56 protein-coding genes (2 of these 56 running past the window's edge) are annotated in these 55,105 nt (G+C 66.7%); 19 read left to right on the forward strand and 37 right to left on the reverse strand.

Going from position 1 to position 55,105, the window contains the following annotated elements; translation table 11 throughout:
• Positions 1 to 354: the beginning of a 3'(2'),5'-bisphosphate nucleotidase CysQ gene (cysQ, locus tag AADJ02_RS08820; protein ID WP_341212627.1), read on the reverse strand. It extends 441 nt beyond the left edge of the window; the window shows 354 of its 795 coding nt (coding positions 1-354); it begins with the start codon at positions 352 to 354; its stop codon lies beyond the left edge, outside the window.
• A gap of 162 nt (positions 355 to 516) precedes the next feature.
• On the opposite strand from cysQ, the gene AADJ02_RS08825 reads away from it, so the two are divergent.
• Both AADJ02_RS08825 and AADJ02_RS08830 read left to right on the forward strand, forming a co-directional pair.
• A complete protein-coding gene (locus AADJ02_RS08825) occupies positions 517 to 1,338 on the forward strand; it encodes an ABC transporter permease (RefSeq protein ID WP_341212628.1) in 822 nt (273 codons plus the stop codon).
• A complete protein-coding gene (locus AADJ02_RS08830) occupies positions 1,335 to 1,823 on the forward strand; it encodes an SH3 domain-containing protein (protein ID WP_341212629.1) in 489 nt (162 codons plus the stop codon). The genes AADJ02_RS08825 and AADJ02_RS08830 overlap by 4 nt, the downstream gene beginning before the upstream one ends.
• 125 nt (positions 1,824 to 1,948) lie before the next feature.
• On the opposite strand, the gene AADJ02_RS08835 is transcribed toward AADJ02_RS08830, so the two are convergent.
• Complete coding sequence (locus AADJ02_RS08835; protein WP_341212630.1) at positions 1,949 to 2,557, reverse strand: alpha-ketoglutarate-dependent dioxygenase AlkB; 609 nt, start codon at positions 2,555 to 2,557, stop codon at positions 1,949 to 1,951.
• Positions 2,558 to 2,757: 200 nt separating this feature from the next.
• Between AADJ02_RS08835 and dnaK the strand changes: the two genes are divergently transcribed.
• The 3 genes from dnaK to radC all read left to right on the forward strand — a co-directional run bounded on the left by dnaK (position 2,758) and on the right by radC (position 6,731).
• Positions 2,758 to 4,680, forward strand: coding sequence for a molecular chaperone DnaK (gene dnaK / locus AADJ02_RS08840; protein ID WP_341212631.1), 1,923 nt, complete (start codon positions 2,758 to 2,760; stop codon positions 4,678 to 4,680).
• A gap of 82 nt (positions 4,681 to 4,762) precedes the next feature.
• Positions 4,763 to 5,923, forward strand: a complete 1,161-nt coding sequence (dnaJ, locus tag AADJ02_RS08845; RefSeq protein ID WP_341212632.1) for a molecular chaperone DnaJ — start codon at positions 4,763 to 4,765, stop codon at positions 5,921 to 5,923.
• A gap of 46 nt (positions 5,924 to 5,969) precedes the next feature.
• Positions 5,970 to 6,731 carry a DNA repair protein RadC gene (radC, locus tag AADJ02_RS08850; RefSeq protein WP_341212633.1) on the forward strand — a complete coding sequence of 254 codons (762 nt, stop codon included), beginning with the start codon at positions 5,970 to 5,972 and terminating at the stop codon, positions 6,729 to 6,731.
• 9 nt (positions 6,732 to 6,740) lie between these two features.
• On the opposite strand, the gene AADJ02_RS08855 is transcribed toward radC, so the two are convergent.
• The 3 genes from AADJ02_RS08855 to secA all read right to left on the reverse strand — a co-directional run bounded on the left by AADJ02_RS08855 (position 6,741) and on the right by secA (position 12,254).
• Positions 6,741 to 8,327, reverse strand: coding sequence for a phosphate ABC transporter substrate-binding/OmpA family protein (locus tag AADJ02_RS08855; protein ID WP_341212634.1), 1,587 nt, complete (start codon positions 8,325 to 8,327; stop codon positions 6,741 to 6,743).
• A gap of 38 nt (positions 8,328 to 8,365) precedes the next feature.
• A complete protein-coding gene (locus AADJ02_RS08860; protein WP_341212635.1) occupies positions 8,366 to 9,277 on the reverse strand; it encodes a hypothetical protein in 912 nt (303 codons plus the stop codon).
• 127 nt (positions 9,278 to 9,404) lie between these two features.
• Positions 9,405 to 12,254, reverse strand: coding sequence for a preprotein translocase subunit SecA (secA, locus tag AADJ02_RS08865; protein WP_341212636.1), 2,850 nt, complete (start codon positions 12,252 to 12,254; stop codon positions 9,405 to 9,407).
• A 187-nt stretch (positions 12,255 to 12,441) separates the two neighbouring features.
• On the opposite strand from secA, the gene AADJ02_RS08870 reads away from it, so the two are divergent.
• The 4 genes from AADJ02_RS08870 (at position 12,442) to AADJ02_RS08885 (ending at position 15,184) form a co-directional block, all read left to right on the forward strand.
• Positions 12,442 to 13,284 (forward strand): peptidylprolyl isomerase, encoded by an 843-nt coding sequence (locus AADJ02_RS08870; RefSeq protein ID WP_341212637.1) that lies wholly within the window; start codon positions 12,442 to 12,444, stop codon positions 13,282 to 13,284.
• Between the two features lie 2 nt (positions 13,285 to 13,286).
• Positions 13,287 to 14,504: a bifunctional glutamate N-acetyltransferase/amino-acid acetyltransferase ArgJ gene (gene argJ, locus AADJ02_RS08875; RefSeq protein ID WP_341212638.1), complete on the forward strand. Its 1,218-nt coding sequence runs from the start codon at positions 13,287 to 13,289 to the stop codon at positions 14,502 to 14,504.
• Positions 14,501 to 14,899, forward strand: coding sequence for an 8-oxo-dGTP diphosphatase MutT (gene mutT, locus AADJ02_RS08880; protein WP_341212639.1), 399 nt, complete (start codon positions 14,501 to 14,503; stop codon positions 14,897 to 14,899). The genes argJ and mutT overlap by 4 nt, the downstream gene beginning before the upstream one ends.
• A 141-nt stretch (positions 14,900 to 15,040) precedes the next feature.
• A complete protein-coding gene (locus AADJ02_RS08885) occupies positions 15,041 to 15,184 on the forward strand; it encodes a hypothetical protein (protein ID WP_341212640.1) in 144 nt (47 codons plus the stop codon).
• A gap of 92 nt (positions 15,185 to 15,276) precedes the next feature.
• On the opposite strand, the gene AADJ02_RS08890 is transcribed toward AADJ02_RS08885, so the two are convergent.
• From AADJ02_RS08890 to pip, 13 genes are all read right to left on the reverse strand, one after another.
• Positions 15,277 to 15,822 (reverse strand): AAA family ATPase, encoded by a 546-nt coding sequence (locus AADJ02_RS08890; RefSeq protein ID WP_341212641.1) that lies wholly within the window; start codon positions 15,820 to 15,822, stop codon positions 15,277 to 15,279.
• Positions 15,823 to 15,918: 96 nt separating this feature from the next.
• Complete coding sequence (gene infB, locus AADJ02_RS08895; RefSeq protein WP_341212642.1) at positions 15,919 to 18,432, reverse strand: translation initiation factor IF-2; 2,514 nt, start codon at positions 18,430 to 18,432, stop codon at positions 15,919 to 15,921.
• A 5-nt stretch (positions 18,433 to 18,437) separates the two neighbouring features.
• On the reverse strand, positions 18,438 to 19,061 hold the full coding sequence (locus tag AADJ02_RS08900) for an RNA-binding protein (RefSeq protein ID WP_341212643.1): 624 nt from the start codon (positions 19,059 to 19,061) through the stop codon (positions 18,438 to 18,440).
• Between the two features lie 8 nt (positions 19,062 to 19,069).
• Positions 19,070 to 20,686 carry a transcription termination factor NusA gene (nusA, locus tag AADJ02_RS08905; protein ID WP_341212644.1) on the reverse strand — a complete coding sequence of 539 codons (1,617 nt, stop codon included), beginning with the start codon at positions 20,684 to 20,686 and terminating at the stop codon, positions 19,070 to 19,072.
• Positions 20,686 to 21,276 (reverse strand): ribosome maturation factor RimP, encoded by a 591-nt coding sequence (gene rimP / locus AADJ02_RS08910; protein WP_341212645.1) that lies wholly within the window; start codon positions 21,274 to 21,276, stop codon positions 20,686 to 20,688. Before rimP ends, nusA begins: the two co-directional genes overlap by 1 nt.
• Positions 21,277 to 21,423: 147 nt before the next feature.
• Entirely contained in the window at positions 21,424 to 21,918 is a 495-nt protein-coding gene (locus AADJ02_RS08915) for a DUF2165 domain-containing protein (RefSeq protein ID WP_341212646.1), read from the reverse strand.
• A 239-nt stretch (positions 21,919 to 22,157) separates the two neighbouring features.
• The gene (dps, locus tag AADJ02_RS08920; protein WP_341212647.1) at positions 22,158 to 22,631 is read right to left on the reverse strand and encodes a DNA starvation/stationary phase protection protein Dps; all 474 of its coding nucleotides are present in this window, start codon (positions 22,629 to 22,631) and stop codon (positions 22,158 to 22,160) included.
• A 168-nt stretch (positions 22,632 to 22,799) separates the two neighbouring features.
• Positions 22,800 to 23,201 (reverse strand): VOC family protein, encoded by a 402-nt coding sequence (locus AADJ02_RS08925; RefSeq protein ID WP_341212648.1) that lies wholly within the window; start codon positions 23,199 to 23,201, stop codon positions 22,800 to 22,802.
• Positions 23,202 to 23,498: 297 nt separating this feature from the next.
• Positions 23,499 to 25,043: an ABC transporter substrate-binding protein gene (locus AADJ02_RS08930; RefSeq protein ID WP_341212649.1), complete on the reverse strand. Its 1,545-nt coding sequence runs from the start codon at positions 25,041 to 25,043 to the stop codon at positions 23,499 to 23,501.
• A 46-nt stretch (positions 25,044 to 25,089) separates the two neighbouring features.
• Entirely contained in the window at positions 25,090 to 26,733 is a 1,644-nt protein-coding gene (locus AADJ02_RS08935) for an ABC transporter ATP-binding protein (RefSeq protein WP_341212650.1), read from the reverse strand.
• On the reverse strand, positions 26,730 to 27,902 hold the full coding sequence (locus AADJ02_RS08940; protein WP_341212651.1) for an ABC transporter permease: 1,173 nt from the start codon (positions 27,900 to 27,902) through the stop codon (positions 26,730 to 26,732). The genes AADJ02_RS08935 and AADJ02_RS08940 overlap by 4 nt, the downstream gene beginning before the upstream one ends.
• Positions 27,899 to 28,891 (reverse strand): ABC transporter permease, encoded by a 993-nt coding sequence (locus AADJ02_RS08945; RefSeq protein WP_341212698.1) that lies wholly within the window; start codon positions 28,889 to 28,891, stop codon positions 27,899 to 27,901. Before AADJ02_RS08945 ends, AADJ02_RS08940 begins: the two co-directional genes overlap by 4 nt.
• 126 nt (positions 28,892 to 29,017) lie before the next feature.
• On the reverse strand, positions 29,018 to 30,010 hold the full coding sequence (gene pip, locus AADJ02_RS08950; protein WP_341212652.1) for a prolyl aminopeptidase: 993 nt from the start codon (positions 30,008 to 30,010) through the stop codon (positions 29,018 to 29,020).
• A gap of 64 nt (positions 30,011 to 30,074) precedes the next feature.
• Here pip and ubiG point away from each other — a divergent pair, with 64 nt between their 5' ends.
• Complete coding sequence (gene ubiG, locus AADJ02_RS08955) at positions 30,075 to 30,842, forward strand: bifunctional 2-polyprenyl-6-hydroxyphenol methylase/3-demethylubiquinol 3-O-methyltransferase UbiG (protein ID WP_341212653.1); 768 nt, start codon at positions 30,075 to 30,077, stop codon at positions 30,840 to 30,842.
• 23 nt (positions 30,843 to 30,865) lie between these two features.
• Here ubiG and AADJ02_RS08960 read toward each other — a convergent pair whose 3' ends face one another.
• Genes AADJ02_RS08960 through AADJ02_RS08975 form a run of 4 tightly spaced genes read right to left on the reverse strand, consistent with a single transcriptional unit; the run spans position 30,866 to position 33,163 of the window.
• Positions 30,866 to 31,309, reverse strand: a complete 444-nt coding sequence (locus AADJ02_RS08960; RefSeq protein WP_341212654.1) for a MarR family transcriptional regulator — start codon at positions 31,307 to 31,309, stop codon at positions 30,866 to 30,868.
• Positions 31,306 to 32,139, reverse strand: coding sequence for a carbon-nitrogen hydrolase family protein (locus tag AADJ02_RS08965; protein WP_341212699.1), 834 nt, complete (start codon positions 32,137 to 32,139; stop codon positions 31,306 to 31,308). Before AADJ02_RS08965 ends, AADJ02_RS08960 begins: the two co-directional genes overlap by 4 nt.
• Positions 32,139 to 32,408 (reverse strand): glutaredoxin 3, encoded by a 270-nt coding sequence (gene grxC / locus AADJ02_RS08970; RefSeq protein ID WP_341212655.1) that lies wholly within the window; start codon positions 32,406 to 32,408, stop codon positions 32,139 to 32,141. The genes AADJ02_RS08965 and grxC overlap by 1 nt, the downstream gene beginning before the upstream one ends.
• 35 nt (positions 32,409 to 32,443) lie before the next feature.
• The gene (locus tag AADJ02_RS08975) at positions 32,444 to 33,163 is read right to left on the reverse strand and encodes a double zinc ribbon domain-containing protein (RefSeq protein ID WP_341212656.1); all 720 of its coding nucleotides are present in this window, start codon (positions 33,161 to 33,163) and stop codon (positions 32,444 to 32,446) included.
• Positions 33,164 to 33,185: 22 nt separating this feature from the next.
• On the opposite strand from AADJ02_RS08975, the gene AADJ02_RS08980 reads away from it, so the two are divergent.
• Both AADJ02_RS08980 and hemH read left to right on the forward strand, forming a co-directional pair.
• Positions 33,186 to 34,025, forward strand: a complete 840-nt coding sequence (locus AADJ02_RS08980; protein WP_341212657.1) for a methyltransferase domain-containing protein — start codon at positions 33,186 to 33,188, stop codon at positions 34,023 to 34,025.
• A 116-nt stretch (positions 34,026 to 34,141) separates the two neighbouring features.
• Entirely contained in the window at positions 34,142 to 35,191 is a 1,050-nt protein-coding gene (hemH, locus tag AADJ02_RS08985; protein ID WP_341212658.1) for a ferrochelatase, read from the forward strand.
• Between the two features lie 54 nt (positions 35,192 to 35,245).
• On the opposite strand, the gene AADJ02_RS08990 is transcribed toward hemH, so the two are convergent.
• On the reverse strand, positions 35,246 to 35,845 hold the full coding sequence (locus tag AADJ02_RS08990) for a L,D-transpeptidase (RefSeq protein ID WP_341212659.1): 600 nt from the start codon (positions 35,843 to 35,845) through the stop codon (positions 35,246 to 35,248).
• Between the two features lie 166 nt (positions 35,846 to 36,011).
• Between AADJ02_RS08990 and AADJ02_RS08995 the strand changes: the two genes are divergently transcribed.
• Positions 36,012 to 36,521, forward strand: coding sequence for a CAP domain-containing protein (locus AADJ02_RS08995; protein ID WP_341212660.1), 510 nt, complete (start codon positions 36,012 to 36,014; stop codon positions 36,519 to 36,521).
• A gap of 94 nt (positions 36,522 to 36,615) precedes the next feature.
• On the opposite strand, the gene AADJ02_RS09000 is transcribed toward AADJ02_RS08995, so the two are convergent.
• The 7 genes from AADJ02_RS09000 to AADJ02_RS09030 all read right to left on the reverse strand — a co-directional run bounded on the left by AADJ02_RS09000 (position 36,616) and on the right by AADJ02_RS09030 (position 45,018).
• Positions 36,616 to 37,110 carry a L,D-transpeptidase family protein gene (locus AADJ02_RS09000; RefSeq protein WP_341212661.1) on the reverse strand — a complete coding sequence of 165 codons (495 nt, stop codon included), beginning with the start codon at positions 37,108 to 37,110 and terminating at the stop codon, positions 36,616 to 36,618.
• An 87-nt stretch (positions 37,111 to 37,197) separates the two neighbouring features.
• Entirely contained in the window at positions 37,198 to 38,448 is a 1,251-nt protein-coding gene (locus tag AADJ02_RS09005) for a class I SAM-dependent RNA methyltransferase (RefSeq protein ID WP_341212662.1), read from the reverse strand.
• A gap of 10 nt (positions 38,449 to 38,458) precedes the next feature.
• Positions 38,459 to 40,291 (reverse strand): ABC transporter ATP-binding protein, encoded by a 1,833-nt coding sequence (locus AADJ02_RS09010; protein WP_341212663.1) that lies wholly within the window; start codon positions 40,289 to 40,291, stop codon positions 38,459 to 38,461.
• Positions 40,288 to 42,138: an ABC transporter ATP-binding protein gene (locus AADJ02_RS09015; protein ID WP_341212664.1), complete on the reverse strand. Its 1,851-nt coding sequence runs from the start codon at positions 42,136 to 42,138 to the stop codon at positions 40,288 to 40,290. Before AADJ02_RS09015 ends, AADJ02_RS09010 begins: the two co-directional genes overlap by 4 nt.
• Before the next feature lie 81 nt (positions 42,139 to 42,219).
• Positions 42,220 to 43,377, reverse strand: a complete 1,158-nt coding sequence (locus tag AADJ02_RS09020) for a CCA tRNA nucleotidyltransferase (protein ID WP_341212665.1) — start codon at positions 43,375 to 43,377, stop codon at positions 42,220 to 42,222.
• Complete coding sequence (locus AADJ02_RS09025; protein WP_341212666.1) at positions 43,374 to 43,985, reverse strand: CoA pyrophosphatase; 612 nt, start codon at positions 43,983 to 43,985, stop codon at positions 43,374 to 43,376. The genes AADJ02_RS09020 and AADJ02_RS09025 overlap by 4 nt, the downstream gene beginning before the upstream one ends.
• Entirely contained in the window at positions 43,972 to 45,018 is a 1,047-nt protein-coding gene (locus tag AADJ02_RS09030) for an Hsp33 family molecular chaperone HslO (protein WP_341212667.1), read from the reverse strand. Before AADJ02_RS09030 ends, AADJ02_RS09025 begins: the two co-directional genes overlap by 14 nt.
• 70 nt (positions 45,019 to 45,088) lie before the next feature.
• Here AADJ02_RS09030 and AADJ02_RS09035 point away from each other — a divergent pair, with 70 nt between their 5' ends.
• From AADJ02_RS09035 to msrA, 3 genes are all read left to right on the forward strand, one after another.
• On the forward strand, positions 45,089 to 45,601 hold the full coding sequence (locus AADJ02_RS09035) for an NUDIX hydrolase (RefSeq protein ID WP_341212668.1): 513 nt from the start codon (positions 45,089 to 45,091) through the stop codon (positions 45,599 to 45,601).
• A gap of 34 nt (positions 45,602 to 45,635) precedes the next feature.
• Entirely contained in the window at positions 45,636 to 46,862 is a 1,227-nt protein-coding gene (locus AADJ02_RS09040; protein ID WP_341212669.1) for an argininosuccinate synthase, read from the forward strand.
• Between the two features lie 193 nt (positions 46,863 to 47,055).
• Entirely contained in the window at positions 47,056 to 47,664 is a 609-nt protein-coding gene (gene msrA, locus AADJ02_RS09045; RefSeq protein WP_341212700.1) for a peptide-methionine (S)-S-oxide reductase MsrA, read from the forward strand.
• 3 nt (positions 47,665 to 47,667) lie between these two features.
• Here msrA and AADJ02_RS09050 read toward each other — a convergent pair whose 3' ends face one another.
• A complete protein-coding gene (locus tag AADJ02_RS09050; protein ID WP_341212701.1) occupies positions 47,668 to 48,231 on the reverse strand; it encodes an HD family hydrolase in 564 nt (187 codons plus the stop codon).
• Between the two features lie 26 nt (positions 48,232 to 48,257).
• Positions 48,258 to 49,208, reverse strand: a complete 951-nt coding sequence (locus tag AADJ02_RS09055) for a glycosyltransferase family 8 protein (protein ID WP_341212670.1) — start codon at positions 49,206 to 49,208, stop codon at positions 48,258 to 48,260.
• Between the two features lie 136 nt (positions 49,209 to 49,344).
• On the opposite strand from AADJ02_RS09055, the gene ahcY reads away from it, so the two are divergent.
• Positions 49,345 to 50,736, forward strand: a complete 1,392-nt coding sequence (ahcY, locus tag AADJ02_RS09060; protein ID WP_341212671.1) for an adenosylhomocysteinase — start codon at positions 49,345 to 49,347, stop codon at positions 50,734 to 50,736.
• 9 nt (positions 50,737 to 50,745) lie between these two features.
• Positions 50,746 to 51,528, forward strand: coding sequence for a DsbA family protein (locus AADJ02_RS09065; RefSeq protein WP_341212672.1), 783 nt, complete (start codon positions 50,746 to 50,748; stop codon positions 51,526 to 51,528).
• 199 nt (positions 51,529 to 51,727) lie between these two features.
• On the opposite strand, the gene AADJ02_RS09070 is transcribed toward AADJ02_RS09065, so the two are convergent.
• From AADJ02_RS09070 to tsaD, 5 genes are read right to left on the reverse strand one after another with little or no spacing between them, the layout of a single operon-like run.
• Complete coding sequence (locus AADJ02_RS09070; RefSeq protein WP_341212673.1) at positions 51,728 to 52,123, reverse strand: DUF1761 domain-containing protein; 396 nt, start codon at positions 52,121 to 52,123, stop codon at positions 51,728 to 51,730.
• 52 nt (positions 52,124 to 52,175) lie between these two features.
• Complete coding sequence (locus AADJ02_RS09075; protein WP_341212674.1) at positions 52,176 to 52,601, reverse strand: EVE domain-containing protein; 426 nt, start codon at positions 52,599 to 52,601, stop codon at positions 52,176 to 52,178.
• On the reverse strand, positions 52,601 to 52,873 hold the full coding sequence (locus tag AADJ02_RS09080; RefSeq protein WP_341212675.1) for a YciI family protein: 273 nt from the start codon (positions 52,871 to 52,873) through the stop codon (positions 52,601 to 52,603). The genes AADJ02_RS09075 and AADJ02_RS09080 overlap by 1 nt, the downstream gene beginning before the upstream one ends.
• Positions 52,870 to 53,838 (reverse strand): NAD(P)H-dependent glycerol-3-phosphate dehydrogenase, encoded by a 969-nt coding sequence (locus tag AADJ02_RS09085; protein ID WP_341212676.1) that lies wholly within the window; start codon positions 53,836 to 53,838, stop codon positions 52,870 to 52,872. Before AADJ02_RS09085 ends, AADJ02_RS09080 begins: the two co-directional genes overlap by 4 nt.
• 10 nt (positions 53,839 to 53,848) lie before the next feature.
• On the reverse strand, positions 53,849 to 54,940 hold the full coding sequence (gene tsaD, locus AADJ02_RS09090) for a tRNA (adenosine(37)-N6)-threonylcarbamoyltransferase complex transferase subunit TsaD (RefSeq protein ID WP_341212677.1): 1,092 nt from the start codon (positions 54,938 to 54,940) through the stop codon (positions 53,849 to 53,851).
• Positions 54,941 to 55,039: 99 nt separating this feature from the next.
• Here tsaD and AADJ02_RS09095 point away from each other — a divergent pair, with 99 nt between their 5' ends.
• Positions 55,040 to 55,105: the 5' portion of a uroporphyrinogen-III synthase gene (locus AADJ02_RS09095; RefSeq protein WP_341212678.1), read on the forward strand. Its footprint extends 666 nt past the window's final position; the window shows 66 of its 732 coding nt (coding positions 1-66); the start codon lies at positions 55,040 to 55,042; the stop codon falls past the right edge of the window.

Below are 55,105 nucleotides of genomic sequence, written 5' to 3' on the forward strand. Positions count from 1 at the left end.
ATAGACCACGCCGCGCGTCGGCTGGCCGTCCTCGACGAGGGCGATGTTGACGGTGAAGTCGCCGCGGCGCTGCACGAACTCCTTGGTGCCGTCGAGCGGGTCGACGATCAGGAAGGTGCTCACGGTCTGGCCGTGGCTGTCGGACTGCTCTTCGGTGACGAGGGGCATGTCGGGAAAGGCGGCGCGCAGCCCTGCGGAGATCAGCGCGTCGGCGGCTTCGTCGGCGGCGGTGACGGGGCTGTCGTCGCTCTTGGCACGCACGTCGAAATCGGGACCATCATAGATCTCCATGATCTTTTCGCCCGCCTCGATCGCGAGTTTGCGCATCACCTGCGTCAGCCTGTCGAAATCCATATGCCCAATCGTCCTTTGACCCTGTGCCGCCCCGGAATCGCCACCTGCTTCATGCAATGTTGATAGGTCGGAGCGATCTCCTTATGGTATCCCGTCCGGGGATCGGCAAGAAATTCGTCATCGGTCCACCGGGCACAGAACCCGGCCGCAGAGCGAGGTCAGATGTTCCAGAGCGAGCGCCCCCGCGGCACGGGTCGACGCGCGGCCGGATTGGCCGAGCTGATCTATCACTCCACCGTGCGCGACATCCGCAAGAGCCATCGCAACGCGCTCGCGGGATTGCTGATGAACATTGCCCAGACGGTGATCTTCGTGCTGGCCTTCTATCTGATGTTCGCGCTGATCGGCGCGCGCGGCGCGGGTCTCAGGGGCGATTTCCTGCTCTACCTGATGTCCGGCATCTTCCTGTTTCTCACCCACACCAAGGCGGTGGGGGCCGTGGTCAAGGCCGATGGCCCCGCCTCGTCGATGATGAAACACGCGCCGCTCAACACCGCCGTGACCATTTCGGCGGCGGCGCTGGGATCGCTCTACATCCAAGTGCTGTCGCTTCTGGTGGTGCTGTTCTTCTACCACGTGCTGGTGACGCCGGTGGTGATCGAGGATCCAGTGGGCGCGATGGCGATGCTTCTGGTGTCGTGGTTCTCGGGCGTCGGCGTCGGCATGATCTTCATGGCGATCAAACCTTGGCTGCCCGAGTTCACCACCATCGGCGTCTCGGTCTATTCGCGCACCAACATGATCGCGTCCGGCAAGATGTTCGTCGCCAACACCCTGCCGGGCTACATGCTCGCGGTGTTCGACTGGAACCCGCTGTTCCACGCGATCGACCAGGCGCGGGGCTACATCTTTCTCAACTACACGCCGCATTTCACCTCCGCGCTCTACCCGCTGTGGGTCGGTCTGGCGCTGGTGGCGATCGGCATGATGGCCGAGTTCTTTACCCGCAAGCGCGCCTCGGTGAGCTGGAGCGCGGGACGGTGAGAGGGCTGGCGCTGGCGCTGCTGTTCTGGGCCGCACCCGCCGCCGCCACGCAGGACGCCTGGCCCGCGCTGTTTGACGTGGCGCGGGTGGCGACGGGCGATACGCTCAACATCCGCTCCGGGCCGGGGACCGGTCACGCCGTGATCGGCACGCTCGACCCGAACGCGCGCGATGTCGAGGTGATCGAGCCCTCGCCCGATCACCACTGGGGTCTGGTCAACGCGGGCGAAGGCGTGGGCTGGGTGTCGCTCGACTTCCTCGACCGCCAGCCCGGGCAATGGGACGGGGCGATCCCGCCTCTGGCCGCCTGCTTCGGGACCGAGCCGTTCTGGCGGCTGGAGACCGGGGGTCGCTGGCGCATGGAGACGCCCGAGAGCGTGCTTCTCGACACCCCCGCCCCCGGCCTGTCCGGGGCCCCTCGCATCGCGGCCGCTTCGCCGGGGCGGTCGGGGCGGACAGCGCGGTCTGGACCCTGTCGGTTCTGAACCAATCCTGCTCGGACGGCATGTCGTCGCGTCGCTATGGCTATGAGGCGCTGCTGGTGCGCGCGGCGGACGAAACCACGACGCTCTTCACAGGGTGCTGCACGCTCGGGCGCTAAGGCTCCTTCTCAGCGCACCACGCGCAGCGTGACGTTGATCCGCCCGCCGCCCGCGATCAGCGTCGAGGAGCCCTCGCGCACCCGATCGATGCCGTGATGCACCAGCCGCGCCGCGCCGCCCATCACCGCCACATCGCCCGAGCGCAGCCAGATCGAGGCGGTCTTGCCGCCCTTCTCGACCGAGCCGACCCGGAACAGCGCCTCGTCGCCAAGCGAGATCGAGACCACCGGAAAGCCGAAATCGCCTTCGTCGCGATCCTGATGCAGACCCATCTTCGCCCCTTCGCGGTAAAGGTTCACGAGGCAGCTGTCAGGGTCCACTTCGACCCCCGACACCGCGCGCCACACTGCCAGCACGCCGGGGGGGATCGGCGGCCAGGGCTGGCCGGTCTCGGGGTGCAGCGGCTCATAGCGGTAGCCGCGCCGGTCCGCGACCCAACCCAAGGTGCCTGCCGAGGTCATCCGCACGCTCATCGGGCCGCGCCGGGTCACCGGGCGCATGACCGGAGCCACGCGCGCCACCTCGCGCAGCTCCGCGACCATCGCCGCCTGGGCGTCCGGTGCAATGAAGCCCGGCAGCACCCGTACCCCGCGCAGGTCGATCTCATCGGCAGTCATGCGCATATCTCCCAACTTGTTCCACCAAGGTGGCAAAATGGCGCGCCTTGGTCGCCTCTGCCAGTTGCAGCCCGAAAACGCCCTCCCTATATAGCCCAGTGATCCGCGGCGGGCGCGTCCTGCCGCAAAATCTCCTGTCCGGGGCGGATGCCTCAACGGGTCCGCACCGGAAAACCGCCTAGAGCTAGAGGGTTTTGAACATGGCTAAAGTAATCGGCATCGACCTCGGGACCACCAACTCCTGCGTCGCGATCATGGACGGCTCGCAGCCCCGTGTGATCGAGAACTCGGAGGGCGCGCGGACCACCCCGTCGATCGTCGCCTTCACCGACGATGAGCGTCTCGTCGGCCAGCCCGCCAAGCGGCAGGCCGTCACCAACCCGTCCAACACCATCCATGCGGTCAAGCGCCTCGTTGGCCGCCGCATGTCCGACGCTGCAGTCGAGAAGGACCGCAAGCTCGTCCCCTACACCATCGTCGACGGTGGCAATGGCGACGCTTGGGTCGAGGTGAAGGGCGAAAAGTATTCCCCCTCGCAGATCTCCGCCTTCACACTCCAGAAGATGAAGGAAACCGCCGAGTCGTACCTCGGCGAGGAGGTGACGCAGGCCGTCATCACCGTTCCCGCCTATTTCAACGACGCCCAGCGTCAGGCCACCAAGGACGCGGGCAAGATCGCCGGTCTCGAAGTGCTGCGCATCATCAACGAGCCGACCGCCGCGGCGCTGGCCTACGGCCTCGACAAGAAAGACGCCAAGACCATCGCCGTTTATGACCTCGGCGGCGGCACCTTCGACGTGACCATCCTCGAGATCGACGACGGCCTGTTCGAGGTGAAGTCGACCAACGGCGACACCTTCCTCGGTGGCGAAGACTTCGACATGCGCATCGTGAACTACCTCGCGCAGGAGTTCAAAAAGGAGCATGGCGCCGATCTCACCACCGACAAGATGGCGCTGCAGCGCCTGAAGGAAGCGGCCGAGAAGGCGAAGATCGAGCTGTCGTCCTCGACCCAAACCGAGATCAACCAGCCGTTCATCTCGATGAACGCCTCGACCGGCACGCCGCTGCACCTCGTCATGAAGCTGACCCGCGCCAAGCTGGAAAGCCTCGTGGGCGACCTGATCAAGGCCTCGATGAAGCCCTGTCAGGCGGCGCTCAAGGATGCCGGCATCTCGACCTCCGAGATCGACGAGGTCGTTCTCGTCGGCGGCATGACCCGCATGCCCAAGGTCGTCGAGGAAGTGACCAAGTTCTTCGGCAAGGAGCCGCACAAGGGTGTGAACCCCGACGAGGTCGTGGCGCTGGGCGCTGCGATCCAGGCTGGCGTGCTTCAGGGTGACGTGAAGGACGTGGTGCTGCTCGACGTGACGCCGCTGAGCCTTGGCATCGAGACGCTGGGTGGCGTGTTCACCCGCCTGATCGACCGCAACACCACCATCCCGACCAAGAAGAGCCAGATCTTCTCGACCGCCGAGGACAACCAGAACGCCGTGACGATCCGGGTGTTCCAGGGCGAGCGCGAGATGGCCCAGGACAACAAGATGCTGGGTCAGTTCAACCTCGAGAACATCCCCCCCGCGCCCCGCGGCATGCCGCAGATCGAGGTGACCTTCGACATCGACGCCAACGGCATCGTGTCGGTGAGCGCCAAGGACAAGGGCACCGGCAAAGAGCAGAAGATCACCATCCAGGCCTCGGGCGGTCTCACCGACGAGGACATCGAGAAGATGGTCCGCGAAGCCGAGGAGAACGCCGAGGGCGACAAGAAGCGGCGTGATCTGGTCGAAGCCAAGAACCAGGCGGAGAGCCTGATCCACTCGACCGAGAAATCGATCGAGGAGCACTCCGACAAGGTCGACCCGACCACGGTCGAGGCGATCGAACTGGCGCTGGCCGCCCTGCGCGACGATCTCGAGGGCGACAACCCCGACAAGATCCGCTCGGGCATCCAGAACGTCTCCGAGGCGGCGATGAAGCTGGGCGAGGCCATCTACAAGGCCGGTCAGGCCGAAGCCGGTGAAGAGGAGCCCGCCGAGAGCGACAAGCCGCGCGACAACGACGATGACGGCATCGTCGACGCCGACTTCGAGGATCTGGACGACGACAAGCGGGGCCGCTGAGGCGCCGCGAAAGCTCTGGTCCAAGGAGCCGGCCCGCCGACCGGGCCGGCTCCTTTCCGTTTCCGAAAGGTAGGACGATCCTATGGCAAAACGCGACTATTACGAAACGCTCGGAGTCTCCAAGGGCGCGTCCGCCGACGAGATCAAGAAAGCCTATCGCCAGAAGGCGAAGGAGCTTCACCCCGACCGCAACTCCGACAACCCCAATGCCGAAGAGCAGTTCAAGGCCGCCAACGAGGCCTATGACGTGCTCAAGGACGCCGACAAGAAGGCCGCCTACGACCGCTATGGCCATGCCGCCTTCGAGGGTGGCATGGGCGCGCGTCCGGGCGGCGGCGCGGGTGGCTTCCGCGGTCAGGGCGATTTCGCCTCGGCCTTCTCGGACGTGTTCGACGATCTGTTCGGCGACTTCATGGGCGGCCAGCGCGGTGGCGCGGGCCAGGGCCGCAGCCGCGCCGCGCGCGGCAACGACCTGCGCTACAACCTTCGCATCAACCTCGAAGACGCCTTCGCGGGCATGCAAAAGACCGTGACGGTGCCGACGTCGGTCACCTGCGGCAAATGCTCCGGCTCGGGCGCCTCCGACGGCTCCGAACCCGCCACCTGTCCGACCTGTTCGGGCATGGGCAAGGTGCGTGCGCAGCAGGGCTTCTTCACCGTCGAGCGCACCTGCCCGACCTGCAACGGCATCGGCCAGATCATCAAGGATCCCTGCCGGGCCTGTCATGGCGCGGGGCGCGTCGAAAAGGAAAAATCGCTTTCGGTCAACATTCCCGCGGGCGTCGAGACCGGCACCCGCATCCGGCTTGCCGGTGAGGGCGAGGCAGGCTTGCGTGGCGGTCCTTCGGGCGATCTCTACATCTTCATCGATGTGGCCGAGCATCAGCTGTTCAAGCGCGACGGACACGACCTCTACTGCCGCGTGCCCGTCTCCATGGCGGCGGCGGCGCTGGGTGGCGACATCGAGGTGCCGACCATCGACGGCGGCAAGTCCCGCGTGAAGATCCCCGATGGTAGCCAGTCGGGTCGTCAGATGCGCCTGCGCGGCAAGGGCATGCCCGCCCTGCGCGGTGGCCAGCGCGGCGACATGTTCATCGAGCTCGCCGTCGAGACGCCGGTGAACCTTACTGCCCGGCAGCGTGAACTCCTGCGCGAGTTCGATGAGGCGAGCGAACGGAACAACCCGCAAAGCTCGAACTTCTTCTCCGCCGTAAAGGGGTTCTGGGACTCGATGAAGGGCTGAGGCCTGTTAAGTCCGCTTTAACCATGCCCGCGAGACACTCGCGGGCATGGCATTCGATCCTTCCTTCGCCGAGCGTTCCCTGCCCTTCGACCACGACGAGGTGGCCGGCGTGGCACCGCTTCCCAAGGGCCGCGTTCCCTCCTACATGGCCGACCACCGACGCCGCCTGCGCGAGAGGTTTCTTTCGGGCGGGGCCGACGCCATGCCCGATTACGAGCTACTGGAACTCCTGCTGTTCCGGGCCATTCCGCGACAGGACGTGAAGCCGTTGGCGCGCCGTCTGATCGACGCCTTCGGCGATCTCAACCGCGTGCTCGCGGCTCCGCCTCCGCGGCTGTCGGAAATCGACGGCGTCGGCCCTTCCGTGCTCACCGAGATCAAGGTCGTGGAGGCCGTGGCCCACCGCATGGCCCGGGCCCGGGTGATCGCGCGGCCCGTGCTTTCGGGCTGGGAGCCGCTGCTCGACTACTGCCGCACCGTGATGGCGCACCGCGATACCGAACAGTTCCGGGTGCTGTTCCTCGACCGGCGCAACGTCCTCGTCGCCGATGAGGCGCAGGCGCGCGGCACCGTCGACCACGTGCCGGTCTATCCGCGCGAGGTGGTCAAACGGGCGCTGGAGTTGAACGCTTCGGCGTTGATACTCGTGCACAACCACCCCTCGGGCGATCCAACGCCGTCGGAGGCCGATATTTCCATGACCGCGCAGGTCGAGGCGGCGGCGCGGGCGCTTGGCATCGTGCTGCACGACCATCTGGTCATCGGCAAATCACGAGAGACCAGCTTTCGGGCGGAGGGTTTGCTCTGACGGGCTGCTCTAGCGTAGCGGCGCCACCCAAAGCTCCACCCGGCGGTTGATGCCGCGCCCTGTCGCGGTGTCGTCGCAGCCCATGGGCAGTGCTTCGCCGAAGGCCGCGACCTCGAGCGAGGTGCCCGACGGCAGCTCGCCCCCCAAGAGCGACAGCACAGCGGCCCGCACCGCTTCGGCGCGCTCGAGCGACAGGTCGTGGTTGGCCACTGGGCCGCCGCGCCCGTCCGAGAACCCCGCCAGAAGCAGCGATTCGCCGCTGTGCTGCCCATCGCGGATCGTCTGGGCAAGCTGCACCACGCGGCTGCGCGACACTGCGTCGAGGGCGGCCTCTCCCGCCTCGAAGCGGAAGGTCGTCGACAGCCTCTGACGCGGCCCCAACACCCGCAGCATCCGCTGCAGATCGCCCAAGCCCACGTCGTCCCCCGCCGACAGCACCGCCCCGGCGATACGCCCGCCTTGGCTTTCGATCGGAATCGGGATTGGTGCGAGGCCGGTGACCCCGGCTCGGCGCAGCACCAGCTGCGCCTCGCCGGTGGCGATCCAGGACAGGAAGGCCTCCGCCGCTTCGGGCAGGCGGCGCATCGGCCGGTAGAGCACCAGCGGCAGGGTGAGCGGGAAATCTCCCGTGGTGACGGTCTCGGGCCGCGCCATGCTGCGCAGCCCGCAAGGCCCAGTCAGCGCCAAAGGCTGCGCCGCCCCGAGCCGTCCGAAGGGCAGCATGCCGATCGCGCCGGGATCGGCGACCACCGCGGCGGCGAGCGCCTCGGCATCCGCGTGACGGATCACCTCGGCCGAAAGGCGCCGGTCCATGCCATCGAGCACCAAGGCTTCGAAGCCCTGCGCCTGACCGCTCGTCTCGGCCTCCAGATGTAGCCGCACCGGCCCCGGCGCGGCCCCCAGACGCGACCAATCGGCGATCTCGCCCGCGAAAAGCCGCGACAGCTGCGACAGCGAAACCGCCTGTAACCGATGCCCCGGCGCGACCACCGGCACCAGCGCGTCGAGACCGACAAGCTGCAACCGCCCCGGCGCATCGAGCCGGCCCAGCCCTGCGTCGCGGGCCAGCGACAGCTCCTCCGCGTCGAGCAACCGCTCGGCCATCGCCATGTCGGCCTCGTCGGCTAGGAGGTCGGCGAAACCGTCTTCGGTCGAGGTCAGGCGGAACGAGACGCGCAGCTGCTCCTGTGCGCCCACATCGCGCGGCGCGGCGAGGCTGTAGAGCGCATGGCCCTCGTGCGACTCGACACGTTCGGGCTCCCACCCCCTGGCTCGGGCATACCCCTCGACCAGCGCGGGCAGCACCAGCTCGCCCAGCCGCGCAGCACCAGAAAGCCGCAGTTCGGGTACCCAGGCCTCCGGGTCAGGACAGCTCGCCCCCTCGCAGATCACGCCCGCAAGCGGCAGCGTCAGCTCTCCGTGTTCGGTGGCGATGCGCAGGTAGCGACCGTCATAACCCAAGAGGCTTCCAGTCAGGTTCAGCGAGCCCGATCGCGAGGTGAGCTGCACCTCCCGGTCCGACTCCTGTGCCACGAGAGCTTGCGGCGCAAACCACAGCGCGGCCCACAGCGCGGCCCATAGGACCGCGCGGCGCAAGATCTTGAAGGATGGGAAAGAGGCAGGTTTTCTGGGCGTCATCTCGACGCAAGTGTCAGCGCCGGCTCGAGGTTTTGCAAGACAAGAAGCTCGCCCAAGGCATCGCAACCCGGAAGCGTAACCTCGAGGTCGAGGCTGGCCAGACCGCCCGTGCCATCGCTGCGCACCATTTCGGCAAGCACCGGTGCGCCGCAATTGTCTTCGGTCACCTCGATCTCGACCCGCAGGCCGCGCGCCTCGCCCACCGGGGCGCTGTAGACCTGCGCCAGACGCGCCTCGGGGGCGGCGGCATGGCCCAAGGCCACCACGGCGGCCCGCATGCCCGTCTCGGGCCGGGCCGGCGTGTCGGCGCTCAGATCCCCCGCACCGCCGGGCCTGCCACCTGCAGCCAGCGCATGCAGCGAAATCCCGTCGCTGTCGCGCCATTGCAGCGCCACGCGCTGCCAATCGGCCATATCGGGCAGGTCCACGGAGGTGATGGCCGTCTTGCCGCCCGTCTCGGCCATGAACACGGCCTGCTCGGAGAGCGCGGGAAACAGCGCCTCGGCCCGGCCCAAATCATCGGTCAGGAGCGTCACGGTCAGGCCCTGATGGCGCAGCGCCACGCGAGCCATGGGCGCACAGGGGGCAACAAGGCGCAGGGCGACCATCGCACCGGGGCGCGCCTCGGCCGACATCGACAGACCGCAGTCCCCCGCCCCTCCCGGCACCGACAGGCGGGCCAGCGGCGCCGGAGCGCGCATCGGCACCGGCCGGTCGAAGACGGCAGCGGCGGCAAGAGGGGCAGCTTCGGGCATGGGTCCGATCAGCACCGGCGGCTCGGAAAAGCTTCCCGGCAGCTCCACCGGGGTCGCCGCGGCGCGCGAGACGCCGCTTTCCATGAACTGGCCGATCGCCAAAGCGGCGGTGGCACAGGCACCCGCGGTCGCGAGAAAACGCAATACAGCCATGACACGATCCTTACCCATCCGGTTGCTCCAGATTAGGCAAGGCACAAGGCCAGCGCGCGACGGCAAACCGGCCTTGTGAGGGAGTCATGCGGGCAGAAATGCGGCGGGCGCACCCGCCGCGCAGGTCTCAAAGCTTGCCGTGGCAGTGCTTGAACTTCTCTCCCGATCCGCAGGGGCAGGCCTCGTTGCGCGACGGCGAGCCCCAGGTCTTGGGGTCGTTTTCGTCAAAGCCCGGTGCCGGGGACGGCGCGGCGGGCGCCGGAGCGCCAGCCGTCGGAGCGCCAGCCGTCGGAGCGGAGGTCTGAGCCGCAGGCGCAGCACCGGCGCTGGCCATCTCGGGCGTCGTCTGCTGCGGAGCGGCGGGCGCCGCCGATGGGGCTGCGGCGGACGCGGCGCCTGCGGCCTGCGCGGTCGCACCGGCAGCGGCGGGGGCCGCTTGGGCACGGGCCGCCTGCGCCTGCACGGCGCGCTGCAGCATCGCCTGCTGCTCTTCCTTCGAGATCGGTCGCACCTGGCCGAGCTTTTCGGTCACCTCGGCGCGCAGCCCGTCGAGCAGCCCCTCGAAGAGCTGGAAGCTCTCGGTCTTGTACTCGTTGAGCGGATCGCGCTGCGCATAGCCACGGAAGCCCACCACCGAGCGCAGGTGTTCGAGCATCAAGAGATGCTCGCGCCACTTGGCGTCGATGGTCTGCAAGAGCACCTGCTTTTCGATGCTCTTCATGGTCTCGGGACCAAAGGCCTCGGTCTTCTGCGCCATCAGCTTGTCGGAGGCCTCTTCGAGCCGCTCGCGGATGGTCTCGTCATCGACGCCCTCTTCCTGCGCCCAAGCCATCACCGGCACGTCGACGCCGAGCTTCTGGATCGCCTCGGCATAGAGCCCTTCGGTGTCCCACTGGTCGGCATAGGCCTTGGGCGGGATATGGGTGGCGACGAGATCCTCGATCACCTGATGACGCATGTCAGCGACGATCTCGGAGAGATCCTTGGCTTCCATGATCTCGCGGCGCTGGGAGAAGATCACCTTGCGCTGCTCGTTCATCACGTCGTCGTATTTCAAAAGCTGCTTGCGGATGTCGAAGTTGCGTCCCTCGACCTTGGCCTGCGCGCGCTCGAGCGACTTGTTCACCCAAGGGTGCACGATCGCCTCGCCTTCCTTCATGCCCAGACCCGACAGCACCTTCTCAAGGCGCTCGGAGCCGAAGATCCGCATCAGGTCGTCTTCGAGCGACAAAAAGAACGAGGAGCGGCCCGGATCGCCCTGACGGCCCGAACGACCGCGCAGCTGGTTGTCGATGCGGCGGCTTTCGTGGCGCTCGGTGGCAAGCACGAACAGGCCCCCCGCTGCGAGCACGGCCTTCTTCTCGTCGGCATGCTCGGCCTCGATCCGCGAGCGGATTTCGTCGGGGTTGGCCTCGGGATCGGCGGCCAGCGCTTCGAGCACCTTCAGCTCGACGTTGCCGCCCAGCTGGATGTCGGTGCCACGCCCGGCCATGTTGGTGGCGATGGTAACAGCGCCGAGCTTGCCGGCTTCGGCGATGATCTGCGCTTCCTGCTCGTGCTGGCGGGCGTTCAGCACGTTGTGCGTGATGCCCTCCTTTTCGAGCATCTTGCTCAGGAATTCGGACTTCTCGATCGAGGTGGTGCCGACGAGGATCGGCTGGCGCTTTTCATGCGACTCCTTGATCGAGGTGACCACGCCCTCGAACTTCTCGCGCGCGGTGCGGTAGACCTGATCGTGCTCGTCGACGCGCTGGATCGGCCGGTTGGTCGGCACTTCGACCACGCCGAGGCGGTAGATCTCGTAGAATTCGTCGGCCTCGGTCAGCGCCGTGCCGGTCATGCCGGCGAGCTTGTCGTAAAGCCGGAAGTAGTTCTGGAAGGTGACGCTCGCCAGCGTCACGTTCTCGGGCTGGATGTCCAGCTCCTCCTTGGCCTCGATCGCCTGGTGCAGGCCGTCCGACAGGCGGCGTCCGTGCATCATGCGGCCCGTGAACTCATCGATCAGCACGGCCTGGCCGTCGCGGATGATGTAGTCCTTGTCACGGGTGAACAGCTTGTGCGCGCGCAGGCCCTGATTGATGTGGTGCACGATGGTCGTGCTCTCGGGGTCATAAAGCGTCTGCCCCTCGGGCAGGATGCCGAGCGCGAGCAGGCGGGCCTCCAGAAACTCGTTGCCCTCGTCGGTGTAGGTCACCGAGCGGGTCTTTTCGTCGAGCGTGTAATGCTCGCCGGTCAGATCGGGGATCACCCGGTCGATGGTGCGGTACAGATCCGAGCGGTCCTCGCTCGGCCCCGAGATGATCAACGGCGTGCGCGCCTCGTCGATCAGGATGCTGTCGGTCTCGTCGACGATCGCGAAGTTGTGGCCGCGCTGGTTCATCTGCGCCAGCTCGGACTTCATGTTGTCGCGCAGGTAGTCGAAGCCCAGCTCGTTGTTGGTGGCGTAGGTAATGTCGGCGGCGTAGGCGCCTTTCTTCTCGGACTCGGGCTGCTGCGGGTAGACCACGCCGGTGGTCAGACCCAGCGCGCCATAGACCTTGCTCATCCATTCGGCGTCGCGCTTGGCGAGGTAGTCGTTCACCGTAACGACATGGACACCTTTGCCCGACAGGCCGTTGAGATAGGCCGGAAAGGTCGCGACAAGCGTCTTGCCCTCGCCGGTCTTCATCTCGGCGATATTGCCTTGGTGCAGGAAGATGCCGCCCATCAGCTGCGTGTCGAAGGCGCGCAGGCCAAGCGCGCGGCGCGCCGCCTCGCGGCAGTTGGCGAAGGCTTCGGGGAGAAGGTGGTCGAGGCTCTCGCCCTTCTCGACCCGCGCCTTGAATTCGGCGGTCTTGGCCTTGAGGCCCTCGTCGTCCAACGCCTGGAACTCGGGTTCGAGCGCGTTGATCTGTTCGATCAGCGGTCGCGTGGACTTGATCTTGCGGTCGTTCGGCGTGCCGAAGACCTTTTTGGCCAGCGATCCGATACCCAGCATTGGCGATTGTCTCCTGCCGTCGTCAATTGATCTGCAAGGAGGTCGCTTGTCGCCCCCGCATGTGGGGCATAGATAGGGCGCAAGTGCCGCCCTTTGCCAGCCCATCCGGCGATGTAAGGGGCGGGAGACCGAGTGTCAACGTCGCGCCCCGAGGACGTGTCCCGGCGCGGCCAAGGAAGGAAACCACATGATCCGCACGCTGCCCGCCGCCGCCCTGATGGTCGGCCTTGCCACGATGGCTTCCGCGCAGCAGGCCTCGGATGTCGTCGCCACCGTGAACGGCACCGAGATCACGCTGGGCGAAATGATCATCACCCGCAGCCAGCTGCCGCAGCAGTACCAGCAACTGCCGCCCGAGACCCTGTTTCAGGGCATTCTCGACCAGTTGGTCCAGCAGCAGGTGCTGGCTGACACGCTCGAAGAGACCCCGGCCCGCGTCGAACTGGCCCTGCAGAACCAGCGCCGCTCGCTGCTCGCGGGCGAGGCGATCAACGCGATGATGGGCGAAGAGGTCTCCGAGGAGGAGCTTCAGGCCGCCTATGACGAGGCCTTCGCCGACGCCGAGGCGACGCAGGAATTCAACGCCAGCCACATCCTCGTGGAGACCGAGGAAGAGGCCGCGGCGGTGATGGAGCGTCTTGGGGCGGGCGAGGATTTTGCCGAAGTCGCAAAGGAGGTCTCGACCGATCCGGGTTCGGGCGCGCAGGGCGGCAGCCTTGGGTGGTTCGCCGAAGGCATGATGGTCGAGCCGTTCCAGAATGCCGTGGCCGAGCTTGAGAAGGGCGAGACCACCGAGACCCCGGTCGAGACCCAGTTCGGCTTTCACATCATCCGCCTAGACGACACCCGCACCCAAGAGCCGCCCGCGCTCGACGAGGTGCGCGATGATCTCGCCAGCCAGATCCAGCAGGGCAAGATCGAAGAGCGCCTGACCGAGCTCGAAGGCGCGGCCGAGATCAGCCGTCCCGAAGAGGGAGCTTTCGACCCGGCGGTTCTGACGAACCTCGAACTGCTCGAAGAAGGCAACTGATCATGGCCGGTCCGGTTTCGCCTCTGGCGCCCGCCGCCTTTCCCGCCCTGCCCGAGATCGCAGGCGTACGCTTCGCCGCCCTCGCGGCCGGGGTGCGATACGCGAACCGGACCGATGTGATGCTTGCCGAGCTGGAGCCGGGCTCGGTGGTGGCGGGGGTGTTCACGCGCTCCTCCACCCGTTCGGCCCCGGTGCGCGACTGCGAGGCCAAGATCGGCGCGGACACCACCCGCGCCGCCTTTCTCGTGAACTCTGGCAATTCCAACGCCTTTACCGGGGCCGCCGGGGAGCGCTCGGTGGCCGAGATCTGCGCCGCCGTGGCGCAGACCACCGGCATCGACGAGGCCCGCGTCTTCACCTCCTCCACCGGTGTCATCGGTGAGCCGCTGCCGCACGAGCGCATCGTGGCCAAGCTGGCCGAGCTGAACGCCGCGCTCGACCCTGCGGGCATCGAAGGCGCCGCTCGCGCCATCATGACCACCGACACCTTCCCCAAGGGGGCCACCGAAACCGTCTCCATCGACGGCAAGCCGGTGAAGATCGCCGGCATCGCCAAGGGCTCGGGCATGATCGCGCCCGACATGGCGACGATGCTGGTCTATATCTTCACCGATGCGCTGATCGACCAGCCCAAGCTGCAGAGCCTGCTGCGCAAGATCACCGACCGGACCTTCAACTGCATCACCGTCGACAGCGACACCTCGACCTCCGACACGCTGCTGATGGGCGCCACTGGGGCTTCGGGCGTCGATGTCACCGGCAATGCCGACTATGCCGCAGCTCTCGAGCGCGTGATGCTCGACCTTGCGCATCAAGTGGTGCGCGACGGCGAGGGTGCGACCAAGTTCGTCGAGATCCGCGTCACGGGTGCGACCTCCGACGCCGACGCGCGCCGCGTCGCGATGGCCACCGCGAACTCGCCTCTGGTCAAGACCGCCATCGCGGGCGAGGACCCCAACTGGGGCCGCATCGTCATGGCGGTGGGCAAATCCGGGGCCGAAGCCGACCGCGACCTGCTGTCGATCCGCTTCGGTGACATCCTCGTCGCCGAAAAGGGCTGGGTCAGCCCTGCCTATGACGAAGAAAAAGCCGCCGCCTACATGAAGGGTCAGGAGATCGTCATCGACGTAGATCTCGGGCTCGGATCGGGCGAGGCCGTGGCCTGGACCTGCGATCTCACGCATCGCTACATCGACATCAACGCCGACTATCGGTCGTGAAGATCGTCCTTGTTTCGGCGGTGGCGCTGATCGACGCCGATGGCCGGGTGCTGCTCGCGCAGCGCCCGGAGGGCAAGTCGATGGCGGGTCTGTGGGAGTTTCCGGGCGGCAAGGTCGAGCCGGGTGAGACGCCCGAGGCGGCGCTGATCCGCGAGCTGCATGAGGAGCTTGGCATTGACACACAGGAAAGCTGCCTCGCGCCGCTCACCTTCGCCAGCCACGCCTATGAGAGCTTTCACCTGTTGATGCCACTCTTTGCGTGTCGTCGCTGGCAAGGTCAGGCGCATGGGCGCGAGAATCAGGCTCTCGAATGGGTCAGGCCGAACCGGCTGCGCGACTATCCGATGCCGCCCGCCGACCTGCCGCTAATTCCCGTATTGCGCGACTGGATCTGAGGCTCAGGAGCGTCAGGCGTGCAAACGCTGCGTCATTCGTGCCCAATTGGTTCCGATCGACGTCAAAAAAACGTTATACGCGGTAGGTCGTTTACCGTTAGTGGCTTATACCGGACCCACCATTGATTGTTGGAGTCCATCATGCTGCAAACCATCCTGATAGGTAGCTGCATCTCGGTGCAGGGCCTTTTGGTCAAACAACTTGCAAACGGCCGAATGCTGATTCGTGTTGGCGAACGTCTCTACGAAGGGCGTCCGGCCAACGGCGGCGTACAAGCCGTCTGAGGCCCTTTCGCGTATAGAATTTCACGAGTGTCCGAACGCGAAAGGGACGGCTTACCGCCGTCCCTTTTTTCATGCCTTCGACCTGCTCGCGCCTATCGGTGCGGCAATCCCAGATTGCCCCGCGCCACCGCCATGCGCAGCCCATCAAGATAGGCCTCGATCTCCCGCCTGCCCCTCAGGTGGTGACGGTCCTTGTCCTGCGGCACGCGGTCAAAGAACCACCGAAGCCGATTGCGCATCGAGACCCGCGTGCGCCAGATCCAGCGCAGAAAATCAAGGCTGAACCGTTCGGGGCAACCGGGCGACATGTCGGGACGGGACCGGCCCCAGTAGCGCAGCGTACGCCAGATCACGCGCCACAGCCGCGGGGCCAGCGGCAGATCGAGCCAGATCACCGTATCGGCGCGCGACAACCGCTCCGCCCAGGTGAAGGAATGCCCGCCCTCGAAGATCCATTCGGGCCGGGCGTGGATCTCGGCGCAAAGCCGGTCCTTTTCGGCGCGCGTCCGCTCCACCCAGCCCGGCGCCCAATGGACATGATCGATATGCACCACGGGCAGATGCGTGATCTCGCCCATCCTCCGAGCGAGGGTCGATTTTCCCGATCCGGGCTGGCCGATGATCATCACGCGCCGCATGTCCCATGGATCGCGACCGGACCGCGCATCGTCAAGCACCCGCAACGCAAAGGGGCGGCCCGAAGGCCGCCCCGTTTTCCTGTCTCGACGGAGTGATCAGAGCGAGCGCTCGACCGACTCCCGCTCGAAGATCTCGATGACATCGCCGGGGCGCATGTCCTCGTGGTTCTCGAACGCCATGCCGCATTCCTGGCCTGACTGCACCTCGGACACTTCGTCCTTGAAACGCTTGAGCGTCTTAAGCGTGCCCTCGTGAACCACGACGTTGTCGCGCAGCAGGCGGACACCGGCGGAGCGGCGGGCGACACCTTCGGTGACCAGACAGCCCGCGACCTTGCCGACGTTGGAGACCTTGAAGACCTCCTTGATCGACGCGTAGCCGATGAACTTCTCGCGGATCTCGTTCGACAACAGGCCCGAAGCCGCCGCTTTCACGTCGTCCACGAGGTCGTAGATCACGCTGTAGTAGCGGATCTCGACGCCCTTTTGGTTCGCGGCCTGACGCGCGGGCGCGTTGGCCCGGACGTTGAAGCCGAAGACCGGCGCACCGGAGGCCTCGGCCAGACCGATGTCGCTCTCGGTGATGGCACCCACGCCCGAGTGCAGCACCCGGACCCGGACCTCGTCGTTGCCGATCTTTTCCATCGCCTGAACGATGGCCTCGGCAGAGCCCTGCACGTCGGACTTCACCACCACCGGCAGTTCGGAGACGTTCTGGTCTTCCTTGGCCTTCGCCATGAGCTGCTCAAGGGTCGTCGCGGCACCGGCGGCGGCGCGCTTCTCCTTGGCGGCGTTGGCGCGGTATTCGGCGATCTCGCGGGCCTGCGCCTCGGTTGCGACGACGTTGAGAACGTCGCCCGCCTCGGGCGTGCCGTTGAGACCGAGCACCTCGACGGGGACCGACGGACCGGCCTCCTCGACGCGCTCGCCCTTGTCGTCGACCAGCGCGCGGACCTTGCCCCACTGCTCGCCCACGACGAAGATGTCGCCGCGCTTGAGCGTGCCGTTCTGCACGAGAACGGTCGCGACCGGGCCACGGCCCACGTCGAGCTGCGCCTCGATCACGGCGCCCTGCGCCGGACGGTTCGGGTTGGCCTTGAGCTCGAGGATCTCGGACTGCAGCGCGATCGCTTCGAGCAGCTGGTCCAGACCCTTGCCGGTGATCGCCGAGACCTCGACGTCCTGCACGTCGCCGGACATCTTTTCGACGATGACCTCGTGCTGGAGCAGGTCCGTGCGGACCTTGTCGGGGTTGGCGTCGTACTTGTCGATCTTGTTGATCGCCACGATCATCGGCACTTTGGCGGCCTTGGCGTGGTTCAACGCTTCGATGGTCTGCGGCATGACCGCGTCATCGGCGGCAACCACCAGCACCACGATGTCCGTCACATGCGCGCCACGGGCCCGCATCGAGGTGAAGGCGGCGTGACCCGGCGTATCGAGGAAAGTCAGGCGCGTACCGTTGGCGGCTTCGACCTGATAGGCCCCGATATGCTGGGTGATGCCACCGGCCTCGCCCGAGACGACCTTGGTTTTGCGGATCGCGTCCAGAAGCGAGGTCTTGCCGTGGTCGACGTGGCCCATCACGGTGATGATCGGCGCACGATCAAGCAGATCCTCGGGCTTGTCCTTGACCTGCTCGATCACCTGTTCGACGTCCGAATCAGAGACGCGCACGACGCGATGGCCGAATTCCTCGATGATCAGCTCGGCGGTGTCGGCGTCGATCGACTGGTTCTGCGTCGCCATGATGCCACTCTGCATCAGCGACTTGACCACGTCGGCCACGCGCTCGGCCATGCGGTTGGCCAGCTCGCCCACGGTGATCGCCTCGGGCAGCTGCACGTCGCGCACCACCTTCTCGCGCTCGACATGACCGCCCATCGCCTTCTGGCGTGCACGTTCCTGCTTGCGCTTCATCTGCGCCATGGACCGCTGACGGCCGCCTTCGCCAGACAGCGCCTGGTTCAGCGTCAGCTTGCCGGAACGGCGGTTGTCGATGCCGCCCTTGGCCGCGGGCTTGGCTTTCTTGTCGGCGCGGGCATCGCGGTCGCGATCGCCGGCCTTGCGGGGCGCGGAGTTCGGGCGCTGACCGCCTGCGGGCATCTCGCCGGGAGCAGTGGGCTGCTGGGCCGCGGCGGGCTGCTGCGGCGCGGGCTGGGACGCCTTGCGCGCGGCCTCGGCGGCCTCGCGCTTCTTACGCTCCTCTTCCTCGGCCTTGGCCTTGAGCGCCTCTTCGCGCTCGCGGTCCTCGCGTTCCTTGGCCTCGATCTCGGCGCGGCGGCGCTCACGCTCTTCGGCGCGGGCGGCCTCCTCGGCGGCGCGCTTCTCGGCCTCTTCGGCCTCGCGCGACCGGGCGAGGGCGAGAGCGCGCATCCGGCGCTCGAGTTCGGCCTCGCTGATTCCCGCCGGGCGCTTGGAGGGATCGCCCCTCACGACGCCGGTCGCAGCCGTGCCTTGTGCCGCGCCACCGGGCTTCGGCACCACGACGCGCTTGCGTTTGGTCTCGACCACGACGTTCTTGGTCCGGCCATGACTGAAGCTCTGCTTGACGTTCCCCGGACGGGACCCGTGCAGACCAAGAGGTTTCTTGCCGTCGGTATCGCTCATCAGATTTACATATCCTTCCCGGAGGCCGTATCGCCGCCGTTGCTCTCTCGCAGGCCGCGCAGTTTCGCGGCCTCCTCTACAACACGGTCGCTGAGTCCGCCAGCAGCGAGCGCGCCGTGTATCACACTTTGCCGGCCGAAAGCCAAACCCAATTCATCTGAGGTCAGGCAGCCGTAATATCTTGCCCCCGTAGGGGTCCATAATTTGCTCTTGCCGCGCTCGGAGCCGTCCGAGGCCTGCAACAGCACGCGGACGTGATCGCCCGCGAGCGCCGATTTCACCTTTTCGAAGCCCGCGATCGCGAGTCCCGCCTTGCGCGCCAGCGCGATCAGGTCGACGACTCGGCGCGCCTGCTGGCGCTCCACCTCCGCCGCGAGACCCTCGGGCACCGTCACCGGGGCCTTGGCGGCGCGGGCGAACTGCCCGCGCTTGGCCGTCTCGATCACGGCCTTCTCGGCCGTCACATAAAGCCCCCGCCCCGGCAGCTTGCCGAGGATATCGGGGACCACCTGGCCGTCGGGGCCGATCACGAAGCGGATCAACCCGGACTTCGGCTGCACGTCACCCGTGACGATGCACTTCCGCTCCGGCCCGTCGGCCCGCTCCGCCTTCATTCCACCACGACCCATCTCTTGTCTCAGGCCTCTTGCTCGTTATCCGCTTCGGCCGCCGCGGCCTCGTCCGCCGCCAACTCGTCGGGATCGACCCAGCCCAGAGCGACCCGCGCAGTCATCACCAGCTCCTGCGCCTCTTCGAGGCTGACCTCGAAGGGCTCCAGCACGCCGTCGTCCTTCACGCGCTCGCCGCCTTCGGTGGTCCAGCCGCCGGCCAGCTCCCAGTCGGCGCAGGTCGCGAAGTCCTCGAGCGTCTTGACGCCGTCCTTGGCCAGCGCCTCGACCATCTGCGGGCTGAGACCCGGGAAGCCGATCAGGCTATCCTCGGCGCCAAGCTCACGGGCGCGCTCCAGCGCGGCCTTGTTCTGGGCGTCGATATAGTCACGGGCGCGCGCCTGAAGCTCGGCTGCGGTGTCGGAGTCGACTCCGTCGATCACCAGAAGCTCGTCCTGATCGACATATGCGACCTCATCGAGATTTGTGAAGCCCTCGGAGACGAGAAGTTGCGCAAAGAACTCGTCGAGATCGAGCGTATCCATGAACAGCTTGGTGCGGGTCTCGAACTCGGCCTGACGGCGCTTGCTCTCCTGCTCTTCGGTCATGATGTCGATGTCGAGACCGGTGAGCTGGCTCGCCAGACGCACGTTCTGACCGCGACGGCCGATGGCGAGCGACAGCTGTTCTTCGGGCACCACCACCTCGATGCGCTCGGCTTCCTCGTCGAACACGACCTTGGAGACCTCGGCGGGCTGCAGCGCGTTGACGAGGAAAGTCGGCATGTCCTCGTTCCACGGGATGATGTCGATCTTCTCGCCCTGAAGCTCGCCGACGACGGCCTGCACCCGGCTGCCGCGCATGCCGACGCAGGCGCCCACGGGGTCGATCGAGTTGTCATAGGAGATCACGGCGATCTTGGCGCGGCTGCCGGGATCACGGGCCACGGCCTTGATCTCGATGATGCCCTCGTAGATCTCGGGCACTTCCATCTTGAACAGCTCGGCCATGAACTCGGGCGCGGTGCGGCTGAGGAAGATCTGCGGGCCACGCACCTCGCGGCGCACGTCCTTGACGTAGCAGCGGATGCGGTCGCCGGGGCGGTAAGCCTCGCGGCCGATCTTCTCGTTGCGGCGCAGCACGGCTTCGCCCGCGCCGGGAAGCTCGACGACGATGTTGCCGTATTCCTCGCGCTTGACGGTGGCGTTGATGATCGTGCCGGCGCGATCCTTGAACTCTTCGTACTGCCGATCGCGCTCGGCCTCGCGGACCTTTTGCAGGATCACCTGCTTGGCCGATTGCGCGGCGATGCGGCCCAGTTCGACCGGGGGCACTTCCTCGACATAGGTGTCGCCGACCTTGGGATCTTCGAGATAGAGCTTGGCCTGTTCGACGGTCAGCTCGGCCTGATAGTTCTCCAGCTCGTCATCGGCGACCACGGTGCGCACGCGGGTAAAGCGGGCGCGGCCGGTCTTGCGGTCGATGTTGACCCGGATGTCCATTTCGGCGCCGTAGCGCGACTTGGCGGCGCGGGCGAGGCTCTCTTCCATCGCCTCGACCACGAGGATCGGGTCGATCATCTTCTCGCGCGCGACCGCCTCGGCGGTCTGCAAGAGCTCAAGCTGGTTTGCGGACGTGATGGCCATCAGTTGTTCTCCTCATCACCATCAATGATGGTTTCAACATCGTCGAATTGGGTCTCGTCGATCTGGCCCGCGTCCTTGCGCGAGCGCAGCACATCCCGGATCAGCTCGTCGGTCAGCACCAGCTTGGCGTCCGAGAGCCACTCGAACTTCAGCCCGATGGTGATCGTCTCACCGGACTCCTCGATCTCGATCAGCACCTCGTCGTCCTCGACGCCCGCCAGCTCGCCCTTGAAGCGGCGGCGACCGTCGATCAGCTCCTCGGTCTCGATCTTGGCCTCGAAGCCCTTCCACTGCTCGAAATCCTTGAGCCGGGTCAGGGGCCGGTCGATGCCGGGCGAGGAGACCTCGAGCGTGTAGGCGTCGATGATCGGGTCCTCGACGTCGAGCACGGCGGAGACGGCGGTGGAGATCTGGCCGCACTCGTCGACCTCGATCGTGCCGTCGGATTTCTGCGCCATGATCTGCAACGTCGAGCTCTTGCCCGACATCAGGCGCACGCGCACCAGTTCAAAACCCATGTCAGTGATGACGGGCTCGATGATCTCCTGGACGCGGCGGTCGATCGCCGCCTTGGCGATGAGGTCGGACATGAGGTCCTCCAAGCACAAAAAAACGGGCCAGCGGCCCGTCGATCTTTCCCGGTGGGCGCCGGTTGTGGAGGCCGGCGCGCCGCTGTTCTGAGGGGGATATAGGGGGGTTGTGGCGAGTCTGCAAGGGCGGCGTGGCGCCCGCGCCGTTCAGCCCCGTTCCGAGTCCGGCTGCATCACGAAGATGATCACCGCGAGGATGGTGATGTAGAAGCGGAACGCCGGCTGCTGACCGTTCCAGATATCGGACTGCCACATCGCGAACCACTCCGCCCCGATGGCCATGAATCCGACGAACCAGACCAGAAACCCGGTGGTGGCCCCCAGAACCGCCCAACCCTTGGCCGCGTTCCACCGATCCGCAGGCGCATGCAGCGCCGCGATCAACCGTGCCGCGCCGATTCCGAGCAGCACGCAGGTCAGACCCTCGCCCGCGATGATCAGCCAGTAGCCCGCGTGCCATATCCACGGGGTGGTGATGGCGCGCCCCATCAGGGCGTTGCCCTCAAAGGTGGTGTCCATCGACAGCACATGCTTCACGAATTCGAAGTTGGAGCCGTAGTCGATGACGTTGTTGAGGGTGACCAGAAAGGCGAAGAAGGCGAGACCGAGAAGCATCGCGATCTTGGAGAGGCGAATGGGCATGCAGGAGCTTTCCGAGATATCTTGAAGTTGCGCTAGCCGAATAGCGCTGCCCGCAGGGCGCGAGCGCGATCCGGTCACGGTACCGACTTCAAAGAGAGGCGCGCCCGGCTGTCCACGGTGGAATGGCGATATCTTGCAAGGTGTTACCGCAAAGTCTGCGTTGCTTTGCGATCTTCAATGCAAACGGCCCGCCCCGTGAGGAGCAGGCCGTCGCCGATCTCGTATCCTGTCGCTCGGGCTTAGCTGTTGGCGCCGATGAACCACGCGTCCTTGTCGATCGTGCGGCTCACTTCGGTGAACAGGTCGGCGGTGTCCTCGTCGCCCGCGTCGCCTGCCTCCTCGATCGCCTTGCGAAGCTCGCCGCCGACAAAGATGTAGCGGCTCTTGAGCTCCTCGACATGCTTTTCGATCTCGCTCATCTCGACCGGATAGGCCTCGACCTTGGCCTCCTTGGCGGCGACCTCGAGAGTGCCACGGGCAAAACCACCCAGGATCACGGCGCGCTCGGCCATCAGGTCGGCGCCTTCGCGTAGGCGGTCGGCGGCCTGATCGAGCAGCTCGTGCACACCGATGAAGCCACGGCCCTTGAGGTTCCAATGCGCCTGCTTCACCGCCAGGGTCAGCGCGACCGTGTTGGCAAGGTTCTTGTTGAGCAGGTCGACCATCTGCGTGCGGACGTCCTGGTTCAGCTCTCCTGCGAAATTCTCGGGCATGGGTATCCTCTCTCATAGCGAGATTGCGTGCGTTGTGCAGCCAACGTCCCTGCTGGTGTGCGGTTCCTGCAGGGTGTCGAGCAGGGGCACGTCGGGAGGTGCAATGATCCGTTTGGAGCCCGTTTTGATCAAGGCCGGGCCTGCGCAGCAGCGGAGGCCGAACAAGCGCTATGCGTCGCCGCTACCTAGCATTTCGATCAGCTGGATCAGGTTGCCACAGGTATCATCGATAACTGCCACCCGAACGGGTCCAGCGTCCATCGGTTCTTGCACGAACACGACCCCTCGCTCCCCCAGTTTCCTGCGCTCTGCATCAAGGTCATCGACCTGGAACGAATGCGCGGGGATGCCATCCGCGACCAGTGCCTCCTTGTAAGGCTTCACAGCCGGATGGTCACTTGGTTCGAGGAGCAGTTCCGGCCCTTCGGGCTGCTCATTGGAGACGACGGTGAGCCAGCGATGCTCACCGAGCGGCACGTCGTTTTTCAACTTGAAGCCGAGTATGCCGCAATAGAAGTTTTCGGCTTTCTCCTGATCGTCCACGAAGATGCTCGTAATATGAATTTTCATGCTCTGTTCCCTGTCCCTGTGTCTGATGAACCATGCTGCGATGTTGCTGTCGGTGATCCGGTCGGGGCGTCGTTTCACCACAGTTCGCGCAAACCAGCGCGTCGAGGTGCTAAGAGCCTGTCCGCCGAGGCCGCGCGTGAATATCGGTGCTTCACACAATCAGCCATCCGCTTCAGCGCAAGTCGCGGCAACCCTGTCCGCTGACCGGCTTCCGCCTTGTTCGTCTTCCCTAACGAAAGCGCGCCACCCCTTGGGGCGGCGCACTCTCTCGTGTCCAAGCGGGGAGATCGGTCCCGATCAGGCCATCCACCACCGCTCGCAGATGCGGTTGCTGTCGAGGTCGAACACGTTGCCGACCACCTCGGGGTGGCCGAGCTTGGTGTTGTAGCCGTCGACGAAGTTCGCGTACATCGGGATCGCCGTGGCGCCCTCGCTCGAACAAAGCGCCTGCATCTCGTGATACATCTCGCGCCGCTTGTCGCTGTCGAGCTCGGCGCGCGCCTCCTTGAGCAGGGTCTGGAAACGCTGATCGTCCCAATGCGTGTCGTTCCACGCGGCCCCGGTCTCGTAGCCCAGTGTGAACATCCAGTCCTCGGTGACGCGGCCCGACCAGTAGGAGGCGCACCACGGCTTCTTGATCCAGACGTTGGACCAATAGCCGTCGGCGGGTTCCTGCACGACGTTGATGTCGATGCCGCAGTCCTTGGCGCTCGCCTGATACAGCAGACCCGCGTCGACCGCGCCCGAGAAGGCGGCCTCGGAGACCGAAAGGTCGATCTTGAGATTGTCGAGACCGGCCTCCTTCAAGAGCGCCTTCGACTTGTCGGGGTCGTAGTCGTTCTGTGCAAGATCGGCGTGGTAATACTGGTTCGCCGGGCCGATGGGATGGTCGTTGGCGACCGCGCCATGGCCCTGCAGGATCTTCTCGACCAGCTCCTCGCGTCGCACCGCGTGCTTGAGCGCGCGGCGCACGGTGACGTTGTCCATCGGTGACAGGTCGGTGAGCATCGGGAAGGTGTAGTGCTGGTTGCCCGTCACCTCGTTGAGCGCAAGCTGCGGGTTGGCCTTGAGCAGCGGCTCGACCTGGAACTCCACATTGTTCACCGCGTCGACCTGAGAGGTCATCAGCGCCGTCATCCGCGCCGAGCCGTCGTTGATCGCGATGACCTCGATCTGGTCGAACCAGCCCGCCTTGCCGTCCTTGTAATGCCCGTCGACGCGGGACAGCAGCGTGCGCACGCCCGGATCGAAGCTTTCGACCTTGTAAAGGCCGGTGCCGATGCCCTGCGCGATCGCCTCTTCGACGTTTTCGTGCGGATACATCAGCAGGTGGTAGTCCGACATCAGGAAGGGGAAGTCGGCGTTGCCCGCCTCCAGCACGAACTGCACCTGATGATCGCCGAGCTTCTTCATCTCGGTGATCGGCGCGACGATGGGGCGTGCCGCCGATTTCGCATCCTCGTCGAGATGCAGCTTGAGCGAGGCGATCACGTCGTCGGCGGTGAAGGCCGCGCCGTTGTGGAAGGTCACGCCCTGGCGCAGGTCGAAGGTCCAGGTCTTGGCGTCGGGCGAGGATTCCCACGAGGTCGCAAGCTCGCCCACCAGCTCGCCATTGGCGGCGATCTCGGTCAGGCAGTCGAACACCGCGCCATGGGCAGTGACGATCATGTAGGTGTCGGAATGGGTGCGCCCGTCCCAGCTGTCGGAGGTGTTGGCCCCCGCGAGGCCAAGCTTGAGCGTGCCGCCCCGGCTCTGGGCGCGCAGCGGCAGGCCGGTGACGGACAACAGGCCCGCGGCGGCCCCGCTTCTGAGCAATCCTCGGCGGCTGATCTGTGGCAGCATGTGGGTCTCCCTCTTGTTTTCTTTTGGCCTCGTGGGGCCGATTCGATCACATCTTACCCGTTGCCGCCTCGCCCAGCGCCTCAACTCCGCGTTCGGCCAGAAGCTGGTCGAGCCAATCGGGGTCCATCTCGGGCACCGAAGACAGCAGCAGATCGGTGTAGGGGTGGTGCGGCGGGGTGAACATCGCGGTCTTGGCGCCCTGTTCGATCACCCGGCCTTCCTTCATCACCACCACCTCGTCGGCGATGGCCTTCACGGTCGCGAGGTCATGGGTGATGAACATATAGGACAGGCCCAGCTCGTCCTGCAGCCGGGCCAGAAGCTTGAGGATACCTTCGGCCACGAGTTGGTCGAGCGCGCTCGTCACCTCGTCGCAGATGATAAGACGCGGCTCCGCGGCCAGCGCGCGGGCGATGCCGATGCGCTGCTTCTGCCCGCCCGACAACTCGCCCGGAAGACGGTCGCGGAAGGTGGCGGGCTCCATCTCGATCTGATCGAGCAGCTCGTCGACCCGCTGCCGCAGGCGGCGTCCGCGCAGCCCCGAATAGAACCGCACCGGCCGCCCGATGATCTGCGCCACGGTCTGACGCGGATTGAGCGCGGTGTCGGCCATCTGGTAGATCATCTGGATCTGCCGCAGCTGATCCTTCGAGCGTTTGCGATAGCTCGCGGGCAGCACCTCACCCTCGAACCGCACGACCCCCGATGTGGGCGGCAGCAGGCCGGTGATCACTCGCGCCGTGGTCGACTTGCCCGAGCCGCTCTCGCCCACCACGGCGACGGTGCGACCAGGGTGGATGTCGAAGCTCACCTCTTTCAGCACCACCTGTTCGCCATAGGCCGCAGTCACGCCCTCGACCGACAGGATGGCGGTGCTGTCCGGGCCAGGGGCGGGCTTTTCGGGCCGCTTGAAGCCGCGCACCGCCCAGAGCGACTTGGTGTAGTCCTCGCGCGGGTGCTCCAGCATGGCCCGCGTCGTCGCGGTCTCGACCTCGTCGCCGCGCAGCAGCACCTTGATGCGGTCGGCCATCTGCGCCACCACCGCGAGGTCGTGGGTGATGTAGATCGCCGAGGTGCCGAACTGATCGACGATGTCGCGGATCGCCGCCAGTACCTCGATCTGCGTGGTGACGTCGAGCGCGGTGGTCGGCTCGTCGAAAATGATGAGATCGGGGCGGCACGACATCGCCATCGCGGTCATCGCCCGCTGCAACTGCCCGCCCGAGACCTGGTGCGGGTAGCGAAAGCCGATCTCCTCGGGGTTGGGCAGGCGCAGCTTGTGATAGAGCTCGATCGCGTCCTCGGTGCTTTCGCCCCGGTCCTGCACTCCGTGGCGCACCGGCGCTTCGACATGCTGGTCGATCAACTTGTGGGCGGGGTTGAAGCTCGCCGCCGCCGACTGCGCCACATAGGCGATACGGCGGCCCAGAAGCGAGCGTTTCTCTTCCGCCGAGGCAGTCATCAGGTCGAGGCCGTCGAAGGTGACGGAGCCACCTGAGATCCGCACCCCGTCGCGCACGTAGCCCATGGCGGCGAGGCCCAGCGTCGATTTGCCCGCCCCCGATTCCCCGATCAGCCCCAGCACCTCGCCCCGTGCAAGCGTCAGATTGATGCCGTTGATGATCGGGTGCCATTCCTCGTCCGAGCGGCCCTCGATCCGAAGATCGCGGATTTCCAAGAGAGGCGTCATGACTTCAGCCCCGAGGAGCGGTGCAGCATCCAGTCGACCACGAAGTTCACCCCCACCGTCAGGATCGCGATGGCCAGCGCCGGCAACAGCGGCGCCAGCGCCACCATCGGCGCGAAGGCCGCGAAGTTGATGAATTGCGCGAGGTCGCGGACCATGGTGCCCCAGTCGGCCAGCGGCGGCTGGATGCCGACACCAAGGAACGAGAGCGAGGCGATGGTCAGGAACACGAAACAAAAGCGCAGCCCGAACTCGGCCAGAAGCGGCGCCATGGCATTGGGCAGGATCTCACGGAACACCAGATGGCCCATGCCCTCGCCGCGCAGCTTGGCGGCCTCAACGTAGTCCATCACCACGATGCCGATGCCGACCGAACGCGCGAGGCGGAACACCCGCGTCGAGTCGATCACTGCGATGATCAGTACCATGTAGAGCGTCATCAGCCCGCGCGCCCCATCGGCCCAGACGCTGGCGATGGTCAGAAGCAAAAGCGCGAAGATCAGCGAGGGAATCGCCATCAGCACGTCGACGCCCCGGCTCAGCAGCTGATCGAGCCAGCCGCCGACGACCGCCGCCAGAAGCCCTAGCGCACCGCCCAAGAAGAAAGCGAGCAGCGTCGTGGCAAAGGCCAGACCGACCGTGTTCTGCGCCCCAAAGATCAGCCGCGAGAGGATGTCGCGACCGATCCGGTCCGTGCCAAGCGGGAACGCCGGGTTGCCGCCCATCGCCGGGTCGCCACCCGGCACAACATTGGCGGCTCCCAGCACCGCCTCCTGCCCGTGTGGCGCGATCCACGCCGCGAAAATCGCCACGAAGGCATAGATCAGGATCACGAGGATACCGAAGGAAGCCGTCAGCGGCATCTTGCGAAACTGTCGCTTGAGCCGTTCGGGCCCGATGTTGCGGCCCGCAAGACGAAACAGCCATGCCGCCACGGCGAAAACGGCAAAGCCCATGACGGCCCAACGGAAATACACCGCACCGGGCCGCATCCAGAGCCAGATGCCCCCCGCGATGGCCGCCAGTGCCAGCGCGTAGCCAAAGGCCACGCCGTAGGACATGTCGCGAAACCGAGGCGCGTTGCCGCTTAGTTTGCGGGCCGTTGCGCGCCCGACCCAAGCCAGCGCCGCGATGGCGGCGAGGGCCGCGATGATCCAGAGCCAGACGCTCATTTGGGGTGCCTCAGCCGCGGGTTGGACAGAATCGACAGGATGTCGGCCGTGAGGTTCAGCAGGATGTAGGCGGCGGCAAAGATCAGGCAGCAGGCCTGCACGACGGGGATGTCCCGCAGCTTCACCGAGTCCACGAAAAGCTGGCCGATGCCGGGATAGACGAAGACCACCTCGACCACGACGACGCCGGTCACCAGATAGGCGAGGTTGAGCGCCACCACGTTGACGATCGGGGCCAGCGCATTGGGCAGCGCATGGCGCAAGATCACCCGCAGCGGCCGCATCCCCTTCAATCGCGCCATCTCGATATAGGGTTGCGCCATGAGGTTGAGGATCGCGGCGCGGGTCATGCGCATCATGTGCGCGGTGACCACCAGCGTCAGGGTCAGCGCCGGAAGCAGGGTCTTTTCCAGCCTCTCGCCAAAGCTCATGCCCGGAAAGATGTTCGACAGCGACGGCAGCACCGGGTTCAGCACCGCAAACAGCAGGATCAGGATGTAGGCCACGAAGAACTCGGGGCTGGAGATCGACGACAGCGTCGCGATGTTGGCGCCCTTGTCGAAGGCGGTGTCGCGCCACAGCGCCGCGAGGATGCCAAGGCCCACGGCGAGCGGCACCGCGATGGCCGCCGTCACGCCAGCAAGGAACATGGTGTTGGCAAAGCGCGGCGCGATCTGCGCCAGCACGGTGGCCGAGGAGTCGACGCGGCCCGTAAAGCTCGCGAAGTTGGCCTGCGCGAAGCTGACGCCGAGATCGCCACGCGCGGCGTCCCAGAGCCACTGCACATAGCGCACCGGCAGCGGCTGATCGAGACCGAGCTGGGTTCGGATCGCGGCCACGGCCTCGGGCGTCGCGGACTGACCGAGCACGGCCTGCGCGAAATCGCCGGGAAGCAGATTTACCGCACCGAAGATCACCGCCGAGACGATGAGCAGCGTCAAAAGGCCAAGCGCCAGACGCTGCAGGACGATCCTGATCACGCTCCCCAAGTGGTCGAAGTCTCCCTTGTGGCCCGGAACGGGCCGCACCGGTGCGGTTCCGCACCCTTCTTGATTGAAGGCTAGGTTAGCGATGCGTCGGAGCCTGTAAAGCCTTGTAAGATTTACCTTGCGTCCTCAGCCGAACATCGGCCCCTCATTGCCACGGCCCAGCGCATCGGTGGCGCGCACCAGTTCGGCGGAAATGCCGGGCTCCGAAAGGGCGTGGCCCGCGCGCGGCACCATCTTGAGCTTCACGGCGGGCCAGAGGGCCGCCAGCTTGTGCGCGCCTGCGGGCGGGCAGATCATGTCGTAGCGCCCCTGAACGATCAGACCGGGGATCTGCGCGATCCTGTCCATCCGCTCGAGGATGCCTTGCCCCGACGCCAGAAAGCCGCGGTTGTGAAAGTAGTGGTTTTCAAGCCGGGCAAAGGCGCGGGCGTATTCCGCCGGACCGTCGCCCAAGGGGCCGTCGTTCTCGATCGAGGCCAGAGCGTTCTCCCACGCCGCCCAGACGCGGGCATAGCGCAGCTCGGTGCTCGCATCGCCTGAAAACAGCCGCCGGTGATAGGCGGCGATGAGGTCGCCGTGCTCATCCTCGGGGATCATTTTGACAAATCGGTCCCACAGCTCGGGCCAGAACTGCCCCGCGCCGCCGCCATAGAACCATTCAAGCTCGGCTTCGGTCATCAGGAACACGCCGCGCAGGATCAGCGCCGCCGCCCGCTCGGGGTGGGTCTGCGCATAGATCAGCGCCAGCGTCGCCCCCCAAGAGCCGCCGAACAGCACCCACCGCTCGATCCCCAGCATCTCGCGGATATGCTCCATGTCCGCGACAAGGTGCCATGTGGTGTTGGCCTCGACGCTGGCATGGGGGCGCGAACGGCCGCAGCCGCGCTGGTCGAACAGGATGACGCGCCAGTTCGAGGCGTCGAAATAGCGTCGCATCGCCGGGCTGCAGCCGCCACCCGGCCCGCCGTGCAACACCACGACGGGCTTGCCATCGGGGTTGCCGCACTGCTCGACATAGATGCGATGCCCGTCGCCCACCTCGACCATGCGCTGATCGAAGGGCTCGACGGGGGGATGAAGATGCGCGATGGCGCGGCGGTGACCTGAGACCTTGTCCATGTCCGACCTATATAGGCACATGCGCCACGCCGTCACCCGCCCGCGACGAAGAAGGATCGAAACCATGCCGCAGTCCGACCCCACCCGCTCCACCGTCGATCCCGACGAGGTCGCCAAGTTCGAAGCGATGGCCGCCGAATGGTGGGACGAGAACGGCAAGTTCAAGCCGCTGCACATGCTCAACCCCTGTCGTCTGGGCTACATCACCTCGCAGATCGCGGCGCAGTTCGACCGCGATCTTGCCGCCAAGGCGCCTTTCGAGGGGCTGCGCCTGCTCGACATCGGCTGCGGCGGCGGGCTCTTGTGCGAACCGATGGCGCGGCTCGGCGCCACGGTGGTCGGGGCCGATGCGGCGGCGCGCAACATCCCCGTGGCGCGGCTTCACGCCGAACAGTCGGGCCTTGAGATCGATTATCGCCACACCACCGCCGAGGACATGGCGGCGGCGGGCGAGCGCTTCGACGTGGTGCTGAACATGGAAGTGGTCGAACACGTCGCCTCGCCGATCGACTACCTCACCGCCTGCCACGACTTGCTGAAACCCGGCGGCCTGCACATCTGCTCCACCCTCAACCGCAACGCCAAGAGCTTCGGCATGGCGATCCTCGGGGCGGAATGGGTGATGCGCTGGTTGCCCAAGGGCACGCATGACTGGAAGAAGTTCATCACCCCCGACGAGCTTTACGACCTGTTGCGGCAGGCGGGGCTGACGCCGGTGGACCGCAAGGGGATGGTGTTCAACCCGGTGGCCTGGAGCTGGTCGCTGTCGGAGCGCGATCTCTCGGTGAACTACGTCACCTCGAGCCTGCGGCCCGAGCGGGTCACGCTCTGATCAGGCCTTGGGCGGGTCACGCTCTAGTCGACATTCGAGAGCCCGATCCGCAGCTCGCGCAGCACCGGAAGGGCGGCACGGGCGCGCTCGGCCCCGACCCTCTCGACCACATCAGCGACGATCGGCGTGATCGCGGCGACGGCGGCGTTGCGGGCCTCGAGCCCGGCGGGGCTGATCGCCACCAGCTTGCGGCGCGCGTCGTCCCAATCGGGGCGGATGTGCACCCAGCCCGCCCATTCAAGCTTGCCCAGCGTGTTGGTCATAGCCCCGCGCGTGAGGTGGAAGGTCTTGGCCAATTGTGCGGGCGTGCGTTCGGTCCCTGAAAAGGCAAGGTGGTTCAGCACCGAGAAATGCGACAGCTCCATGCCCTTGGGCAGCACCTTGGACATGGTGTTGCGCGCCAGCTGGTCGACGGCCAGGATCTCGCTGAACAGCGTGATGGCGAGGTTGTCGACAGGCTGGGTCATGCGGGTCCTTCAAAGGGGCGATCATGAGCGAGCGAGGGCACGCGCTGCCGCGCTTGTGCCACCTCGCGCAGGTCGAGATCAACGATGGTGATGCCAGGCGCCGTCCCAGCATCCGCGATCACGCCGCCCCACGGATCGACCGCGAGGCTATGGCCCCAAGTCTCGCGCACCCGCCCCTCGGTCGCCGCATGGCGACCCGTCTGGGCGGCGGCGAGCACGAAGCAGCCGGTCTCGATGGCCCGCGCGCGCAGCAAGACCTCCCAATGCGCGGCCCCGGTGACCGGAGAGAAGGCAGAAGGCACGAGGATGATCCCCGCCCCCGCTTGGGCGAGGCGGCGGTAGAGGGACGCAAAGCGGACGTCGTAGCAGATGCTCAAACCGACCTTCGCAAAGGGCGTCTCGGCCAGCACCGCGCGATCACCGGGCCGGTAGCCTGCGGATTCGCGGTAGGTCTCGGTCTCGCTGACCGCGACGTCGAACATGTGGATCTTGTCGTATCGCGCGTGGATCGCCCCGTCGGGGCCGATCAGAAGCGAGCGGTTGGCAAAGCGCCCATCCGCGTCGCCGGTCTTGACCGCGATGGAGCCCAGCGCCAGCCAGACCCCGAGCCGCGCCGCCTCATTGCGCAAAGCCCCGAGCATCGGGTCGTCCGCCTCAAGGCACAGCACCCGCGATTGTCGCGCCCGGCTGGACGAGACGCAGTTGGAGACCTCCGGCGTGCAGATCAGCTCCGCGCCCTGTGCCGCCGCGTCCCGGACCATCCCGCGCAGGGTTTCGGTGTTCTGCGCGGGATCGTCCGAGGCGGTGGTCTGCAAGAGCGCGGCGCGGATCACTTGCCCAGCATCGGGTCGAGCCCACCGCGCCGATCCAGCAGCGCCATGTCGTCATAGCCGCCGACATGGGTGTCGCCGATGAAGATCTGCGGCACGGTGCGGCCGCCGTTGGCGCGCTGCACCATCTCGGCGCGGCGCTCGGGCTGGGCCACGACGTTGATCTCGGTGTAGGACACGCCCTTTTGCGCGAACAGGCGCTTGGCCGCGTGGCAGTAGCCGCAGGTGGGCGAGGTATAGATTTCGATCTGTGGGGTCGCGTCGGGCATGAAGGGCCTCCGGAACATGCGTGGTTTCCCCTGATCTAGGGGTCCGGGGCCGCGCGGGCCAGTGCGACGACGCATATCTCTGCCGCACCCGCCTCAAGAGCCGCCTCAGCGCAGGCGGTGAGGGTGGCCCCGGAGGTCAGCACATCGTCGACGAGCAGCACCGCCCGCCCCCGCATTCGCGCCCCGCGCCGGGGGTGCGGCCTGATCGCACCATGAAGCGTCGCGCGGCGCGCCCCGGCGTCCTGCCCGCCAAGCGACGCGGTGGCGCGGTGCCGCCAGAGCGCGTCGGGGCCATGCGCGCAGCCCAGAGCGCGGGCGAGGGCCGCGGCCAGCAGCGCGGATTGATTGTAACGCCGTCGCCAGAGCCGCCCTCGGTGCAGCGGCACCGGCACCATCAGCGTGTCGGGCCGCACCAAGTCCGCCGCCGCCCGCGCCATCCATAACCCCATGGCTCCAGCAAGATCGGTGCGGTCGCCATGTTTGAGGCCCATTACCAGCCGCCGCGCCCCGTCGCGGTAGTGCAGCACCGCCCGGCCCTGACCCCATGGTGGCGGCGCGGCAATGCAGGCGTCGCAGGCCAACCCCGGTTCCGCCTCCCCCGGCAGGGGCCGCGCGCAGAACCGGCAGAGCGCGCCGCCCAGAAACGGCGTATCGCGCCAGCAGGCCCCGCAAAGCGCGAAATCCGCCTCGGTCATTTCGCCGCAGCCCATGCAGGCCGGGGGGTAGATCGCTTTCAGAACGCTTTGCATTCCCATGCCGGCCCCCTATCTCGGGCGCATGTCACAGACCCAAACCACGGCCCAGCGCCCCGCCCTGTTCGATCGAAGCGCCCTTGCCCGGCACCGTGCCCGCGCCGCGCGCGATCCGGCCCTGTTCCTGCAAGAGGCCGTGGCCGATGACATCGAGGATAGGATCGCCGAGGTTAACCGGTCGTTTACCGACGTGGCGGTGGTGACGCCGTGGCCCGATCTGTGGAGCCGCAGGATGCCGCAGGCGCGGATCGTGGCCGATGCCGAGACGCTCGACCTCGCGCCCGCTTCGCAGGATCTCGTGATCCACGCGCTGGCGCTGCACTGGGCCGAAGACCCGATCGGCCAATTGATCCAATGCGCCCGCGCGCTGCGCCCCGACGGGCTGTTGATCGCGACGTTGTTCGGTGGCGAGACGCTGGCCGACCTACGCTCCGCCCTCACCGCCGCCGAAACCGCCGTGACGGGCGGGCTGTCACCCCGCGTGGCCCCGATGGGCGAAATCCGCGACCTCGGCGCGCTGTTGCAACGCGCGGGGCTGGCGCTGCCCGTGGCCGATGGCACGCCCTTTGACGTGAGCTACGAGACCCCGTTCCATTTGATGCGCGACCTGCGCGCCATGGGCGAGAGCAACGCCATGGCTGGCCGCCTGCGTCGCCCCACGCGCCGCGCCGTGCTGGCCGAGGCCGCCAGGCTCTATGCTGAGACCAACGCCCGCCCCGACGGCCGCATAGGCGCGCGGTTCGAGGTGATCACCCTCACTGGCTGGGCGCCTTCTGCCGATCAGCCTAAGCCGCTGCGCCCCGGCTCGGCGACCCAGAGCCTCGAGGAGGCCCTGCGCCTCGCCCGCGACGATAGCGCCGATTGACCCGGGCCGACCGGACCGTGACGCTACGCTGGCGGGACCGGTGGCTTGCCGGGCCGGCGTTCTTGCTACCTTACTCCTGAAATACTCAAAGACTGCCGCAGACCCGAGGACAAACGATGCTCGACGCGACCCGACCGACCCACGCCCCCGGCGACCACCCCAAGCTGCCGAAATCCCGCGTGGGCATTCTGGTCGCCAACCTCGGCACGCCGGACGGCACCGACTACCGCTCGATGCGGCGCTACCTGTCGGAGTTTCTCTCCGACCGCCGCGTCGTCGATGCCAACCCGCTGATCTGGCAGCCGATCCTGCAGGGGATCATCCTGTCGAAACGGCCCCAGAAATCCGGCGCGGCCTATCGCTCGATCTGGAACGAGGAGCTGAACGAAAGCCCGCTGCGCACGATCACCCGCCAGCAGGCCGACGCGCTGCGCGCCCGCTTTGCGGCCGAATACGGCGAGGGCGTGCAGGTCGAGTTCTGCATGCGCTACGGCAATCCCTCGACGACATCCGTGGTCCGCAAGATGGTCGAGAACGGCTGCCGCAAGATCCTGTTCTTCCCGCTCTACCCGCATTACGCGGGCGCCACCTCGGCCACCGCCAACGATGCCTTCTTCAAGGCTCTGTCCAAGGAGAAGTGGCAGCCCACGGCGCGGGTGGTGGACCCCTATTTCGACCGGCCCGACTATATCGAGGCACTGGCCAACTCGGTGCGCCGCGCGCATCCCACCCCATCGAGCCGCCCCGAGGTGCTGGTCTGCTCCTACCATGGCCTGCCCAAGCGCTACCTGCTCGAAGGCGATCCCTATCATTGCCAGTGCCAGAAGACGACGCGGCTCCTGCGCGAAGCGCTGGGCTGGGAGGAGACGCGGGTGGTGAACACCTTCCAGTCGGTGTTCGGCCGCGAGGAATGGCTCAAGCCCTACACGGTCAAGGAGGTGGCGCGGCTGGCCAAGGAAGAGGGCGTGCGCAACATCTCGGTCTGCGCGCCGGCCTTCTCGGCCGATTGCATCGAGACGCTCGAGGAGATCAACGAGGAGATCCGCGAAAGCTTCGAACATGCGGGCGGCGAGACATTCACCTACATCCCCTGCCTCAACGACCATGCCGAGCATATCGACATGCTGGATCGGGTGATCCGCGAGAACCTCTCGGGCTGGATCTGACACACGAAAAAGGGGGCCTTGCGGCCCCCTTTCCTGTCCCGATGTCACGCGATCTCAGATCAGCATGACCTGCGTGCCGATGGTCGAGAGCGCGAACAGCTCGGCGATATGCTCGTTGTAGAGACCGATGCAGCCGTTGGACGACCGGCGACCGATCTTGCGCGTGTCATGGGTGCCGTGGATCCGGTAGTACTGCCAGGTCAGCCACATCGCGTGGGTGCCGAGCGGGCTGTCGGGACCGGCGGGGATGTACTCCGGCCACTCGGGGTTGCGCTCGCGCATTGAAGGCGTGGGCCGCCAGTCGGGGCCGTCGACCTTCTTGATGATCTCGGTACGGCCCAGACGGGTCAGGTCCGGGGTCAGCGGCACCGAGCTGGGATAGAGGCGGTAGACGCTCTCGTCGGCGCTCCAGAAATGCACTGCCCGGCTTTGGGTGTCGGCAAGGATCGCGCCGTTGCGCAGATCCGAGAAATAAGGGCGCCAGTCGAGAGCGCGGAAGCTCGAGACGTTGCGGCTCACCGAGGAGGAGATGTCGTTCTCGATCTCGGTCGAGTTCGTCAGAGCCAGCGCCGGGCTGGCGAGGGCGGCCGCGCCAAAGGCTGCGGTGGCGGCAATGAGGCCGCGGCGGTTCAACGCTTTGGGGTCGTGACCCATGCGAATCTCCAGACAAGGGGGGTGACGTCACCCGAATCTCGTAGATCGCGTTCGCGTGAGGCGCAATTCACGCAAACGTCAGCATGGCGGTGCATCGCCGATCCTGTTTGATCTGTCGCCACAACGCCGCTAATCAGGCCCCTGTTCTGGACCTCACAGGTGACGCATGCAGCGACGCGAGCTGATTCTCGGCCTTCTTCTCACCGGCCTTTCGGCCTGCGCGGCCCCGTCGGGTCGAATCGGCCCCGATGGACTGCCCTTGCCGCAGATCTACCGCATCAAGTCCGAGGACGAGGCGCAGATCCCCTACCGGATGCTCGACGGAGTCAACACGCTGCGCCGGGCGCGCGGGTTGTCGCAGCTCACGCTCGACGCGCAGCTCAACGCCGCCGCTGCCACGCATTCGCGCGACATGAGCGTTCAGAACCGCCCGTGGCATTTCGGCTCCGACGGCTCCTCGCCGGTCGACCGGCTGCGCCGCGTCGGCTTTTCGGGGCGGCTCGTAGGCGAGGCGATCTCCGAGACCTACGAGACCGAGCTGGAGACGCTGGCCGCCTGGATGGAGGAGCCCGCCACGCGCGACGTGATCCTCGATCCCTTGGCGAACCGCATGGGCCTTGCCTGGTTCCAGGAACCGGCAGGCAAGATCTGGTGGACCATGGTTCTCGCGGCCTGACGGCCCGACACGACGCCCATGAGACCGGATCGGTCCTTATCAGACATGAAAAAGGGGCGCCGCGGCGCCCCTTCGCATGTCGGTGATCCCGGTCTCAGGCCTTGACGAAGACCGGGGTGTAATCGCCGACCATCGAATAAATCTCTTCGACCTCGTGGTTCATCACGGCGATGCAGCCCGCGGTCCAGTCTTTCTTCCCGGCGACCTCGTTGGGGGTGCCATGGATGAAGATGTCGCCGCCGGGGCTCTTGCCATAGGCTTGTGCAAAGGCACGGTCGTTGTCGTTGGGATAGGAGATGCCGACCGAGAGGTGATAGGCGCTGTTGGGGTTGCGGCGGTTGATGATGTAAGTGCCCTCGGGGGTCTTGCCGTCGCCTTCGAACTGCTTGTGGCCGACGGGGGCGAAGCCGAGTTGGAAAGGATAGGCCTTCAGCACCTTGTTCTCGTGCAACAGGTAGAGCTTGCGCTGCTCCTTGAACGCCATGATCGAGGTCACCTGCGGGCCGTCATAGCTCAGCACCCGGCGGCCCGAACAAGCCGCGAGAAGCGCCGGTGCGGCGAGGAGAAACTTGCGTCTGTCGATGGTCATGCTGCCCACTGTCCCGGTCTGAAGCCGTTTAGGCGAATCTAGCGGATTCGCAAATTCGCGCCTAGGGGGAAGCCTCGCGCAACATGGTTAGCCTCTGGTGAATCGTGTCGCCAACTCCACATGTGGCGACCAGCGGAATTGATCGACAACCGTGATCGGCCCCATCTTGAACCCCTTGTCTACAAGGGTTTTGGCATCGCGGGCAAAGCTTGCGGGGCTACAGGACACCATCGCGATCACTTTGATTTGAGAGGAGGCAAGTGCCTCGACCTGCGCGTGGGCCCCCGCGCGCGGCGGGTCGATCACGGCGGCGTCGAATCGGGACAGCTCGTCGGGCAGGAGCGGACGGCGGAACAGGTCGCGTGCCTCGGTGCTCACGAGCTTGAGCCCGCGCACCCCGCGCCAGCCCCGATCGAGGGCGGTGAGCATGGCGGCCTCGCTTTCTACCGCATGGACCTCGGCCCGCTCGGCCAGAGGCAGCGAGAAGGTGCCGCAGCCCGCGAAGAGATCGACGATGCGCGCGGCCCCGCCCACGGCCTCCTTGACGCAGTCCAGAAGCGCCGCCTCGCCATGCGCCGTGGCCTGCAAAAAGGCCCCGGGCGGCGGCACGACGCGCGCGCGGCCCATCATCTGTACCGGCGGCTCCAGCTCGGCCACGATCTCGTCGGCCCAGACCAGCCGCGACAGCCCTGCCTCGCGCGCGATCTCGGGCAGCATGATGCGCAGCTCCTCGGTCAGCGCCTTGTCGGTGTCGATGTGCAGATCGGGGCCGGCTTCGCTGTCGGTCACGGTGAGCCCCGCTTCGCCCTTGCGCGAGGCGGCAAGCGCCGCGATCCGCTCCAACGATGGGATCAGCGCGGTGAGCTCGGGCAGCAGCAGTCGGCAGCCGGGCACCTCGATCACCGTGTCGGAGGCGCGGGCGTGAAAGCCCACCAGCGCACCCTTCTTGGTGCGCCGCCCGGCGAGGCGGGCGCGGCGTCGGCTGTCGGGGGGCGAGGTAAGCACGCGGGCGATCTCGCCTTCGAGACCCTGTGCCCGCAACGCGGTGCGCACGATGTCTGCCTTCCAGCTTTCGACGAAGCCGTCGCTTGCGTGCTGCATCGCGCAGCCGCCGCAGGACTTGAAATGGCGGCAGGGGGGCGAGACGCGCTCGACCGAAGGGGTGACGATCTTTGCTCCGTCAGCGGCCAACGTCACGACCTCACCGGGCAGGACGCGCGGCACCAGCGTGCCGTCGGTGGCGCGCCCCATGCCGTGATGCGTCACCGATACGATGCTTACCTCGCCCTTCGGCGCGGGATCGGGTTGCGGGGTCTTCGGCGGCAGGGTCTCGGTCATGGCATCCTCGTTATTCCGCGGCCTCCTGCCCGAGGAAACCGCCCGATTGCCGGGTCCAGTAGCGGGCATAGACCCCGTCCAGATCGAGCAGCGCGTCATGCGTGCCCGCTTCGACGATGCGGCCGTCTTCCATGACCACGATCCGGTCCATGCGCGCAATGGTCGAAAGCCGATGCGCGATGGCAATGACGGTCTTTCCCTGCATCGCCTGCTCCAAAGCTGTCTGAATCTGCGCCTCGACCTCGGAATCCAGCGCCGAGGTCGCCTCGTCGAGTACGAGGATCGGCGCGTCCTTGAGCATGGCGCGCGCGATGGCGATGCGCTGGCGCTGACCGCCGGAGAGCTTCACGCCGCGCTCGCCCAGATGCGCGTCGTAGCCGCGTCGCCCCTTGAGATCGGCGAGGCCCGCGATGAACCCATGCGCCTCGGCGCGGGTGGCAGCGATTTCCACCGCCTGCTGCGAGGCCTCGGGATAGCCATAGCGGATGTTGTCGCGGGCCGAGCGGTTGAACATCGCCGTGTCCTGCGTGACCATGCCGATCTGTCGGCGCAGGCTTTCCTGCGTCACGTCGGAGATGTCCTGTCCGTCGATGGTGATGCGGCCCTTTTCCACGTCATAGAGCCTGAGAAGCGCCGCCACGAGCGTCGACTTGCCCGCGCCGGAGGCCCCGACGACGCCGATCTTTTCGCCCGGGGCAATGTCGAGATCGATGCCGCGCAGCCCCCCGGCCCCGCCGCCATAGGTGAAACGCACGCCCTCGAAGCGCACCGCCCCCTGTCGCACCGACAACTGCCTCGCGCCGTCGCGGTCGGTCAGCCCATGCGCCGGCGACAGCGTGTGGATCGCGTCCTCGATTTCCCCAAGGTTCGAGTAGATCGTCATCAGCGTGAAGCTGACCCAGCCGGTCATCTGCGCCAGCCTGAGCGAGATCGCGCCAGCGGCGGCGATATCACCGGCCGAGGCCGCGCCCCGGCTCCAGAACATCAGCGTCGCGCCGGTGACGATCACCGGCAGCGTGCCCGCCAGCGCCATGAGCCAGAACCGGAACCCCGCCGAGACCTTGCCGAAGCCCAGAGACCTTTCGCGAAACAGATGCATCGCATCGATCGCGGCGCGGTCCTCGTGCTCGGAATGGCCGAACAGCTTCACCGTCTTGATATTGGTAATCGTGTCGACGACCTGCCCCGTCACCATCGCCCGCGCCGCCGCCCGCGCGGTCGATGTGGCGCGGATCTTCGGCATGTAGGCCCGGATCAACAGGATGTAGCCGATCAACCAGAGCGTCAGCAGCCCGGCGGTCAGCGTGTCGATGGTGAGCAGCAGGAACGCCGAGCCGATGAGCGAAGCCAGCGCGAAGAATACGGTCTGGATCGTGTCGACGGTGAGATCGGTCGTCGCCCGCGCCGCCTGCATCTGCTTTTGCGCGATGCGGCCCGCAAAGTCGTTGTCGAAGAAACTGACGGCCTGACCCAGCGTGTGCCGGTGCAGCCGCGACAATACGAGGGTGTAGATCGAGGGCGAGAGCACCACGCTTTGCAGCAGGCCAGACAGCCCCATGACGATGGGCCGCAAGATCACGAAGAAGGCGGCGACGCCCAAGAGCAGCCCCATGTTGCCCGCAAAGAACCCACCCGGCTCGGCCGCGAGCGCCGTGTCGATCACCCGGCCAAGGATCAGTGCCGAAAGCACCTCGAGCACACCCGCCGCCACCGAGACCAGCGCGCTGGCCCCGGTGACTGCAAAGCTGCCCGAGAGCGCCCAGCGCAAAAACGGCACCAACGCTCCGGGCGGCGGGCCGATGGCAGGGCGGAACGGGGCGATGAGCTTGGAGATGTCTTTCATTCGGCGGCCTCCGAGGCATCCATGCCGAGAAAGCCGCCCGACTGGCGCGCCCAGAACCTGGCATAGATGCCACCCCGTTCCAGCAGCGCATCATGGGTGCCGTCCTCGACGATGCGCCCTTCTTCCATCACCAGCACCCGGTCCATCCGGGCGATGGTCGAGAGCCGGTGCGCGATGGCGATGACGGTCTTGCCCTCCATCATCTCATAAAGCGTGCCGAGAATTGCCGCCTCGACTTCGGAATCCAGCGCCGAGGTCGCCTCGTCGAGCACAAGGATCGGCGCGTCCTTGAGGATCACGCGGGCCAGCGCGATGCGCTGTCTTTGCCCGCCCGAAAGCTTCACGCCGCGCTCGCCCACCTGCGCGTCGTAGCCGACGCGCCCCTCGCCATCGACGAGATCTAGGATGAAATCATGCGCCTCGGCCTGTCGGGCGGCGGCGATCATCTCGGTTTCGGTGGCGTCGGGGCGGCCATAGAGGATGTTCTCGCGCACCGAGCGATGCAACAGCGCGCTGTCTTGCTGCACCATGCCGATGGCCGAGCGCAGGCTGTCTTGCGTCACACCGCTGATGTCCTGCCCATCGATTTCGATCCGGCCCCGTTCGGGGTCGTAAAAGCGCAAAAGCAGCTTTACGAGGGTCGATTTGCCCGCGCCCGATGCGCCAACGAGGCCGATCTTCTGGCCCGCCGGGATGGTGAGGTCGAGCGGCCCGACGCCGCCCGCGTTCTGGCCATAGCGGTGATTGAGATCGCTCAGCGCGATCTCGCCCCGCGCAACGGCGAGCCGGCCCGCGCGCGCGTCGTCAATGAGGGTGATTGGCTGGGCGATGGTCTTCATGCCCTCTGCGATGACGCCGAGGTTTTGAAAGAAGTTGGTCACCGCCCACATGATCCAGCCGGTCATCGCATTGAGCCGCAGGCACAGCGCCGTGGCGGCGGCGACGACACCGACGCTGGCCGAGCCGCTGATCCACAGATACAGCCCCCAACCCACCACGCCGACGATCAACAGCCCGTTCAGCACCGACAGCGACACGTCCATGATGGTGAACAGCCGCATTTCGCGCTGGAAGGTCGAGCGCGCCTGCTCGATCACCGATTTCGCGCCCTCCAGCTCGCGGTCGTGATGGGCGAACATCTTGACCGAGTGGATGTTGGTGTAGGTGTCGACGACACGTCCCGTCACGGCACTGCGCGCGTTCGAGGACGCCTCGGACGCAGGCCCGATCCGTTTCACGGTCCAGCGCATCAGCGCGGCGTAGAGCGCGAACCAGATCACCAGCGGCAAAAGCAGCATCGGGTCCGCTTCGCCCAAGAGCACCGCGGCGCCGACGATATAGGCCAGCGCGAAGGTGATCGCGTCGAAGATCTGGAACACCACCTCTCCGGCGGCGGGCGGCGTCTGCATGATCCGGTTGGCGATGCGCCCGGCAAAGTCGTTCTCGAACCAGCCGACCGACTGGCGCAACACGTGCCGATGCGCGCGCCAGCGCACGGTGGTGCCGAAGTTGGGCAGGATCGCGTTGTTCAGGAGCAGCACGTGCAGCGCCTGAAACGCTGGTCGCAGGATCAGGATGAACGCCGCGACGAGCAGCAACTCCGCCCCGTGCCGCTCCAGTACCGTCTCGGGCGTGGATCTCCCCAGCAGATCCACGAGACGGCCCATGTAGGCGATCAGCCAGATCTCGACCACGGCCACCACGACCGACAGCACGCCGGTGACCCAAAAGATGCGCGCGAAGGGCCGCGCGTAGTCCTTCAGGAACGGCCAGAGCCGGGAGGGCGGACGATCGGTCTGCTCGTACTCCCCATACGGGTCGACGAGGGATTCGAAAAAACGGAACATGGAATGTCTCGAATGCGTGCCACCAGCATATAAGCCGGTTTGCCACGAAGGGAAACGCGCATGGGCCTCGGGCGTAGCAACTCAGGGGAGAAGATCGCCTCGCTCCAAGGTGAAGTCCGACGCGATCCAACGGGTTTCGATCTCGCGCAGTGCCTCGCCCAGCGCCGGGCCGGTAAGGTCGGGCATCAGATCCGCCGCCTTCACCGGCATCGACGCATGCGCGCCCGCCTCCACGGTTTCCCGTGAAACAGGATCGATCTCGCGCCCCGACAGCGCCGCGTTCAGCGCAAGAACATCAAGCGCCCGCACGGCTCCGAGCCGGTAACCCAGCTCGCCCGGCCCCCAGCCCGCCTCCATCGCGTTACGCAAGGCTTGCAGGCTGGCCTCCTGCGCCCGGCTCAACCGCAGGCATTCGCCCACGTCCTCGCCCCCCACGAGGGCGAGGCGACGGATCGGGTCGGGGACGAGGCCCGCCTCCTCTTCGACATGCACGAGCACCGAGAGCGGATCGGACGCGCCGCCCGGAAGCACCCGCATCAGCACGCCTGACATCGCCATCGAGGCGACGGCAGGCGCCGGGTCGCGGGCCGACATGAGCTTGATCATCTCGGCGCCGATGCGTTCGCGCGACAGCCCTTCGATCCCCTCGGCCAGACCGGCGCAGGCGGCGAGGCCATCGGCGTCGATGCCCCCCTCGGGGTCGCCGTACCAGGCGTGAAAGCGAAAGAACCGCAGGATGCGCAGGTAATCCTCGCGAATGCGCTCCTCGGCCTCGCCGATGAACCGCAGCCGATGCGCGGCCAGATCGCCAAGACCGGTGCCCAGCGGATCGGCCACATGGCCCCGCGCGTCGGCATAGAGCGCGTTCATGGTGAAATCGCGCCGCGCCGCGTCCTCGGCGATGTCGTGCGAGAACGCGACGGTAGCGCGCCGCCCGTCGGTCTCCACGTCGCGGCGAAAGGTCGTGACCTCGATCGGCGTGCCACGCGCCACGACGGTGATGGTGCCGTGGTCGATCCCGGTAGGCACAGGTTTGAGACCCGCCGCGCGCGCCAGCTCCATCACCCGCTCGGGGCGGGCGTCGGTGGTGAGATCGAGATCCGAGACCGGCGAGCCGAGCAGCGCGTTGCGCACGCAGCCGCCCACGAACCAGGCTTGGTGACCCGCCTCCTCCAGCATCTGCGTCACGGCCCGGGCCGGCGCACCCGTGAGCCAGTCCGCCTCGATCCGTTCGGTCATTCTTGGGTCATCCTCTCGGCCAGGCTACGCAGCATTCGTGCGGTGGCGCCCCAGATATAAAACGGGCCCCACGGTACCACATAGTAGTGCCGCCGACGTCCCTGCCAACGTCGTCCTTCTATACGAAAGCAATATGGGTCGATGACATGTGCCAATGGTACCGAGAACACCTCGGCCACCTCGCCTACCTCAGGCACCGGGTCGAAACGCCCGCGCAGCAGGCCCACCACCGGCGTCACCGAGAACCCCGTCACCGTCTCATGCGGCGGCAGCGTGCCCAGCACCTCGACCCGGTGCTCCGGCAACCCAATCTCCTCGCGCGCCTCGCGCAGCGCCGCCCCCACCGGTCCGTCGTCACCGGGATCGACCTTCCCCCCCGGAAACGCGATCTGCCCCGGATGATGACGAAGCTTGGCCGAACGCTTGGTCAACAGCAGGCGGGGCACCCCGCCATCCAGATGCACGACGACGAGCACCCCCGCCTGCCGCAGCACCCGCCCCTCGGGGACCGGCAGGCGCGGGTCGATGTCATAATCCGACGACACGTCGCCCGAGCGCGTCAGCGCCCGGACGAGCCGTGCCTCGATGTCGGTGTCAGGCCCGTCCACCGGCCCGTCCACCGGCGGCCTTGTCCTCACCGGCGCCCTTGGCATCGGGACCTTCCGTCGCCTCGAAACCCAGCGTGTTGGGCGCGAACTCGTAATGCGAGCCGCAGAACTGGCAGTCGGCGGTGACGATGCCTTCGTCGGTGGTCATGTGGGTGATGTCCTTGGCCGAATAGATCGACAGGCTCTGTCGCACCTTCGCCTCCGAACAGGTGCAGCCGAACTGCACCGGCTGCGCGTCGAATACACGCGGCTCCTCTTCGTGGAACAGCCGCACCAGAAGCTCGGTCGGCGACAGGCTCGGACCGATCAGCTCCAGCTCGTCCACCGTGTCGAGCAGGATGTTGGCGCGACGCCAGCTCTCGCCCTCGTCCTCGTCGAGGATGTCGGCGGCCTCCAGAAGCCCGCCCTCGCCGGAGCCGCCCTCCGGATTGGCGAAGGGCGAGGCTTTCGGCATCTTTTGCAGCATCACGCCGCCCGCGCGCCAGCTCTCGCCCCGGCCCGGCTCGGTCGACTTGCCGAAACTGAGCGAGAACCGGGTCGGCAGCTGTTCGGACTGCGCGAAATAGGTTTCGGCGCAGGAGGCCAGCGAATCTCCGGTGATCGGCGTGATCCCTTGATAGGGCGCGGTGCCCTGTCCCTGATCGATCAGGATCGCGAAATACCCCTTGCCGATGAGCGAATAGGGCTCAGCCCCTTCCTCCAATCGGCTTTCGTCGAAGCTGGCCCAGGCGCGAACGCGACCCGGCGCGCCCTCTTCGGTGGGGGCGTAGTAATCGGTGGCGATGAGCCGGGCGGGCCCGTCGCCGCGCACCTGAAGCGACAGCTTCCAGCGCAGCTTGACCGTCTGGCCGATCAGCGCCGTGAGCAGCGCCATTTCGGCCACCAGCGCCTCGATCTGCGCGGGGTAGTCGTGCTGCTCCAGAACCCGGTCGAGCACGCCATCGAGACGCGCGACCCGGCCACGGATGTCGGACTGGTCGAGCTGGAAGGGCAGGACGGTGTCGTCCCAGGCAATGCGGGCGCCGAGGCTCATGGGGTTTCCTTGCGTGTCGGGGATGGGCATACCGCGACCATATAGGAAGCTTGTCGGGAGACAAAAAGGGATGATCCGGCGCTATGGCGAACAGGTGCGGCGCGGCCAGAGATACCGGCTGCGCACCGGGGTCTACGCGATTCTCGAACGCGGCGGCGATCTGCTGCTGACTTGCAAGGACGACGACCCCACCGATATCCAGCTTCCCGGCGGCGGCATCGATCCGGGCGAAAGCCCGACGCAGGCGCTGCACCGCGAGGTCTTCGAAGAAACCGGTTGGCGCATCGCGGCTCCGCGCCGTCTGGGCGCGTTTCGCCGTTTCGTCTTCATGCCCGATTACGACATGTGGGGCGAAAAGCTGTGCCACATCTATACCGCCCGCCCGGTGCGCCCGCACGGCGCCCCAACCGAACCGGGGCACCGCGCCCTGTGGATGCCGATGCGGGAGGCCGCACCCCGCTTGGGCAACGCGGGCGACCGCGCCTTCGCGCAGGCCTTTGCCGAGGGTCGTGCGCGCGTTGCGCGCGACAGCGCCTTGGGCAGCGCGCGCCCTGCGCTTGCCCCAAGGGCCGAAAGCCTTTAACGCACGCCCCTGAACGCCCATACGGAGAATGCCCATGGCCGCCCAGCCCGCCCCGAAGAAGGTCGTCCTCGCCTATTCCGGCGGCCTCGACACCTCGATCATCCTGAAATGGCTGCAGACCGAATACGGCTGCGAGGTGGTGACCTTCACCGCCGATCTCGGTCAGGGTGAGGAGCTGGAGCCCGCGCGCAAGAAGGCCGAGATGATGGGCGCCACGAGCATCCATATCGAGGATCTGCGCGAGGAGTTCGTGCGCGACTTCGTTTTCCCGATGTTCCGCGCCAACGCCCTTTACGAGGGTCTGTACCTGCTGGGCACCTCGATCGCCCGGCCGCTCATTTCCAAGCGTCTCGTGGAGATCGCCGAGGCCGAGGGCGCCGACGCCGTGGCGCATGGCGCCACCGGCAAGGGCAACGATCAGGTCCGTTTCGAGCTCGCGGCCTACGCGCTCAACCCCGAGATCAAGGTGATCGCGCCGTGGCGTGAATGGGACCTGACCTCGCGCACCAAGCTTCTGGAATTCGCCGAACAGAACCAGATCCCGATCGCCAAGGACAAGCGCGGCGAGGCGCCCTTCTCGGTCGACGCGAACCTGCTGCACACCTCTTCCGAGGGCAAAGTGCTTGAGGATCCTGCCGACGAGGCGCCCGAATACGTCTATCAGCGCACCGTCGCACCCGAGGATGCCCCGAACGAGCCCGAGATCGTCGAGATCGGCTTCGAAAAGGGCGACGCGGTCTCGATCAATGGCGAGGCGATGAGCCCCGCCACGATCCTGACCAAGCTCAACGAGCTGGGCGGCAAGCATGGCGTCGGCCGCCTCGATCTCGTGGAGAACCGCTTTGTGGGCATGAAGTCGCGCGGCATCTACGAGACGCCCGGCGGCACGGTCCTGCTCGAGGCGCACCGTGGCATCGAGCAGATCACGCTCGACAGCGGCGCGGGCCACCTCAAGGATTCGATCATGCCGCGCTATGCCGAGCTGATCTACAACGGCTTCTGGTTCAGCCCCGAGCGCGAGATGCTGCAGGCGTTGATCGACAAGAGCCAGGAGCATGTCACCGGCACGGTGCGGCTCAAGCTCTACAAGGGTTCGGCCCGCACCATTGCCCGCTGGTCGGATCACAGCCTCTACTCCGAGGCCCATGTGACCTTCGAGGAGGACGCCGGTGCCTATGATCAGGTCGATGCCAAGGGCTTCATCCAACTCAACGCGCTGCGCCTCAAGCTTCTGGCCGCGCGCAATCGCCGGGTGAAGTGAGCGATCGGGCGCCGGGCCTTCGGGCGCGGCGCCCCTCCCGCCTCCGGGATTTGAGTATTTGAAGAGTAAAGTGGACCCGGTCACGCCCGGATCACACAGCCTTGTCTTGCGGCCCCCCCGCCTTGCGTCAGCATGGCAGAGGCAGACAGGGAGTTTCGCCATGACACGCCGCCCCATCCATATCCTCGCCGCCATGCTGGCTCTTGCTGCCCCCATGGCCTCGGCCCAATCCAGCCGGACCATCACCGTCGCCGGCGGCTGTTTCTGGTGCGTCGAGGCCGATTTCGAGAAGGTCCCCGGCGTGATCGAGGCGGTCTCGGGCTTTGCGGGCGGCGCGACCCAAGCCCCCACCTACGAGCAGGTAACGGCGGGCGGCACCGGGCATTACGAGGTGGTCGAGATCACCTATGATCCCGGCAAGGTGAGCGCGCGACAGCTCTATGACCTGTTCTTCCGCTCGATTGACCCGACCGATGCGGGTGGGCAATTCTGCGATCGCGGCCCTTCCTACCGCACCGCGATCTTCGCCGACGGAGAGGACAAGGCCGCGGCGCAGGCCGCCAAGCAGGCGGCGGGGGCGGCGCTGGGCCGCGAGATCGTCACGCCGATCCTGAACGACGCGCCCTTCTACCCCGCCAGCGACTACCATCAGGACTATTACAAGAGCGCCGAACGCCTCGCCGTCTCCTCGGTCGGGCTGTTCGTGCCGAAATCCGAGGCCTATCAGCGCTACCGCAAGGGCTGTGGCCGCGACGCGACCGTGCGCGCGCTCTGGGGGGACGACGCGCCCTTCGCGAAATAGACCCTAGAACGAGGCGATCAGGCTCTCGTGGCGCGCGACGAAGTCCTCGCGCACGTCTCGCGGCGATCTCAGCCGGATTTCGAAGCGCGCAGCGAGGTCGCGGTCGAGCCGCCCGAACAGCCGATCGGCCTCTGCTTCCGAGAAGCCCGCGATGCGCACCGCCTCGAGCCAGGCCGAGATCCTGTCGGCCCGCTTGATCCGGCGCTTCAACTCGGCGGGCAGCGCCGCCGGCAGGCCGAAGCGCAGGTGGATCGCCGCCGTCAGCCGCGCGTCGAGCGCGGCATAGCCCGGCCCCACCGCCGTCTTCACCGGAGAGATCATGTCGCCGATCACGTATTCGGGCGCGTCGTGCAAGAGCGCCGCCAACCGGTCGCGTGCCCCGGCGCCGGGATGGCAATGCGTGAATATTTCCTCGACCAGCAGCGAGTGCTCGGCCACCGAATAGGCGAAATCGCCCCGCGTCTGCCCGTTCCAACGCGCCACGAAGGCCAGACCATGCGCGATATCCGCGATCTCCACATCCATCGGAGTCGGGTCCAACAGGTCGAGCCTGCGCCCCGATAGCATCCGCTGCCATGCGCGCGTGGCTCGGCTCACGGCAACACCGTCAAATCGTCCGCGAACCGCGCGAGATAGCGCTCGGTGCGCCCGGCACCGCGCAGATGTGTCCATGCAAGAGCCCGCGCGGCCCCCGGCTCTGCCATCGGGCCGCGCCCTGGGCTGGGACGTGGGCGATCGGGGAAATGCCGGTCCATGAACCGGGCCAGCGCCTTGGCGAACTGCGGTGGAAGCCGGTTCTCCGGGTCGGCCCACGGCTTCGCCGGGCCGATGAAATGCACCACATGGGTGTCGATCATCGCCTCGAACAGCCGCGAGGACCGCGTGTACTGCCAATTCCAGACCGGCGCGATCTCGGCCCAATCCCCCTGCAACACCGCATTGAGCAGGGTCTGATCCTTGTGGCGCATCCGCCCCGCGTGCTTCTGGCCGAACTCCAGAGCGCGCGCGAGCACCCGCGCCTCGCGCCAAGCGGCCACATCGATCAACATCACGCCGGCGTTGAAATAGGCCCCGTTCGGCAGGCCGAGAGCCTTGAGGTCCGGGGCATGACGACCGGGCGTGCGCCATTGCTGGTTGTCGCGCACCGCCGCCGCAGGACGCCCGCCGAGATCCAGCTTCAGCAATGCGCCGAAATCACCACCGCGCAGGTAGATGTCGCTGTCGAGATAAAGGATGCGGTCATACTCCTTCGACAGGGCCTCGGGCACGGCCAGCCGCAGGTAGGTCGACACGGTGCGCCGCGCATCGAGACCGAAGCCGTCGAACATGCCACCCGCGTCGATCACGCAATGCCGCAGGCCGAGATCCGGCGGCAGGTCGAGCGGCGTGTCGGCACAGATGACGATGTCGAAATCCCGCTCCGGCGCCAAAGCCGCGACCTGCATCGCCGCGAACGCGGCATAGGGCAGGTAGTTGTCGTCGCAGCAGAATACCACCGCCCGGCGATGCCGCGCCGCCCGGTCGCTTTCGACACTCACTTCCATCCGCACTCTCCCCCGACCGGCCCCGCGGCGCTAGCACGCGGCACCGCCTCGCTTCAATGTCGCCGAGATTGCCAGCTCAAGGCCCCGATGCTACGCCAGAGACAAGGTTTTCCCTCGATTGCGCAAGGAGGCCGTCATGGCCGAGGACCATATCGTCAAGGACATCGCCCTCGCCGCATACGGCCGCAAGGAAATCGACATCGCCGAGACCGAGATGCCGGGGTTGATGGCGCTGCGGGCGGAATATGGGCCGAGCCAGCCCCTGAAGGGCGCGCGCATCGCAGGCTCGCTGCATATGACGATCCAGACCGCGGTGCTGATCGAGACGCTTCTGGCGCTGGGGGCCGACGTGCGCTGGGCCTCGTGCAACATCTTCTCGACGCAGGACCACGCGGCGGCGGCCATCGCGGCAGGCGGCACGCCGGTCTTCGCGGTCAAGGGCGAGAGCCTCAAGGAGTACTGGGCCTATACCGACCGGATCTTCGATTTTGACGAAGGCGCGAACCTGATCCTCGACGACGGCGGCGATGCCACGATGTATATCCTCATGGGCGCGCGGGTCGAGGCCGGGGAGACCGGCCTTCTTGACCTGCCGAGCTCGGACGAGGAGGTCTGCCTCTTCGGCCAGATCCGCAAGCGGCTCGACCAAAGCCCCGGCTGGTTCACCCGGCAACGCGACGCGATCCGGGGCGTCTCAGAAGAAACGACGACCGGCGTGCACAGGCTCTACGAGTTGCACAGGACGGGGCTGCTGCCCTTTCCGGCGATCAATGTGAACGACTCCGTCACCAAGTCCAAGTTCGACAACAAATATGGCTGCCGCGAAAGCCTCGTCGACGGCATCCGGCGTGCCACCGATACGATGATGGCGGGAAAGGTCGCGGTGGTCTGCGGTTACGGCGACGTGGGCAAGGGATCGGCGGCGTCTCTGCGCGGTGCGGGCGCAAGGGTGAAGGTCACCGAGGTCGATCCGATCTGCGCGCTGCAGGCGGCGATGGACGGCTATGAGGTGACGCTTCTCGAGGATGAGGTCGCGACGGCAGATATCTTCGTCACCACAACCGGCAACCGCGACGTGATCCGCATCGAGCACATGCGCGAGATGAAGAACATGGCCATCGTCGGCAACATCGGCCATTTCGACAATGAGATTCAGGTGGCCAGCCTGCGCAACCACAAGTGGACCAACATCAAGGATCAGGTCGACATGATCGAGATGCCCTCCGGCAATTCGATCATCCTGCTCTCCGAAGGACGGCTGTTGAACCTCGGCAATGCCACGGGCCATCCGTCCTTCGTGATGTCGGCGAGCTTCACCAATCAGGTGCTGGCGCAGATCGAGCTCTGGACAAAGGGCGACGATTACCGCCCCGGCGTGTTCATCCTGCCCAAGGCGCTCGACGAAAAAGTGGCGCGCCTGCATCTCGAGCGGGTCGGGGCCAGGCTCACCGAGCTGCGCCGCGAGCAGGCGGAGTATATCGGCGTTGCGGTCGACGGGCCGTTCAAGCCCGACCACTACCGTTACTGATTGCCGGGCATGACCACCGCACCCCCATCATGGCGCCGACGCGCTGCGCTCGCAGGTGGCTTGGCACTGGCCGCTGGCTGGGTGATCGGCGCGCCCCGGCTGTTTTCTGGGAGCAGTGCGCTCTCGTTTCGCGACCTCCCCCGTCTGCCAGGCTTTCGCGCGCTCGACGCGGCAGGCGCGGTGAGTGCGGGAGCGCAATCGGCCTTCATCGGCATCGATGCCGCTCCTCAGGCGTCCAACCGCGTGACACAGCGCGAAGCCCTGCGCGCGACCCCCTGTGCGGCCCTGTTTGGCGATTGGCCCAAAGGCGGCGCCGTACCGTTGGCCTATTTCACCGACTACAACTGCCCCAATTGCCGGGTCTTCGAGACGCGGCTCGCAAACTTCGAGGCTGGCAACGCCGGGGCGATCCGCATAATCCGGCACGAGTTTCCGCTGCTCGGCCCACCATCGGTGACGGCAGCGCGTGCGGTACTGGCCGCAGAAATGCAGGGTCGCTACGACGCGATGCATGCGAGGCTGATCAGTACGAGACTGGTAAGCGATCGAGCCCTCATGGGCGCGATTGCCGAAGATGTGGGTCTCGATGCTGCGCGACTCTTACGCGACATGGACGCGCCGGAGGTCGACCGGCATCTTGCCCGCAGCAAGGCGTTGGCCGATCTTTTCGGCTTTTACGGAACGCCTGGCGCGGTTCTCGGACGCACCGCCTTTATGGGAGCGATCCCCGAAGCCACCTTCGTGGCTCTGGTCGAGGAGGAGGCGTCACTTTCTCCGCTCGACTGCGATTGATGCGCGTAGAGCGTTAACAGAGTGCGGGCGATTGGAGACGAGTTCTCCCTAAGCCTTTGTTGCGTCGAATCGGCAGGCACCCTATCGCTTCTCCTGTCGGCCAGGATGGCCAGACCCCAGAGTTTCAAGGTTCCGCCGGGTGGGAGTCCGCGGGTGAAACGGGGGTGCTGGCAAGGATGGTCGGCCCCCCGGAACCCCCTCAGAACAGCCCGAGCACCAGCCCCATCGTGGCGCAGCCCAGCGCCGCATAGCCGCCGTCGATCACCGCGAGCGACCAGGGCCGGTTCGAATAGCCGACGTTCAGCGTGATCCAGGGTGCGATGAACAGCCCGCCGATGGTCAGCCCACCGAAAAAGCCCCCCACCGCGCTGTCGATCCCCGCGAGGCCGAAGCCATAGCGCATCGTCGCGGCGATGATCAGCATCGCGATGAACGACACGAGGTAGGGCAGCGGCGAGCCTGCGTTCTCGGGCTGGCCATCCGCGCCCACCGCGATGCCCGAGGCCGCCATCCAAGGCTTGGCCAGTGTCATGTACCAGGCTGCGCCCAGCGCGAAAGACGCCAGCGCCGCCAGCAGGATCGAAAGTATCGCCATCCGTGGTCCCTCCGGGGTTTTGCCCCAGCATGGCCCGGATGGCGCGATCGCGCTATGCCTCGGTCAGAGATCCCGCCAGTTCGTGGATCACGCGCCACTCATCCTCGGAGACCGGCTGCACCGACAGGCGCGAATTGTTGACCAGCACCATCTGCGACAGGCGGGGCTCCGACTTGATCTCGTCGAGGCTCACTTCGCGGCCCAGCTTGTAGAGCGCGCGGATGTCGACGCACTCCCAGCGCGGGTCACCCGCCTTGCTGTCGGGATGGACCGTGGCACAAACCTCGACCACGCCCACCGCCGCCTTGCCGATGTTGGAGTGGTAGAAGAAGCCGCGATCGCCGATTTCCATCTCGCGCATGAAGTTGCGGGCCTGGTAGTTGCGGATCCCGTCCCACTCCTCGCCCTCATCTCCCTTGGCGACCTGACTGTCCCACGACCAGACGTTCGGCTCGGATTTGAACAGCCAATAGCGCATTAGCCGATCACCTTCTTCCAAGCGCGGATCTCGACGCTCTCGAACAGGCCCGCACGCGCATAGGGATCGTTCTCGGCCCAATCGCGCGCCGCGGCCATGTCGGCCACATCGAGGATCACGAGCGAGCCGTCCATGTCGCCGCCCTTGCCGAGGAACGGCCCGGCCATCAGCACCACGCCGGTGGCTTCGATGTATTCCAGATGCGCGTCGCGGGTATCCTTGCGGACCTGCAGCGCACCGGGCTTGTCGCGGGTGATGATTGCAAAGCTCATTCTCGTTCCTCCTTGAGGGGTCTGTTGATCAGCGCGTCGAGTGCCTGAAGCGGCGTGAGATCGCCCGCGACCATGCGCGCGGTCACGGCCGAGATCGGCAGGTCGAGGCCGCGCGCGGCGGCAAGATCGGTGACGGCGCGCGCGGTGGCGGCGCCTTCGACGGTCGTATGACTGTCGAAGGCCGCGCCACGGCCCAGCGCCAAGCCATAGCGGTAGTTGCGCGACAGCTCGGACGAGCAGGTCAGCACCAGATCGCCAAAGCCTGACAAGCCCATCAGCGTCTCGGGCCGCGCGCCCAAGGCGCCGGCGAGCCGCTGCATCTCGGCAAAGCCGCGCGTCATCAGCGCCGCGCGGGCGCTGTCGCCCAAGCCTGCGCCAATGCAGGCGCCGCAGGCGATGGCGATGACGTTCTTGAGCGCGCCGCCCAGCTCCGCGCCGATCACATCCGCCGTGCGGTAGAGCCTGAGGCTCGGCGTCGAGAGCGCGTGCTGCAGGGCCGCGCCACAGGCCTCATCGGCGCAGCCCAGCGTCAGCGCGGTGGGAAGCCCGCGCGCAATGTCGGCGGCAAAGCTCGGACCGGTGAGCAGCGCGGGCGTGGCCGAGGGCACGGCCTCGGCGATGATCGCGGTCTGGCCGGTGAGGGTGGTCAAGTCGATGCCCTTGGCGCAGGCGACGAGCACCTTGCCCGAAAGCGCCTGCGCATGCTCGGCCACGAAGCCGCGCGTGGCCTGCGCGGGCAGCGCCAGCAGGATCGTGTCGCAGGCGAACAGGGTCGAGAGATCCGACACCGGGTCGATCTGCACCGGAAGATCGATCTCGGGCAACCGTTCCGCCCGCCGGGTGGCGCGCATCCGATCCACCGCCTCGGCGTCGCGGGCCCAGAGCGTTACCTCCCGCCCCGCCTGCGCCAGCGTCACGGCGAGCGCCGACCCGAAGGCCCCCGCCCCTGCAATCCCGATCCTCATATACAGACCCTCATGCCTTGGCCCCCTTGCGGCCCGATCCGATCATCGGCGCGGCATCCCTGTCGAGCGGCCAGCGCGGGCGCGCCGACAGATCCAGACCATCCGCCTCGCCCGCCGCCAGCCGCGCCAGCCCCGCATGGGCGATCATCGCCGCATTGTCGGTGCACAGCGCGAGGGGCGGCGCGGTAAAGGCCACCCCGGCCTTGGCGCAGACCTCGGTGAGCGCGGCACGGATCGGCCCGTTCGCCGCCACACCGCCCGCCACGGCAAAGGCCGGGCGCTCGGGCGACAGTTCGAGATAGAGCGCCAGCGCCCGCCGGGTCTTTTCGCGCAGGATCTCGACCACCGCCTTTTGGAACGCCGCCGCGAGATCGGCGCGCGCCACCCGCGTCAGACCACCCGCCGCGGCCATTTCGGCATCGCGCGCCCGCAGGAGGGCCGTCTTTAGCCCCGAGAAGGACATGTCACAGCCGGGCCGATCGAGGAGCGGACGCGGCAGGGAAATGCGATCCGCGTCGCCGCTCCGCGCCTCGGTCTCGACCGCAGGGCCGCCGGGTTGCGGCAGGCCCAAGAGCCGCGCGGTCTTGTCGAAGGCCTCGCCGGGCGCGTCGTCGATGGTGCCGCCGAGGCGGCGAAAGCTGTCTTCGCCCTCGACCACCAGAAACTGGCAATGCCCGCCCGACACCAGCAGCATCAGATAGGGAAAATCGAACCCGTCGGTCAGCCGCGGCGTCAGCGCGTGCCCAGCGAGATGGTTCACCCCGATCAAGGGCAGGCCCGTGGCCGCCGACAGCCCCTTGGCCAGCATCACCCCCGACAGCACGCCGCCGATAAGACCGGGACCGGCGGTCACCGCGATCCCATCGAGATCGCCAAGGCTCAGGCCCGCCTCGTCCAGCGCCGCCTCGACGCAGTGGTCGAGCACCTCGGCATGGGCCCGCGCCGCGATTTCAGGAACGACGCCGCCGAAGGCCGCATGCAGATCGGTCTGGCCGCGCACCACCGAGGACAGGACCGTGGCCCGCCCCTCCGACTGACGCACCACCGCCGCCGCGCTGTCGTCGCAGCTCGATTCAATGCCGAGAATGTTGAGTGTGGCCATGTCCGCCCCGCTTGCGCCCGCGCCTGTCGCAGCTACCATCCCGGCTCGATCTGAACAATGCCGCGCGGGGCCGTCGGTACCGGGCCGAGAGGGGGCGTCATGACCGATCCGATCCTGCTGCTGACCCGGCCCGAAGCGGCGGCGCGGCGTTTTCTGGCCGAATTG

Source organism: uncultured Limimaricola sp., from assembly GCF_964022235.1.
Taxonomy (GTDB): domain Bacteria; phylum Pseudomonadota; class Alphaproteobacteria; order Rhodobacterales; family Rhodobacteraceae; genus Limimaricola.

Coding starts and splice junctions, on each gene's coding strand:
- AADJ02_RS09005 (WP_341212662.1), bottom strand. CDS start 38,448: ATGACCGAGACCCTGCCGCCGAAGACCCCGCAACCCGATCCCGCGCCG.
- dnaK (WP_341212631.1), top strand. CDS start 2,758: ATGGCTAAAGTAATCGGCATCGACCTCGGGACCACCAACTCCTGCGTC.
- AADJ02_RS08925 (WP_341212648.1), bottom strand. CDS start 23,201: ATGAAAATTCATATTACGAGCATCTTCGTGGACGATCAGGAGAAAGCC.
- AADJ02_RS08940 (WP_341212651.1), bottom strand. CDS start 27,902: ATGAGCGTCTGGCTCTGGATCATCGCGGCCCTCGCCGCCATCGCGGCG.
- AADJ02_RS09075 (WP_341212674.1), bottom strand. CDS start 52,601: ATGCGCTATTGGCTGTTCAAATCCGAGCCGAACGTCTGGTCGTGGGAC.
- dnaJ (WP_341212632.1), top strand. CDS start 4,763: ATGGCAAAACGCGACTATTACGAAACGCTCGGAGTCTCCAAGGGCGCG.
- AADJ02_RS09085 (WP_341212676.1), bottom strand. CDS start 53,838: ATGAGGATCGGGATTGCAGGGGCGGGGGCCTTCGGGTCGGCGCTCGCC.
- AADJ02_RS09030 (WP_341212667.1), bottom strand. CDS start 45,018: ATGAGCCTCGGCGCCCGCATTGCCTGGGACGACACCGTCCTGCCCTTC.
- AADJ02_RS09035 (WP_341212668.1), top strand. CDS start 45,089: ATGATCCGGCGCTATGGCGAACAGGTGCGGCGCGGCCAGAGATACCGG.
- secA (WP_341212636.1), bottom strand. CDS start 12,254: ATGCTGGGTATCGGATCGCTGGCCAAAAAGGTCTTCGGCACGCCGAAC.
- AADJ02_RS08860 (WP_341212635.1), bottom strand. CDS start 9,277: ATGGCTGTATTGCGTTTTCTCGCGACCGCGGGTGCCTGTGCCACCGCC.
- AADJ02_RS09015 (WP_341212664.1), bottom strand. CDS start 42,138: ATGTTCCGTTTTTTCGAATCCCTCGTCGACCCGTATGGGGAGTACGAG.
- rimP (WP_341212645.1), bottom strand. CDS start 21,276: ATGTCCGACCTCATCGCCAAGGCGGCGATCGACCGCCGCGTCCAGGAG.
- ahcY (WP_341212671.1), top strand. CDS start 49,345: ATGGCCGAGGACCATATCGTCAAGGACATCGCCCTCGCCGCATACGGC.
- AADJ02_RS08960 (WP_341212654.1), bottom strand. CDS start 31,309: ATGACCCAGCCTGTCGACAACCTCGCCATCACGCTGTTCAGCGAGATC.
- grxC (WP_341212655.1), bottom strand. CDS start 32,408: ATGCCCGACGCGACCCCACAGATCGAAATCTATACCTCGCCCACCTGC.
- AADJ02_RS08825 (WP_341212628.1), top strand. CDS start 517: ATGTTCCAGAGCGAGCGCCCCCGCGGCACGGGTCGACGCGCGGCCGGA.
- AADJ02_RS08900 (WP_341212643.1), bottom strand. CDS start 19,061: ATGGGTCGTGGTGGAATGAAGGCGGAGCGGGCCGACGGGCCGGAGCGG.
- argJ (WP_341212638.1), top strand. CDS start 13,287: ATGGCCGGTCCGGTTTCGCCTCTGGCGCCCGCCGCCTTTCCCGCCCTG.
- nusA (WP_341212644.1), bottom strand. CDS start 20,686: ATGGCCATCACGTCCGCAAACCAGCTTGAGCTCTTGCAGACCGCCGAG.
- AADJ02_RS09065 (WP_341212672.1), top strand. CDS start 50,746: ATGACCACCGCACCCCCATCATGGCGCCGACGCGCTGCGCTCGCAGGT.
- AADJ02_RS09050 (WP_341212701.1), bottom strand. CDS start 48,231: ATGCTATCGGGGCGCAGGCTCGACCTGTTGGACCCGACTCCGATGGAT.
- AADJ02_RS08975 (WP_341212656.1), bottom strand. CDS start 33,163: ATGGGAATGCAAAGCGTTCTGAAAGCGATCTACCCCCCGGCCTGCATG.
- AADJ02_RS08835 (WP_341212630.1), bottom strand. CDS start 2,557: ATGACTGCCGATGAGATCGACCTGCGCGGGGTACGGGTGCTGCCGGGC.
- AADJ02_RS08995 (WP_341212660.1), top strand. CDS start 36,012: ATGCAGCGACGCGAGCTGATTCTCGGCCTTCTTCTCACCGGCCTTTCG.
- hemH (WP_341212658.1), top strand. CDS start 34,142: ATGCTCGACGCGACCCGACCGACCCACGCCCCCGGCGACCACCCCAAG.
- AADJ02_RS08870 (WP_341212637.1), top strand. CDS start 12,442: ATGATCCGCACGCTGCCCGCCGCCGCCCTGATGGTCGGCCTTGCCACG.
- AADJ02_RS08885 (WP_341212640.1), top strand. CDS start 15,041: ATGCTGCAAACCATCCTGATAGGTAGCTGCATCTCGGTGCAGGGCCTT.
- AADJ02_RS09010 (WP_341212663.1), bottom strand. CDS start 40,291: ATGAAAGACATCTCCAAGCTCATCGCCCCGTTCCGCCCTGCCATCGGC.
- msrA (WP_341212700.1), top strand. CDS start 47,056: ATGCTGGCTCTTGCTGCCCCCATGGCCTCGGCCCAATCCAGCCGGACC.
- AADJ02_RS09055 (WP_341212670.1), bottom strand. CDS start 49,208: ATGGAAGTGAGTGTCGAAAGCGACCGGGCGGCGCGGCATCGCCGGGCG.
- pip (WP_341212652.1), bottom strand. CDS start 30,010: ATGGACAAGGTCTCAGGTCACCGCCGCGCCATCGCGCATCTTCATCCC.
- AADJ02_RS08990 (WP_341212659.1), bottom strand. CDS start 35,845: ATGGGTCACGACCCCAAAGCGTTGAACCGCCGCGGCCTCATTGCCGCC.
- ubiG (WP_341212653.1), top strand. CDS start 30,075: ATGCCGCAGTCCGACCCCACCCGCTCCACCGTCGATCCCGACGAGGTC.
- AADJ02_RS08980 (WP_341212657.1), top strand. CDS start 33,186: ATGTCACAGACCCAAACCACGGCCCAGCGCCCCGCCCTGTTCGATCGA.
- AADJ02_RS09000 (WP_341212661.1), bottom strand. CDS start 37,110: ATGACCATCGACAGACGCAAGTTTCTCCTCGCCGCACCGGCGCTTCTC.
- AADJ02_RS09040 (WP_341212669.1), top strand. CDS start 45,636: ATGGCCGCCCAGCCCGCCCCGAAGAAGGTCGTCCTCGCCTATTCCGGC.
- infB (WP_341212642.1), bottom strand. CDS start 18,432: ATGAGCGATACCGACGGCAAGAAACCTCTTGGTCTGCACGGGTCCCGT.
- AADJ02_RS08890 (WP_341212641.1), bottom strand. CDS start 15,822: ATGCGGCGCGTGATGATCATCGGCCAGCCCGGATCGGGAAAATCGACC.
- AADJ02_RS08935 (WP_341212650.1), bottom strand. CDS start 26,733: ATGACGCCTCTCTTGGAAATCCGCGATCTTCGGATCGAGGGCCGCTCG.
- AADJ02_RS08930 (WP_341212649.1), bottom strand. CDS start 25,043: ATGCTGCCACAGATCAGCCGCCGAGGATTGCTCAGAAGCGGGGCCGCC.
- tsaD (WP_341212677.1), bottom strand. CDS start 54,940: ATGGCCACACTCAACATTCTCGGCATTGAATCGAGCTGCGACGACAGC.
- AADJ02_RS09080 (WP_341212675.1), bottom strand. CDS start 52,873: ATGAGCTTTGCAATCATCACCCGCGACAAGCCCGGTGCGCTGCAGGTC.
- radC (WP_341212633.1), top strand. CDS start 5,970: ATGGCATTCGATCCTTCCTTCGCCGAGCGTTCCCTGCCCTTCGACCAC.
- AADJ02_RS08915 (WP_341212646.1), bottom strand. CDS start 21,918: ATGCCCATTCGCCTCTCCAAGATCGCGATGCTTCTCGGTCTCGCCTTC.
- AADJ02_RS09020 (WP_341212665.1), bottom strand. CDS start 43,377: ATGACCGAACGGATCGAGGCGGACTGGCTCACGGGTGCGCCGGCCCGG.
- dps (WP_341212647.1), bottom strand. CDS start 22,631: ATGCCCGAGAATTTCGCAGGAGAGCTGAACCAGGACGTCCGCACGCAG.
- AADJ02_RS09070 (WP_341212673.1), bottom strand. CDS start 52,123: ATGGCGATACTTTCGATCCTGCTGGCGGCGCTGGCGTCTTTCGCGCTG.